The organism is Rhodococcus sp. YH3-3 (assembly GCF_001653035.1).
Taxonomy (GTDB): Bacteria; Actinomycetota; Actinomycetes; order Mycobacteriales; family Mycobacteriaceae; genus Rhodococcus_F; species Rhodococcus_F qingshengii.
Genome location: NZ_BCWH01000003.1, coordinates 724779 through 781909 on the forward strand (window position 1 = coordinate 724779; position 57131 = coordinate 781909).

Consider the following 57131-nt stretch of genomic DNA (forward strand, 5'->3'; position numbering starts at 1 on the left):
CGGCCTGGGATCTCTACGGCGGTGTCGGCGTGTTCGCAGCTGTGCTCGCCGAGCTTGTCGGGCCGTCCGGCGTGGTGGAGTCCGTCGAATCTTCGGCGCGTGCAGTCGCGGACGGGCAGGCAGCGCTGTCCGATCTCGGTCAGGTGCGCTTCCACAGCGCCCGCGTCGAGAACATCATCGCGGATCTGGAGCGTTCGCCTGCTGTCGTCGTGCTCGACCCGCCACGTGCGGGGGCCGGCCGTCCGGTCGTGGAAGCTCTCGCCTCAACGGGCGCTGAGCGGATAGTCCACATTGGGTGCGACCCGGCGTCGTTCGGTCGCGATATCGGCCTCTACCTGGAGCAGGGCTTCAGAATCGGTGGCCTCCGGGCGTTCGACGCGTTCCCCCAGACTCACCACATGGAGTGCATCGCGCTCCTCGAACGCTGAGACGTCCCGAAATCTTTCCCTGAAACGGTGTGACGCTTCTCGCGTTCACAACAGTTGCTTGCATTACGCAACTAATCGTATAGTTTCGTTCTGCAAGTAGTTTTCCGTTTTCAAGTCACGGCTCGTTCGGGCCACTCGAATTCAGGGGTAGGCAATGTCGGTACAGCCGGAGACGGCCCAAGCGCTCGTCGACACGATCTTCATGTTCGGCAGATCGCTGCGAGCCGCGGTCACCACCGGTGCAGACAGCCTGCTGCCGCCTGCGCTGGTCAGTGTGTTGTTCATGCTGGCAGCGCGTGGGGAGTGCCGACAGAACGAATTGGCCGTCGATCTGTGTGTCAGTCAGTCGTCGCTCAGCCGACAAATGTCGGATCTGGTCGACGCTGGGTATGTCGAGAGAAATCCCGATCCGGCTGACAAGCGGGCGTTCCGCATCCGAGTATCGGAAGAGGGACACGACGTTTTACGGAGAACCACGCAGCGGCGTGCGGCGCGTTTGCGCAACATGCTCGAAGACTGGAGCCAGGAAGAGGCCATGGCCGCAGTGACATCGCTGCAACGTCTCAACGAGACGTTCGGCGCATCGAATCGGCAGGCCTCACCGGCAGTTCCGCACACGGGCGTAGAAAGTATTGGGAGATAAGGCACATGGCAGCAACAGTAGGAGAAACCCGGGCAAGTACCGGAGGTGACGGATCGGCTCGCGAAGCGGGCGCGATGACTCACCGCGAAATTCTCGAAGCACTCACCGGACTCATCGCAGCGCTGTTCACCGCGCTGCTCAGTAGCACCATCGTTTCCACAGCGCTTCCCACGATCATCGGTGAACTGCACGGAACTCAGACGCAGTACGCCTGGATCATCACGACAGCGTTGCTCGCCACCGCGGCGTCGACGCCGATCTGGGGCAAGCTTGCCGACCTCTACAACAAGAAGGTCCTGGTCCAGACCGCGATCGTCATCTTCGTGATCGGCTCGGTCATCGCCGGCGCGGCGCACAACGTTCCGTTGCTGCTCGGTGCGCGTGTCATCCAGGGCATCGGTATGGGCGGTCTGACCGCTCTCGTCGTAGCCATCATCGGCACGATCATCCCGCCGCGAGATCGCGGTCGCTATTCCGGATACATGGGTGCGGCCATGGCCGTCTCGATGTCCGGTGGACCGATCCTCGGCGGCGTCCTCGTGGACACTGCCGGCTGGCGCTGGTGCTTCTACGTATGTGTTCCGCTGGCAGTCATCGCATTGTTCCTGCTTCAGCGCACACTGCACGTCGAGACCGTGAAGAAGGACAACGTCTCCATCGACTGGATGGGCGCCACCTTGCTCACCGCCGGTGTCAGCGTCCTGCTGATCTGGGTTTCGTTTGCCGGTCAGGACGACTACTACGCCTGGTTCTCGAAGGAGTCGGCCTTCTTCGTCATCGGTGGTCTGGCCCTGCTCGGCCTGACGATGTTCGTCGAATCCAAGGTCAAGGATCCGATCCTGCCGATCAAGATCATCACCGAGCGCACCACGGCTCTCGCGATCATCGCCTCGATCGCAGTTGGTGTCGGCCTCTTCGGCGCGACGACGTTCCTGACGCAGTACTTCCAGACCGCACGCGGATTCGATCCCACCGAAGCCGGATTGCTCACCATTCCGATGGTCGCAGGCATGCTCGTCGCCTCGGTCGGCTCGGGCCAGCTGATCACCAAGTTCGGTCAGTGGAAGCCCTTCATCGTCGCCGGCGCAGTTCTGCTGCTGGTCGGTTTCGGGCTGCTGTCGACGATCGACCACGCAACCAGCCTGTGGACAATCGGAATCTTCATCGCCATCGTGGGTCTCGGTACCGGCATGCTGATGCAGAACATCGTTCTCGCCGTGCAGAACACGGTCAGCGTCGAGAACATCGGCGCGGCCAGCAGTATCGTGGCGTTCTTCCGCACCTTCGGCGGCGCGATCGGCGTGTCGGTGCTCGGTTCGATTCTTGCGACCCGCGTCAAGACACTGACAGTCGATTCGGTCTCCACCTTGCCGCCCGAGCAGCAGGCAGTAGCTGGCAAGAGCCTCCAGGACGGCCTCGACCTGAGCAATATGCCTGACTTCGTCTCGCAGATCGTTCGGTTCGCCTACGGCGACGCAACAGGACGGATCTTCCTGGTCGCAGCCGTCGTCGCCGTGGTCACGCTCGTGTCGGTCATCTTCATCCCGAACCGTCCGTTGCGCACCACCATCGACATGGCAACCCCCGACGCCGAGCAGAAGTACGAAGAAGAGCGCGAAGAGAAGAACCTCACTCGCTGATCCGCATGCCCGGCTGGTCTACTGCCGGCAGCGTCTTCTGAACTGCTGTTGTCACGCCATAGCCCATCGAACGCGGACCGAGATCGATTCTTCGATCTCTCCGCGTTCGACGGCTATCGGGGCCGAATCCGCTTTCATGGCCGCGACACGTCCGCGCATCGGCACTATCTGGTCGAAGTCCTCGAGCACCTCGAGGACTTCGACCAGATCTTTGTCTGCCAGGTCTGCGAACTGTCTGGCCTTCGATTCGGCTGCCGTCCAGGCCAATTCGCGTGCTCTTGTCGCCAGATCGCTGCGGTCGTCGAGATCGAACTCCAGTCCGTCGAGCCGAATCGCGTCGCCACCCACCGATACACATGCCGCGATGACGGCAGCGGGGGAGTTCGCCGCTTCCGGCTCCAGCTCTCGCAGTACGACTCGGAAAGTTGTCGATGCCGTGAATCCTGTTGTCTCCTGGCGGCCTCCGTCGCTCCACTGAGTCTGCGGATGGACGCTCAGCCCGGCGGTGGTGAGGTCCGCTCCGCGCACACCGCGCGCGTGCAGGGTCTCGGTCAGCGCAGTGGACAGACGCGCGACGGCGTCGAACGCGTCGGAAACGGCCGTCTGTGTCACCGATACTCCGATCGTCAATCGCACGATGTCGGGAACAGCTGTTGCAGTGGCGGTTCCGGTCACCGTGACAGTGGACGGCTCCGAGGTGAAGGCGGTGGTGGGCACGTGTGGTTCCTATCCGATTCGTCCGGCGGATATGACACTCCGCAACATCAGGTCCAATTGCTCGTAGGCGCCCGCCGCCAGTCGTTCGAGAAGCGCAAGTTTCAACTCGGGTGCCTGTGCGGTCAGTTCTGCATATCGCTCCGGAGTCAGCACGGCCACGGTGACCGTGGAATCGGCGCGGATGTCGTTGAGGAACGGAGTGTCGAGGAACATCGTCATCTCGCCGAACGTCATTCCGGCGGAGAGCGTCGTGATGCGGTGCTCGACCCCGTGCGCGTCGGTGAACATGGTGCTGACCTGGCCACTGAGAATCAGGTAGAAGCCAGACGCCGATTCACCTCGGCGGGCGATCTTCTCGCCGCGGGCATAGGTTCGCGTCTCCAACTCTGCCGAGAATCCCTCGATCTGTGCCGCGGACAGAGCATCGAGAACTGGGTGGTCCTCGATCGAGATCGTCGACGCCTGCCGATCGGCCTCACAATGCACCGCAAGCAGCGTGTCTTCGCACCACTGCATGGCGGAATCGAGATCCGCAAAAACCCGACCACTTCTTCTGGCGGGGTCGATGCTCGAACTTCGTTGTCCCAGCAGTCCTTGCGGATCGACGACGGCCACAGCACAAGCCTGCTCGGCCAGCTGAACCTGCAGCGCAGTGATCATGCGCACCGCGACGTCGCTGGCGTCGTCGACGCGGCGGACGTCGATGACGACAACTTCGAGGCCCTCGTCCACCGAGCCGATTTCGCGGACCGCCGATTCGGCACCGGTGAAGAGGAGATCGCCGTGCAGTTCGTAGACCCGGCTGCGCTTGCCGACGTCGTCGAGCACGGCTTGTTCGGTCGGGGTGCGTCGTACTCGCGACGGTGCTTCGATGACGCTGTATCTGGCCCGGATCGACGAGCGTGACGCCCGCGTCACGTGGAGGAAGTGCAGTTCGAGTTCCTTCGACAGTGCCCGGGCAGAAGCAACTCCGCGAACACTGTTGCCGTGAACGTCGAGCCTGGGGGAGTACACGGCGATGCCGATCTGGCCCGGCAGAACCGCCAGCACTCCGCCGCCGACACCGCTCTTGGCCGGCAATCCGACCTCTACCAGCCACTTGCCGGCGCCGTCGTACATCCCGCAGGTTGCCATGACACTGAGGACCTGTTCGACGCCTGCGGGTGCCAGCGCACGCTCGTGGGTGAGCGGATTGACGCCGTTGTTCGCCATCGTCGCAGCCATCAGACTCAGATCACGGCAGGTCACGTCGATCGAACACTGACGGAAGTACAGGTCGACGGCCTCGTCGGGATTGCCGGTGATGACGTCGAAGGATCGCAGCATGTGGCCGATCGCACGGTTGCGGTGACCGGTGCGGGCCTCGGAGGTGTAGACGGCTTCGTTGAAGGTCAGCTCGCGGCCTGCGTATCGCGAGTACGCCGAGCGGATGCGCTCGAAGCGGGCCTCGGGATTCGGTCCGGCAACCAGTGATGCAGCGGTGATCGCCCCGGCATTGATCATGGGGTTTCGTGGCCGTTCGGTGAGCGGGTCGAGGCTGATTTCGTTGAACGGCTCGCCGGATGGTTCGACGTCGATTTTCGCGGCAACCGCCTCGCTTCCTCGATCGGCGAGAGCCAAGGCGTAGGTGAAGGGCTTCGAGATCGACTGAATGGTGAACGGGATTCGCGAGTCACCGATCTCGTAGACGTAACCGTCTACGGTGGCGATGCAGATTCCGAACGAATCGGGGGCGACCGCCGCGAGTTCGGGGATGTAGTCGGCCAACTCGCCTTCTTCGAGTGATCGGACTTCGTCGAACACTCGCGTTATCAGGTCGTCGACCACAGTTCCCATACGTCGACCTTAAGCTGACATGGCGGTCGTTTTGTGGAAGAAGAGTTGCCGAGTCGATCGCGACGGATCCCATTTGTCTGTGATTGCGATCACGAGCGATCCGCGGGATTTCGCTGTTACGCGAAGTCACACCGGAATCGGGCCGAGTCCGCGTGTCGGTTCGCCGGAACGCTCCGTAGACTGGCAGCACTGTCGCGAAGACAGCCGCGGCGCGCACCGGTGCAGCTGTGAAGCACGGAGGGAGCGATCTCGTTGGGTGTTCTTGCCCGCATTCAGGGTCCTGACGATCTACGTCAGTTGAGCCACGCCGAGATGACGGAGTTGGCCGACGAGATTCGTGAGTTCCTCGTGCTGAAGGTCGCTGCGACCGGTGGTCACCTCGGGCCCAACTTGGGCGTCGTGGAGTTGACCCTCGCACTGCACCGAATTTTCGACTCGCCGCAGGACGCGATCATCTTCGACACGGGCCATCAGGCCTACGTACACAAGATCCTCACCGGTCGTCAGGATCAGTTCGACACTCTGCGTAAGCAGGGCGGACTGTCCGGGTATCCGTGCCGCGCCGAGAGCGAACACGACTGGGTCGAGTCCTCTCACGCTTCCGCCGCGCTGTCCTATGCCGACGGCCTCGCGAAGGCCTTCGCGCTGACGGGTCAGAATCGCCACGTAGTTGCCGTCGTCGGTGACGGCGCGCTGACCGGCGGAATGTGTTGGGAAGCTCTCAACAACATCGCAGCAGGCAAGGACCGTTCGGTGGTGATCGTCGTCAACGACAACGGCCGCTCGTACGCACCGACCATCGGCGGACTCGCCGACCATCTTTCGGCACTGCGAACCGCACCGAGTTACGAGCGCGCCCTCGACAGTGGCCGACGCATGGTCAAGAGACTGCCCTGGGTGGGGCGCACCGCGTACTCCGTCCTGCACGGAATGAAGGCGGGTCTCAAAGACGCGGTCAGCCCTCAGGTCATGTTCACCGATCTCGGTATCAAATACCTCGGACCGGTGGACGGACACGACGAAGCCGCCATGGAATCGGCATTGCGCCGGGCGAAGGCCTACGGCGGACCGGTCATCGTGCATGCCGTCACTCGTAAGGGCAACGGTTACGCACACGCCGAGAACGACGTGGCCGACCAGATGCATGCCACCGGTGTCATCGATCCCGTCACCGGTCGCGGCACCAAGTCGTCCGCGCCGGACTGGACGTCGGTCTTCTCGGCCGCGTTGATCGAGCAGGCTTCGCGTCGTGAGGACATCGTCGCCATCACCGCGGCGATGGCCGGGCCCACCGGCCTCGCGGCCTTCGGTGAGAAGTTCCCCGATCGGATCTTCGACGTCGGTATCGCCGAGCAGCATGCGATGACCTCGGCCGCCGGTCTTGCACTTGGCGGACTTCACCCCGTCGTTGCTATCTACTCGACCTTCCTCAATCGGGCTTTCGACCAGTTGTTGATGGACGTCGCTCTGCTCAAGCAGCCGGTGACAGTCGTGCTCGACCGCGCCGGGGTCACCGGAGTCGATGGTGCCAGCCATAACGGGGTCTGGGATCTTTCGCTGCTCGGAATCATCCCCGGGATCCGCGTCGCGGCACCGCGTGACGCAGACACGCTGCGGGAAGAGCTGGACGAGGCACTTCTCGTCGACGACGGCCCAACCGTCGTTCGTTTCCCGAAGGGCGCTGTACCCGAAGCGATTCCGGCCGTGAAGCGACTCGACGGAATGGTCGACGTTCTCAAGTCCAGCGAGGGTGAGCGCGGCGACGTGCTCCTCGTCGCGGTGGGCCCGTTTGCATCCCTGGCACTCGAGATTGCCGAGCGGCTCGACAAGCAGGGCATCTCGGTTGCCGTCGTCGATCCGCGGTGGGTTCTGCCGGTCGCGGATTCGCTGGTGAAGATGGCGGACAAGTACGCCCTCGTGGTCACCATCGAAGACGGTGGTCTGCACGGCGGCATCGGTTCGACGGTCTCGGCCGCGATGCGGGCAGCCGGAGTGCACACGTCGTGCCGCGACATGGGCGTTCCCCAGCAGTTCCTCGATCACGCCAGCCGCGAGGCCATCCACAAGGAACTCGGACTCACGGCTCAGGACCTCTCCCGCAAGATCACCGGCTGGGTGGCGGGTATGGGCAGCGTCGGCGTCCACGTCCAGGAAGACGCGTCCTCGGCGTCGGCTCAAGGTGAAGTCGCGCAAGGCTGACGGCTCGTCTCACGATAATCTTCACTACGATCTCGAAAAGCGGTGGCCCACGGATCAATCCGAGGGCCACCGCTTTCGGTGAAATCGTGAGAGTTCGCTACTGGACGGATTCGAGTGTGCTGCCTCGCGTTTCCTTCACGAATCGCAGGACGACAAACAGTGACAACGCTGCCATGACGGCGTAGCCGGCGTAGGTGTACGACAGATTCCAATCGGCCAGTGCCGGGAACGTCCAGGACACCAGGAAGTTCGCGACCCAGTTGGTGGCGGTCGCAATTCCGACTGCTGCAGCACGCACGCGGTTGGGGAACATTTCGGAGATCAACACCCAGACGACCGGGCCCCAGGACAAGGCGAAGAAGAACACGAATGCGTTCGCCCCGATAAGAGCGATAGTGGCATTGGCTCCGGCCAGCGTGGCCACGGATTCGCCGATCTCGTTCTTGGTCACTGTTGCCGAATGGAAACAGAACGCTGCGGTGCCCAGTGAGATGGCCATACCGGCGGAACCGACCAGCAACAACGGCTTTCGACCGACCCGGTCGATGACGGCGATGGCGACGAACGTACCGACGATGTTGACCAAGGCGCTCACGACGCTGATCAGCAGGGACCGGTCAGCGCCGAATCCGACCGCCTGCCAGAGGGTGCTCGAGTAGTAGAAGATCACGTTGATGCCGACCAACTGCTGCAATGCGGCGAGTGCAATACCGACCCACACCAGATGGGAGACCCCGAGCCGCTTCGAGAAGAGTTGGCGGACTGTGGTCTTGGCTTGCTTCTCCGTCAGAGATTCGCGGATCTCGTTCATGCGTTCGGTGACGGCGTCGTGATCTCCACCTTCGAGATCGGAGATGATCTTGCGAGCACGATCGTCCTTGCCCTGCGCCACGAGGAACCGTGGAGATTCGGGAATCGTGGTTGTCATGATCAGGTACAGGACTGCGGGAACCGCCTCGAGCATCAGCATCCACTGCCAGGCTTCGAGGCCTGCGATCTGATTGCGATCACCACCGGCCGCGGCCTGGAGGGCGTAGTTGACCAACTGCGACACGGCGATTCCGAGAACGATAGCCAGTTGGTACATCGAGCCGAGACGTCCGCGAATCGCGGCGGGGGAGATCTCCGCGATGTAGGCCGGGGCGATGACTGACGCGAAACCCACTGCCAGGCCGCCGACCACGCGCCAGAACGTGAGGTCGTAGACGCTGAACGGAATTGCGGAGCCTACGGCGCCGATGATGAACAACACCGCGGCTATCTGCATGACGCGGATGCGGCCGAGTCGGTCGGCGAGTGTGCCTGCGATCCAGGCGCCGAGTGCTGCGCCGAGCAGAGTCAGTGAGACCGTGAGCCCGGTGCCCGAGGCGCCGATGTCGTACTTGTCTCGGATCGCACCGACCGCCCCGTTGATGACGGCGGTGTCGTATCCGAACAGAAAACCGCCGAGCGCGGCGGCGCCGGCGAAGAGCACTGCATGTCCGACGTCGGCGCGAGTAGCGCCGGATCCACCGCCGGAGGCGGTTCCGCTGAATGCCATTCCTGCCCCCTCAAAAGGCCCTACGGTCGACACCCCGATGCGCCGATCCATCCGCGAGCACTCTGCACGCTACGCCCACCGGGGCAGATTTGGCGGGGACTCACGCGCCGTTACCCAGCTGAGTCCATTCCCAGGTCGAAACAACCGGACGCAGAGACAAGGTATTGATTGCAGTCATTATGCAAACAATAATGTCGGTGCAGGTGAGGGCGGTTTACTTACCCGCGAGACTCTCGGCTTTTGCTGCGATGTCCGCGAGATTCTTCGCCATGAATTTCCGGGTCACCCGCCTCTCCGGCGAGCCGTTCGATACGGATCACGCCGGAGAGGGCGTCGGGAAAATCTCGTTTCTAGGCGGAGGCGCGCTTTGCGGCTTCACTCAACGTCGGTGTGATCTGGCCGAGGACCCACGGCGTGCTCAGGACGTTGACGTTGCTCAGTCCGCCGATGACGCGGGTGTCGCTGAGGAATGCGGTGGATCCGCGTTTGACCGCGTCGAGTCCACCGACTGCGGGTATGCCGGACGGATCACCGGAGCCGTCGGTGAAGCCGACGATCACGTCGGCGTCGATGTCGGCGATGTTCTCGTAGGAGATCGTCTTGAAGAACGATCCACCTGCATTGTCCGCGGCGAGCTTCTCGACGCCCGGCGCGTTGACGAATCCGAGTTCCGTCAGCACCTGGACCCGCGGGTCGGTGGGCAGATAGACGTTGATGTTGCTCGAATCGGTGTCGAAGTTGACCACTGCCAATGTCTTTCCGGCGAACTCCGGGTGGGCTGCGGCGGTATCGGCGAGAGTCGCGTCGAGGCCGTCGACGAGCTTCTCGGCCTCTTCGCTCTTGCCGACTGCCTTGCCGACGATGCGGGTCTGGTCCTGCCAGGACGTCTGCCACGCTGCGCCGGGATAAGCGGCCGTCGGTGCGATCTTGCTCAGTTGGTTGTAGACGGATTCCTCGAAGCCCTCGTACGGCGCCAGGATGACGTCGGGGGTCAACGACGCGATGGACTCGATCGGCGGTTCTCCGCTGGCCGGCATGTCGAAGAGCGTTGTCTTGTCCGCGTCGAAGTAGTCCTGGGCCCAGGGCATGACGCCGTTGTCGTCCGCACCGTAGGTGTACTTGGGCTGTCCGACCGGAGTCAGATCGAGTGCGTACAGGATGTCCTGCGCGTTCCATCCGAGGGTGACGAGGCGCTCGGGCTTCGAGTCGATGGTCGTGGTGCCGAAGGTGTTCTCGATGCTGACGGGGAATCCGTCCGTACCTTGGGATGTCGTGGATGTGCCTGAATCCGAGGAGCACGAGACAAGTGCGGTGACCGCGATTGCAGCCGCACCGAGGGCAGTGAAGCCCCGAAGAGAAGTTTTCATGAAGGGCAGCCTAACCTACCGAATTTCGGCAGCCAAACGAAACCGATTGTGCCGTTTATGCAGGTGGGGGTCGGATCTGGACCGCGTTTCTCAGGGCGCCGTTTCGGTGGGCGATACTTTCCTCGTGCGATCTCAGCAGAAGATTCTCGGCGCCGCCCTCGGACTGATCGAAGGTGGCGGATTCGAGGCTGTGAACATTGCCGCAGTTGCCACCGCGGCCGGTGTCTCGCGCCAGACGGTGTACTCGATTTTCGGTACACGTGAAGAGGTCGTCTCCCAGGCGATGGGCGGTCTCGCTGTCGAGGTTCTCGGGGAGATCACGGCACAGGTGGAGTCGGTCGACACGGCGTGCGACTACGTCGTCGAATTCATCGTTGCCGCGCGAACTGCCGTGCGTGCTCACCCGGTGCTCGCGACTCTGCTCCTCGCCGAGCGGGGAAACCCTGTCTTCGATCTCGAAATGATGAGTCGAGCAATACCTTTCGCTGGTCAGATGCTCGCCCCTATGGTCGAACGTGGCCTCGCCACGGAGGCGGAGTTGGATGAGATAGTGGAAATTGCCGTGCGACTGGGGCTTTCGGTTGTTGCATTCGACAGTGACCTCGTCCATTCCGATGACTCCTTGCGGGCCTTTCTCTCGAGGTGGCTCGGGCCCGCAATCCGGTCGACCTCGTAGTTCCTCGCCTGCTCCGCCGAAACCTTGACACTCGAGCGTCAGAGTGTCTAGTTTTGGCGTGCCCGGAATTCTCTGGCGACATTCTTCGAGGGAGCACCAGTCATGTCCGGAGTGAAACGTAGATCGTTCTTGGCCGGTACGGCCGCCGTGGGAGTCGCGATGATGGCGCCACGCACTGCCAAGGCTGCAACAGGGATTCCGCTGACACGTGAAGTGCACCGTGTCGTGGTTATCGGTTCGGGGTTCGGCGGAGGGGTGACGGCACTTCGCTTGGCCGAGGCCGGGGTTCCGGTCACCCTGCTGGAGAGAGGGATTCGGTGGCAGACCGGGCCGAATGCCGAAACTTTTCCGCATCCCGCCAGTCCGGACAAGCGTATCCTCTGGCATCAGTCCAACCCGACTCTGTTCGGCAGGCCGGCGATCTTCGAGCCGTACGCGGGTTTGTTGGAGACGGTGACCGGTGAGAACATGACCGCGATCTGCGCAGCCGGTGTGGGCGGCGGATCGCTTGTGTACCAAGGGATGACGCTGCAACCGGAAGAAGCGGTCTTCAACACGCACTTTCCGGAGGAGCTCGATTACGCACGAATGGACCGCGTCCATTACCCGCGGGTGGCGCGGATGTTGCAAGTGGAAACTGCACCCGACGAACTGATTTCCAGCCCGAACTACGAGGCGGCACGTGTATTCGCGCGTAACGCAACGCGTTCCGGTCTACCCGTGTCGAAGATTCCGATGCCGATCGACTGGAACTACGCGTTGGCCGAACTGCGGGGTGAGATGAAGCCGTCTTACACCAACGGTGACGGCGCGCTCGGTGTCAACAACGGGGGCAAACATTCGGTGGATGTCACCTACATTGCGGCAGCGGAAGCGACTGGATTGGTGAATGTGGAGACTCTGCACCAGGTCACCGATGTCGAGCGGGCGGCCGACGGACGGTGGCGTGTGTACGTGGACCGGACCGACATTTCCGGCAACATTCTCGAGAACAAGATTTTGACGACGGATGCGCTCGTGATGGCTGCCGGCAGCATGAACACCACCAAACTCCTGGTCCGCGCCGCGGCAACGGGGCGGATCACGGATCTGCCCGACGAACTCGGCGCGGGGTGGGGGACCAATGCCGATCGGATCTACATCTGGTCGGATCTCGCGGAGAATTTCGGCGCGACGCAGGGCGGGCCGGTCGTCTACGGCAGCCGGAACTGGGACGACCCGCATAACGCGTTCACCGTCATTCAGGCGTCGTTCCCGCCGGTGGCGTTCGACGCTCACAGCACGGTGATGGTCGGATTCGGGGTCAGCAGCGACCGAGGTCGGTTCGTGTACGACTCGGCGAGAGGCGAGGCGGTGCTCCGTTGGCCGAGGGATGGCGACTCTGCGATCCAGCAAGGCCACATCGGACCTGCGGCCCAGCAGATCGCGGCAGGAGGACTGCTCACCGACACCAACGCGTTACTGCCGTCCACCTGGCATCCCCTCGGCGGTGCCTGCATGAACTCGGTGTGCGATCTTGATGGTCGGGTTCTGGGCCAGCGGGGGTTGTACGTGCTCGACGGCGCTCTGCTGCCGGGAAACTCCGCTGCGTGCAATCCGTCGATGACTATCGCCGCCGTCGCGGAGCGTGCGCTCGAGAACATCGTGAAAGACGATGTGGGAACCCTATTCTGAACCTGCGCAAACGCCACGGACGGCGTACCCGAAGGCACGCCGTCCGTGACGGGTCGATCGACTGACTCAGACGCTGGCAACACCAGGCGCGAGGAAGCGCTTGCCGTTGACAGCCTCGGAGGTACCGGTCCGGTCCAGGTACGGCGTGATGCCGCCGTTCCAGAATCCGAACCCGCCGCCGAGCAGCAGGCAGAGGTCGATGTCCTCGGCTGCCGCTACGACGCCCTCGTCGAGCATGATCTGAATTTCTTCGGCAAACGCACGACGTGTGCGCTCGAGGACCTCTTCCGAAGTGGACACCTTGTCACCCTGCGGCCACAGTGCGGCGACCTCGGGATCGACGGCCTGACCGTTCTCGCCCCAGGTCCACACGCCGGGCTTGCGAGCCTCGACGAGTGCTTCGAGTCCAGGTGAGCTCTTGAACCGGTCCGGGTACGACTCCTGCAGGGTCTCACCGGTGTGCAGAGCCACTGCGGGTCCGACGAGGGCCAGCAAGGTGAACGGCGACATGGGCATGCCGAGTTCGGCGATGGCATTGTCCGCGACGTCGAAGGGGGTGCCTTCGTCGACGGCGGACATGACCTCACCCAAGGTGCGGGTGACGAGGCGGTTGAAGACGAAGCCTGCCTTGTCGCCGCAGAGGACGGCGGACTTCTTCAGGGATTTCGCGGTGGCGAAAGCCGTTGCGAGAGTGGCATCGTCGGTCTTGCTGCCCTTGATGATCTCGAGGAGGGGAAGAACGGCAACCGGGTTGAAGAAGTGGAAGCCGACCACACGCTCGGGATGCTCGAGGCCGGACGCCATCTCCGTGATGGAGAGTGAAGACGTGTTGGTGGCGAGGATGGTTTCGGGAGCGATGAACTGCTCGAGTTCCGCGAAGACATTCTTCTTGACGTCCATGTTCTCGAAGACGGCTTCGATGACGAAGTCGGTCTTGGCGAACGCGGCCTTGTCGAGGGAACCGGAGACGAGCGCCTTGAGGCGATTCGCAGCGTCGGGGGACAGGCGTCCCTTGCCCTGGAGCTTCTCGATTTCGGTGTGGACGTAACCGACACCCTTGTCGATGCGCTCCTGGTCGATGTCGGTCAGGATGACCGGCACCTTGAGCTGGCGGACGAAGAGCAGCGCGAGCTGGCTGGCCATGAGACCGGCACCGACGATGCCGACGCCGCTGACCTTGCGGGCGAGCGAGCGGTCGGGTGCTCCGGCGGGGCGCTTGGCGCGCTTGTTCACCAGATCGAAGGCGTACAGACCTGCACGGAGTTCGTCGGTCAGGAGGAGATCGGCAAGAGCCTCGTCCTCGGCCGCGAAGCCCTTGTCGAGCGAAGCGGCATCGGTGATGTCGGTACTGCGAGCCAGTTCGAGCAGCTCGACGGCCTTGACGGCGCCGGGAGCGTTGCCCTTGGTCTTGCCGTCGACGATCGCCTTCGCACGAGCGATCGCGTCGTCCCAGCCCTGGCCACGATCGATCTCGGGGCGAGCGGGGGTCACTGTGCCGGCGAGGACCTGCGACGCCCAGGCGAGGGACTGCTCGATGAAGTCGGCGGAATCGAGAACGACGTCGACGACGCCGAGTTCGAGTGCCTTCTTGGGGGAGAGCACCTTGTTCTGGTTCAGCGAGTTCTCGATCACCACGGTGACGGCGTTCGACGGGCCGACGAGGTTGGGGAGCAACTGCGTTCCGCCCCAACCGGGGACCAGACCGAGGAATGCTTCCGGAAGACCCAGTGCGCCCGCATTGGCGGCAACCGTGCGGTAGTGGCTGTGCAGTCCGACCTCGAGGCCGCCGCCCAGAGCGACACCGTTGATGAAGGCGAACGTGGGAACGGACGACTCACGCAGGCGTCGGAACACCTTGTGACCCAAGCGGCCCAGCTCGAGTCCCTGCTCACGAGAGGTGATCGCGGGAACACCCTTGAGATCCGCGCCGGCGGCAAAGATGAACGGCTTGCCGGTGACGGCGATGGCAACCGGGTTGGCGGCAAAGGCTTCGTCGAGGGCGGCGTCGAATGCTGCGAGTCCGCCGGGACCGAAGGACGACGGCTTGGTGTGGTCGAAGCCGTTGTCGAGGGTGATCAGTGCAAAAGGGCCCTCGATGCCGGGGACCGAGATGATCTTCGTGTAGGCGTTCGTCACGACCTCGTCGGCGAATGCTGTTGCAATATCAGACATTTAGTTAACTCCTGCCTGGTAGTCAGCGTGGTTCGGGTTCTCCCAGATGACGGTGCCGCCCATGCCGAGGCCGATGCACATGGTGGTCAAGCCGTAGCGCACGTCGGGACGCGTCGCGAACTGGCGGGAGAGCTGCGTCATCAGGCGAACGCCCGAGGAAGCGAGGGGGTGGCCACACGCGATGGCGCCGCCCCACTGGTTGACGCGCGGGTCGTCGTCGGCGATTCCGTAGTGCTCGAGGAACGCGAGGACCTGAACGGCGAACGCCTCGTTGATCTCGAAGAGTCCGATGTCCTCGATCTTGAGGCCGGTGCGTGCCAGCAGCTTCTCGGTGGCGGGAACCGGGCCGATGCCCATGACCGCGGGGTCGACGCCCTGGTAGGCGAAGCCCACCATGCGCATGCCGACCGGCAGGCCGAGCTCGGCTGCGGTGTCCTCACCGGCGAGCAGTGCTGCGGTGGCACCGTCGTTGAGTCCGGCTGCGTTACCGGCGGTGATGCGTCCGGCCGGGCGGAACGGCGTCTTGAGCTTCGCGAGATCTTCGACGGTGGTTCCGGGGCGCGGCGGCTCGTCTTCGGTGGCCAGACCCCAGCCCGCGGAACTGCGGGTGGCGACGGGGACCAGGGTGTCGGCGATGAAGCCGGCCTTCTTGGCAGCGTCGTACTTGTTCTGGCTGTTGACGGCGTAGGCGTCCGTGCGGTCCTTGGTGATGGTCGGGAACCGGTCGTGCAGGTTCTCGGCGGTGTTACCCATCACGAGGGCGCTCGGGTCGACCAGGCGGTCGGCGAGGAAACGCGGGTTGGGGTCTGCGCCCTCACCCATCGGGTGGTGACCCATGTGCTCGACGCCACCGGCGATCACGACGTCGTACTGGCCGAAGCCGATGCCCGACGCGGTCGTGGTGACGGCGGTCATCGCGCCGGCACACATGCGGTCGATGGCGAATCCTGGAACGGTTTCGGGGAGACCGGCGAGGATCGCAGCGGTGCGGCCGATGGTCAGGCCCTGGTCGCCGGTCTGCGTGGTGGCTGCAACGGCAACTTCGTCGATCCGTGCGGGATCGAGCTGCGGGTTGCGGCGAAGCAGCTCACGAATCGCCTTGACGACGAGATCGTCTGCGCGCGTGTCGGCGTACATGCCTTTCGGGCCGGCCTTGCCGAACGGGGTGCGAATGCCGTCGACGAAGACGACGTTGCGTTGGTTGTTTGTGGATGGAGCCACGCGAATTCCTCCTGATGGAGCTGCCCACCGCACCGAAGGGCGGTGAGACGTTGGTTCGGCGATCACGGCCAGGCGTCCGGCCTCGTATCGAGCGTACTACTGCCCATTACTGACCGGTAACTTAACGTGCCGAATTGCTCCAACCTCACACCGGGGTCAGGTCAGGATTCCGGCTCTTCCACTTCGGGCTCGGCCGGGACCACGGAGTTCAGTGCCTCGGCGAGGACGGGAACGGTCAAAGTGCGTTGCCAGCCACGTGCGCCACCGGAAGTGAGCTTGGTCTCGATCGCAGTCTCGACTTCGGCGATGTCCGAGTCGGGTTCCAGTTTCCAGTCCCAGCACAGGCGCCTGACCAGGTCGGGTTGGAGCAGATTCTCCACGGGCACCGAAACCTCTTTGCTCAGGTCCGACAGTGCTGCGCGCGCCGCGGTCAACCGATCAGCCGCCGCTGGATCCTGGCGGGCCCAGCGACCGGCAGCGGGCGGCCCGACGATGGGCGGGGTTTTCGGCGGAAGCTCGCTGTCGGGGAGCTTGCGCGCGGCTTCCAGTGCATCCATCCAGATACGCGAATAACGGCGTTGACGTGGTCCGCCGAAGACGGGAAGCGAGCGGAGCGCGTCCAACGACCGAGGATCTTTGAGAGCGGCATCGATGATCGCGGAGTCAGGAAGAACCCGACTCGGGGACACGTCGCGCTTGCGTGCGAGATCCTCGCGCGCCTGCCACAGCGCCCGTACTGCCGCCAACTGACGGGTGGTCTTGAGTGAGGTGATGTGCGACGTACGACGCCAGCGGTCCGGTTTGGGCTTGGGCGGGCCGGCCAGACGGATGTACTCGAACTCTTCCTTCGCCCACTCGAGCTTGCCTTGGGATTCGAGTTCGGCTTCCATTGCGTCGCGCAGTTCGAGAAGCACTTCGACGTCGAGGGCGGCGTAGTTCAACCAGGCGTCCGGCAGCGGACGTGTCGACCAGTCCGCAGCCCCGTGACCCTTGCGAAGTTCCACTCGCAGGGTTCGTTCCACGATCGCGGCGAGTCCGACTCGCTCGAACCCGGCCAGTCGTCCGGCCAGTTCGGTGTCGAACAGCTCGGCCGGCGTCAGGCCCAGTTCGGCGAGGCCGGGGAGATCCTGATCGGCAGAGTGCAGCACCCATTGCAACGGGTTGATCACCTCGGCCAACGGCTGCAGGTCTTGCGCTGTCGGAATCGGGTCGAGCAGGAACGATCCTGCTCCTTCGCGTCGAAGCTGGATCAGGTACGCCCGTGCCGAATAGCGGAATCCGGATGCGCGCTCGGCGTCCACGGCGAGCGGGCCGTGGCCGGAGGCCAGCGCGGCCGCGGCGTCGGCGACACCGGCGGCAGTGGTGATGACGTCCGGAACTCCGTCACGCGGAACGAGCAGCGGAACTACGTCGGAGGTGGGCTCGGTTGCATCATCGGTGACTTCGGACATGGTCACTGACTCTACGTCGCAGTCGGGGCCGGGGTTGTCACCTCAGCGTCGAACAGTTCGTCGAGTGCGGCTCCGAAACCTTGCGCGAGCTGGTCCAATTCGGGGGCCAGATCGGAGCAACTGACGATGCCGACGTCGAGTTTTCCGTCGAGAGACATCACCGTCACGTTGAGACCTGCTCCGTGAAAGATCGGGCCGAGCGGGAACATTCCCTTGATCTGGGCACCGAGGAAGTAGAGCGGCACCGGCGGTCCAGGCACATTCGACACGACCAGGTTGGACACGACGGGGTGACGCTCGGCGAGTTTGAGCGACGAGTACACGCGCATGGCGGCGCCGAACACCGCCGGCGAAGCGAACTGCGACCAGTCCTGGAGCATGTTCGCGCCCAGAGCCTCGTTGTGGTTCTTCGAGGTGGCGTTGTAATCGCTGATTGCGTGCAGGCGTTCGACCGGATCGGCGATCTGGGTGCCGAGTTGCGTGAACATGCCCGAGATCTGGTTCGTGCCCGGACGATCGGATTTGCCGTGGACCGACACCGGCACCATGGCGACGAGGGAGTCCTCCGGCAGTTCGTCCCGGTCCTCCAGGTACTTACGCAGTGCCCCGGCGCAGAGCGCGAGAACCACGTCGTTGACCTTGACGCCGTGACGGTCCTTGACGGCTTTGACCTTCGCGAGATCGAGTTGGCTGAACGCGACGTTGCGGTGACCGGTGATCGCGCCGTTGAACGAGGTCCGCGGCGCGGTGAACGGAGCAGGCATCGCTTCACCCTTTCGCGCACGCGTCACCCACTTCGGGAGCATGGCGATTCCGCCCGGGACCAGACGGGCAATTCTTGCGGGCCGGGCGATGACGGCCATGAGTCCGCCGATCGCGATGTCCAGCGTTCCCGCGTCGCCCGCACCCTGTGCTGTGGGATCCACGAGCGCCGGTGAATCCGGTTCGAGACTGCACAGCTGAGCCAGGATGTTCGCGCCGGTGACACCGTCGGCAGCGCTGTGATGGATCTTCGACATGACGGCGATCTGTCCGTCGGCAAGTCCCTCGATGACCCACATCTCCCACAGCGGTCGGGAACGATCCAGCGGTTGGCTCGCGATGTGTCCGGCGAGCTCTGCCAGTTCCGCGTGTGTGCCGGGAGCAGGTACCGCGGTCCGATGGCAGTGCCGCTCGATGTCGAAATCGTGATCGTCGACCCACACGGGGTAGTCGAGATTGAGACGGGAATCTTTGAGTTTGCGCCGGAAGGTCGGCATGGTGGCCATTCGCGAGTCCAACTCGCGAAGCAGCTTCCGGTAGTCGTAGCCGCCCGGGATGGTCGTGGGGTCGAGCAGGACAAGTCCACAAACGTGCAATAGCTGGGTCGGTGTTTCCAAGTAGAGGAAGGTCGCGTCGAGTCCGCTGAGACGTTGCATGACTCATTCTAGAACAGGTTCTAGTATTTTTCCGGGGGAATGCTCAAACGAGTGACAGAGTCAGTCGTTCTGCCGCGACAGCGTGGTTATCCCGGCAGGCGGAAGCCCCGCCGCGTACGCGAGAACCTCGCAGAAAGCCTCGACGTGGTGAGCCAATTCGGACGAAGTTGCAGTCCAGGACGCTCGCAACTCCAGTTGATGGGCTCGCGGAGGCCCGGCGATGTCGCCGTACCGCACGGAAGTTGTAGCTGTGACCGTACCGCCCAGGGCCACAAAAGGTTCCGGTCCGGCCTCCAAAGCGTCCACCAGCCAACTCCAGGCTACTTCGGGAAGTAGTGGATCCGCGGCGACGGCTTCGTCGAGATCGGCCTGGATGTACGCCACCAACCGCATGGTGCCGTTCCACGCCTCGTCGCCGTCCGGATCGAACAACAGGATCAGGCGGCCGAAAGCGTCACCTTCGGACTGCTCGGCCACGACGTCGGAGTCCGGGTGGAGAACCTCGGCCCCCACCGCGTGGCTGTACGGAGCGAGGCGCTGCGGCGGGCGGATGGGACCGACCTCTATCTCGGGCCGAACCCGCGCAGCGGTCATCGCCTCCACGGCGGCACGGAACTCGGCCGGGTCGGCTGTCGATCCGGATGTCGTCACAGGTCAGGACGTTAGTCGGGGATGCGGGCGGGGAGGTGGAGGCGCGCCGACCGAGTGTGGCTCGGGTGTGTGGCCGCTCACGAACCGCTCGGGTGTCCGATCCCGAGTGTGGGACGTGGCAGCATTGAGTCGATCGAAGACACACGTTGGCGGAGAGCGCGAGGACTGATGAGCGGGTTGGACAACATGAATTCAGGCATTACCGGGTCGGCGGAATACAGCGCTCGGCGAGTCTTGCCCGACGCACCGTTGCTTGCCGCGGCGACCGGACGCACTCCGAGTCGACGGCCGGTGTGGTTCATGCGTCAGGCCGGGCGTTCGTTGCCGGAGTACCGCGAGATCCGCGCCGGGATCGGCATGTTGGAATCTTGTTTCGATCCGGCGCTGGTCTGTGAGATCACGATGCAGCCGGTGCGCCGTCACGACGTGGACGCGGCAATCCTGTTCTCGGACATCGTCGTTCCACTCAAAGCCGCGGGAATCGATCTCGACATCGTTGCCGGCGTCGGACCGGTGGTCGCCAATCCGATTCGCTCCATCGCCGACGTTGCAGCACTTCCGCGACTGGTCCCCGAAGAGGTAGGCGCAATCGCGCAGGCCGTTCGGCTTCTCACTACCGAGTTGGGCTCCACGCCGCTGATCGGCTTTGCCGGAGCGCCGTTCACTCTGGCGTCGTATCTGGTCGAGGGTGGTCCGAGCCGGAACCACGAGAAGACCAAAGCGCTCATGCACTCCGATCCGAAGACCTGGCACGCGTTGCTCGGAAGTTTGGCCGACACCACGATCTGCTTCCTGCAGGCGCAGCTCAAGGCGGGCGTCGACGCGGTCCAGCTGTTCGACTCGTGGGCCGGCGCGCTCTCGCTGGCCGATTACCGGGAATTTGTTCTCCCGCATTCCGAGCGAGTGTTCGCCGAGGTTGCCGCTGCCGGCGTCCCGCGTATCCACTTCGGTGTCGGCACCGGTGAACTTCTCGGCGCGATGGGGGAGGCAGGCGCCGACGTCGTGGGTGTCGACTGGCGGATTCCGCTCGACGTCGCGGCTGGTCGTGTCGGTCCGGGTAAGGCGCTGCAGGGCAATCTCGATCCCGCCGTACTGTTCGCGGGCCCCGAGGTGATCGATCGTGAGGTGCGCCGGATCGCCGCCGAAGGGGACCGCGCGATCGAGGCCGGTGCCATCGGCCACATCTTCAACCTCGGCCACGGAGTTCTTCCCGACACCGATCCCACGGCGATCACCTCGGCGGTGGAGCTGGTGCACTCGCTGTGACAACGACTCGGCCGTCGGTCGCGGTGATCGGAGGCGGAATCTCCGGTCTGGTTGCCGCGTACCGGCTTCGGCGCAGTCTGGGCTCCGAAGCGGACATCACGATCGTCGACGACTCACCGCGGCTGGGCGGGAAGCTGCGAACGATTGATCTGGGCGGTGGCCCGATCGACATCGGTGCCGAGGCTTTCATCGCCCGTCGGCCGGAAGTTCCTGCGCTTCTCGCCGAGCTGGGACTGACCGATCAGATCGTCTACCCCGCGGGCCTGAGTCCGTTGATCTGGTCTCAGGGCTCACTGAATCGGTTGCCGACCGGAACCCTGATGGGAATCCCGGCTTCGGCGGAGTCGGTTCGAGATCTTGTCGACGAGCAGACCCTGGCGCGCATAGCGGCCGAGGCCGGCGTCCCGCTGGAGTGGACCCGCGGTTCCGATTGCAGTGTTGCCGAACTGGTTTCGCAGCGATTCGGTGATCAGGTGGTCAGCCGATCGGTGGATCCGCTTCTCGGTGGGGTGTACTCGGGGCTGGCGGAGACCATCGGCGTGCGTGCAGCTTTGCCGACACTCGCTGCGGCCCTCGATGCGGGCTCTCGGAGCCTCACGGATGCAGTCGCAGCCGCATTGCCGACGCCTGCACCGGGGCCGGTGTTCGGAGCGCTCAGAGACGGGTACGGCATCCTGCTCGATGCGCTGCAGCAGGCCGCCGACGCGACCTTCGTCCGTGGCGAGGCTTCTGGGTTGCGCAGCGACGGGGCTGGTTGGAACGTCGATCCGCTCGGAAGCGTCGACGCGGTGATTCTGGCCGTCCCGGCGCCGCGCGCGGCGGCGCTGTTGGCCGGAGTCGATGCGGATGTTGCGAGTACCGTCGCTCGGATCGAACTGGCGTCGTCCGCGGTGGTGGCGCTCCGGTTGTCCGGGCAGGTCGAACTTCCGCAGAATTCAGGGATCCTGGTAGCCACCGACGCCGACCTGACCGCCAAGGCGTTCACGCTGTCGAGCCGAAAGTGGACACACCTCGCTGATCGCGGTGAGCACCTCGTTCGGGTGTCGTTCGGTCGATTCGGTGCATCGGAGATCGTCGACCGGCCGGATGGTGAGTTGATCGACTTCGCGCGCGCCGATCTCGAGACCGTGACCGGAATCACCGAGGAGCCAGGCGCGACCTTCGTACAGCGGTGGCACGGAGGTCTTCCCCAATACGCCCCAGGTCACACGGAAATCGTGGCTGAAATCGAGTCCGGGATGACGCAGTTCGACGGCCTCGCCCTGGCCGGGTCGTGGCTGCACGGCGTCGGGGTTCCGGCGTGTGTCGCAGTCGGCACGACGGCGGCTACACGGATATTCGAGCGAGTGGCACGATAGACCCATGGCACGCCTTGATTTCGACAAACTGAACTCTGAAATCCGTTACCTCATGTTCTCCGTGTTCCAGGTGGAACCCGGTGTGCTGGGCGATGATCGGGAAGCTGCGGTCAAGGACGCCCGCTTGTTCTTCGAGGGTCTCGAAGACAAGGGCGTCGTGGTTCGCGGGATCTACGACGTCGCCGGCCTGCGCGCCGACGCGGACTTCATGATCTGGACCCACGCGGCCACCATCGAGGAACTGCAGGCCGCGTACGCGGATTTCCGTCGCACCACCGTCCTCGGACAGGCCAGTGCTCCCATCTGGAGCAACTCGGCGGTGCACCGCCCCGCGGAGTTCAACAAGAGCCACGTGCCCTCGTTCATCGCGGGTGAGGATCCGGGCGACTACATCTGCGTCTACCCGTTCGTCCGCTCGTACGAGTGGTACCTGCTCCCCGACGAGGAGCGTCGCAAGATGCTCGCCGATCACGGTATGGCTGCTCGTTCGTACAAGGACGTTCGCGCCAACACGGTCCCGGCCTTCGCCCTGGGGGACTACGAGTGGATTCTCGCGTTCGAAGCACCCGAGCTCATTCGTATCGTCGATCTGATGCGCGATCTACGTGCCACCGAAGCTCGCTTGCACGTTCGCGAAGAGGTGCCGTTCTTCACCGGCCCGCGCGTGGACATCGAGAAGCTGGTCCTTTCCCTTCCCTGATCTGCTTCGAAAGTAGTTTCTGTGACAACTGCACCGAACCGGCGTCGTCAACACATGTCCCATTGGGGAATGTTCACCGCCGAATCGGTCGCCGGCGAGGTGACCGCCGTGCATCCGTACGAGGGTGATGCGAATCCTTCGCCGATGCTCGGGAACCTCGCCGGTTCGGTGCGCAGTCGGGCTCGTGTTTCGGGCCCGGCGGTGCGTCGGGGTTGGCTCGAGAACGGGCCGGGTCCCAGCGACCGACGTGGAGCCGACGAATTCGTCTCGGTCTCCTGGGACGAACTGACCGAACTCCTCTCGCGTGAACTGCGTCGCGTGGTCGACGCGCACGGAAACAACGCGATCTTCGGCGGCTCGTACGGCTGGGCCAGCGCCGGCCGATTCCATCACGCGCAGAGCCAAGTTCACCGATTTCTGAATCAGCTGGGTGGATACACCAAGTCAGTTCACAGCTACTCGCTCGGTGCCACCGGCGTCATCATGCCGCGTGTGGTCGGAACGCACTGGAAGTTGTTCGCGCGCTCCACGTCGTGGGACGTCATCGCGAAGCACTCCGATCTCCTCGTCTCGTTCGGAGGAGTGCCGATCAAGAACACCGGAGTCAATGCCGGTGGTACGAGCGATCATCCGACGCGCGGGGCGCTCGACGCGTTTCGTGCCCGCGGCGGAAAGATCGTCTCCTTCAGTCCGTTGCGTGACGACGTCGAGGGTGACTGCGAGTGGATCGCACCCGTTCCGGGAACCGACGTTGCAATCATGCTTGCCCTGGCGTTTGTCCTGGCGTCGGAGGACCTGCACGATCGCGATTTCCTGGGCCGTTTCTGCGTCGGTTACGAACGCTTCGAGGACTACCTGCTCGGACGTTCCGACGGTGTACCGAAGGATCCGCGGTGGGCGCAGAAGATCTCCGGTGTGTCGGCGGAGTTCATCACCGACCTGGCTCGGAGAATGGCGTCTGGCCGGACGCTGGTGACCGTCACGTGGTCGTTGCAACGCATCAAACACGGTGAACAGGCACCGTGGATGGGCGTGACACTCGCAGCGATGCTCGGCCAATTCGGGCTTCCGGGTGGAGGTTTCGGGCACGGCTACGGTTCGATGAACGAGCCGGGTCTGGCTCCGGTGCCGTATCCCTTGCCGACCTTCTCGCAAGGTGTGAATCCGGTGTCGGATTTCATTCCGGTAGCCGCGATTTCCGACCTGCTGCTTTCGCCCGGGGAGGAGTTCGATTACGACGGCCGGCGCTTGACCTATCCCGACATCCGGTTGGTCTATTGGGCCGGTGGCAATCCGTTTCACCACCATCAGGATCTCCCGAGGCTGCGACGGGCATTTGCGCGTCCGGACACGATCGTCGTTCACGATCCGTACTGGACGCCGATGGCCCGCAACGCCGACATCGTTGTCCCGTCGACCACCTCGCTCGAACGAAATGACCTGAGCTGCACTCGAAACGACCCGCTTCTGGTCGCGATGCAGCAGGTCGTTCCACCTTTCGAGAACTCGCGTGACGACTACGACACGTTTGCCGCTCTCGCTTCTGCGCTCGGATTCGGGGAACAGTTCACCGAGGGGCGATCCTCACAGGAGTGGATCGAGCATCTCTACGGTCAATGGCGGCCGTTCGTCGATGCAGACGGCGGCAACACACCGACGTTCGAGGACTTCTGGGCAGAAGGGCACTACCGGATGCGAACCGAAGACAACCTCGTGCTCTTCGGTGACTTCCGTGAGAATCCCGAGAAATATCCGCTCTCGACTCCGAGTGGGAAGATCGAGATCTTCTCCGAGACCATCGAGTCCTTCGGCTACGACGACTGCGCCGGCCATCCGCGCTGGTACGAGCCCGACGAGTGGCTGGGTGGACCGCGAGCCTCGCAATTCCCGCTTCACTTGATCGCCAATCAGCCCAAGACGCGTCTGCACAGCCAACTCGATCACGGCGCTGCGAGCCAGGCGTCGAAGATTCAGGGACGCGAGCCGATTCGTATGCACCCCGATGCAGCGGCCGCGCGCGGCGTCTCGGCAGGAGACGTGGTGCGGGTGTTCAACGATCGCGGAGCGTGCCTTGCTGGTGTGATCGTCGACTCGGACTTGCGGAGCGACGTCGTCCAACTTTCCACCGGTGCCTGGTACGACCCGCTCGATCCTGCCGATCCCGACTCTCTGTGCGTGCACGGCAATCCCAACGTTCTGACACCGGACATCGGTACGTCGTCACTCTCGCACGGGTGCACCGGCCAGCACGTTCTGGTGCAGATCGAGAAATTCGACGGGGCCCTGCCGCCGGTCAAGGCGTTCGATCCGCCCGTGCTTCGTTCACGCTGACGGAACCGATCGGCCACCTCTCGCGTCGAACCTCGTGAGCGCCTGAATCAGGTGTCACGATCTATCGAAGGTGGGGGCCATCGTGAGTGCAGCGGATGTTGGTTCGATGCGGGGGCAAGTCGAAGTACTTCGGGCCCAGATCGATTCGATGCAGCACGTTCTGTTGGAGCGGACTCGATCGCTGGTGGACTTGCAGGAGAGGATCGCTCGAGCGACGGCGAGCGCGCGTTCGAGTGACGGCAGCGTGGAAATCGTCGTCGACGCCTCGGGGGCGGTGGTGGGAGTCGATCTCTCGGGGAGTTCTTACGCCAAGCATTCGCCGGCAGCGTTGGGGAATCTGATCCTGGCTACGGCCGCGTCTGCGGCAGAAGACATACGCCGACAGGTTGCCGAGATGACGAAGCCGCTCACGGAGGCGGCCGGAATCGACTTGCCGGACCTGGTTCCGGGCGTGCTCGGATTGCGCGAGATTCTCGAACCTCGTCCGAGCTCCACACCGGCTTCCTGCGACGAGAACTGGGACCGCACCGTTCTGAGGAGCTCCGGCAATGTCTGAACTGGGCGTGAATGTGGCCGCGATGAAAAGTGCTGCACCAGCCTTCGCGGTGGTCGCTGCCGATCTCGACGAGGCGCGGAGCGCTCTCGACGCAGTGGTCGCCGCCGAAGAGGGTTGCTGGGGCACTGACCAGTTCGGATCCGCATTCTCAGGCGCATATGTTCCCGGTGCTGAGTCAGCAGTCGGTGGGATGACGCTGGTCGCGGGCGCGCTGCGCGAATTGACCGCCACGCTGATCGAGATCACCGATCGTTTCGAATCGATCGACACCTCGCTTGCCGACGACATGGCGGGTGGGCTCTGATGGGACTCGAGATTCCCGGCTGGTTACAGGCGGTTGCGTCGGTCGCGGTGGGCAGTGACTGGCCGCAAGGAGACGAAACGGCACTGTGGAGGTTGGGTGATGCCTGGTCAGGCGCGGCTGATCGGATCGAGGCTTCGGCCGCTGCCGGTGGTTACGGATTGCAGGCAGTACTGGCATCGATCGACGGTCGAGCCGGCGACTCGTTGTCTCGGTATTGGTCCGAGGCCGGGGGAGTTGCGGAGGTCTTCGAGCGGTTGTCCTCTGCCGCGGCCGAACTGGGTCAGTCATGCACCGATACCGGCACGGACATCGAGTACACCAAACTGTCGATCCTCGCGGCGCTGGGCGCACTGGCGCTCGAGATTGCCGCCATGGTGGCGGCTGCTGTCCCGACACTGGGTGTCAGTACCGCCGGGGTCGTGGCGGCTGAGGTCGCAACAACACTCACGGTCCGAATGTTGTTGCAGCAATTGTTGATACGAGTGATCGAGGCTGCGGCAGTGGAAGCTGCCGCTGCCGTCTTCTCCGGCCTCGCCATTCAACTCGGGCAGATGACGATGGATCATCGCCAGTCGATCGACGGTGGCAAGGTCGTGACCGAGGGGCGCGACGGTTTCATCAAGGGACTTGCGAACGGAGGGTTGAAGACGACGCCGGATCGTGTCGGCCCTGACCCGAACCCGCTTCCGACCGGTTCGAGGTTGCAGGAGATCGCGCGAGGTGCCTTCGACGACGCGGTCTCGGGAGCGTCCGCTGCGATCGTGACGAAGGAGGTCACGGGCGGCGACGCCGCGTTGACGGACATCACTTCCGGCGCGATCGGTGGCGGGATCGGTTCCGTCAAAGACGGACTTGTCGCTCGAAACGAGGACCTGAATGCGGCTGGTCTGAGCCCGACTGCGCTGAACTGGGACTTCTGAGTGGAAAGTCTCGAATCGTGGGCTACCAGTGACACGGGGTAGCCCACGACCTGGCTACTGAGCGGGCTTGAGAACCAGCGAGATCGAGTTGATGCAGTACCGCTGATCGGTCGGCGTCGGGTACCCCTCACCCTCGAAGACGTGACCGAGGTGGCTGTGGCACTTCTTGCAGATGACCTCGACGCGGCGCATCCCGAGTGAGCTGTCTTCCTTCAGGATCACGGCATCCGAATCCGCCGGATCGAAGAAGGACGGCCACCCGCAGTGCGATTCGAACTTCTCGGTGCTGCGGAACAGTTCGGCTCCGCAGGCCCGGCAGGAGTAGACACCTTCCGTGGTGGTGTCGGTGTACTCGCCGACGAAGGGGCGTTCGGTGCCGGCTTGGCGCAGGACGGCGAACTCCTCCGGCGTCAGTTTTTCGCGCCACTCGCTCTCGGTGTACGTGACCTCAGGTGTGCTGTCGATGCCATCGTGTGAAGAACTCATGCCTCCACGCTAATGCTTTGTCGCCGTTTCGGCTTCGTGGGCAGGTGAGACGGCATCGAGTGGGGGATCGAGGAGGTACGCGGGATCGATTCCCCGATCCAAACGGCCCTCTCGACGCGCGACCAGATACCGGTATCCGAGGACACAGAAGATCACGATCAGCAGAAGGCTCCAGCCGAGGGTGCTCTTGGTGTATTCGGCCGCCCGGCCGAAGGTCGGCCAGCGGTTCGACCACCAGCTGTCGAACGTCATGAAGCCGTAGACGGCGAGCCACGCCGGCCAGTTCCGCATGACCGAGTTCTTGAGTACCACGGACATCAGGAGCGGGAGCAGCATCATCGAGTAGTACATCTGGCCGAGCGAGGGCAGCAGGAACGACGCGGTCATGATCACACCGGTCGCGGTGGTGAGGAAGAAGAGTTCGTCGTTGCGGTAGTAGCGGTACAGAAGCCACAGAGAGACGACGACCATGGCGGCTAACACGACGCGCAAGAGCAGGATCAACCATTCGGGCAGACCGAAGTAAGCGCCGTTTCCGACAATCGAACTGTTGAAGTAGTCACGAGATTCGAGCAGGTACGGCACGGTGCGGCGGACGAAGTCCATCGGATCCGACGCCAGCGGCCATGCCACGACCGTGAGAATGAACGGGATGCCCAGGGCGGTGACGAACACCTTCCACTGACCGCGAACGAGTGGCAGCAGGAGCAGCGGCGCGAGAGTGGGTTTCACTGCGATGGTGAGACCGATCGCGGCGCCGGCCCACAGATCCTTCTTGCGCATCAGCAACAGAAGGAAGGCAACTTCGCCGAGCAGGACGAGGCCGTTGATGTTGGTGAACACCAACGTGTTGGTGACCGTCTCCGACATGAACGCGCCGAGCACCAGAATCGGCGCCGCGATGGAACTGATCGTCAGGTCGAACAAGCGCAACAGCAGGTAGAGAGCCACGAGAATGGCGACGGCATTGACACCGATGAACAGCCACCGTGAGCGCTCGGGATCGAGGATCGCCAGGGGGGCCATCAACAAGGAACCCGATGGTGGGTACAGGTAATGGGGGTCTACGGAGTTGAAATCTGCGGTGTAGACGTCGCGCCCGTTCCAGAACGCCAGCGCGGCGTTGTAGACCGGTCGGAAGTCATCGGTGATGGCGCCGTTGACTGCTGTGACGATGACACGATTGAGCACTGTCATCACGGCGATCGGCCACAAAACGAAGTTGACGACTTGTTGGGTTGTCCGCCCGGTACGCGGCTCGAGCTGTCGAAGGAACACTTCGGCACGGTACACCGGAGCAGGGTGTGATCGGGGGATGCACCCCTTTTCGGTCGTGGTGGACGAGCGCCCGAGTCAGGCTGGGCACACGCTTCCGTTACTGGGCAGGGAGGCGTCGCTGAGGTAGAGGCGCATCGCCTGTTGAGCGCAGGTGGATTGTGCCGCGGGGTGACCCGCACCTTGCCAGTCCAGAGTTGCGAAGCGCGATCCTGCATTGGTCACGACGCCGGTGACGGTCGAGAGTCCGGAGTTCCCGACGGCCGGGTCACCCTGACCGCTCAGCACGAGGACTGGGGGCTTCAACTGATTCGGCAGGGGGGAGTTGGCGGTCGACGGCCAGCTGGCGCACGCCAGCAACCCGAGCGCGGCTTCTCGCCCGAACACCGGATAGTTGGTGCCCCAGGTGTCCGCAAGCTCGCGCGCACGCCCGATGCCCGGCCATTGCATGCCGTCGGTGCACCGTCCGATGAACTGGCCGTCGCCGTCCACCTCGTTCTCCGCCCGGGCGGCGCGCTCTCGAATCGGCGAAGCGTTGCCGGTACCGAGCGCGGACAGAGCGTCGGACAGTGAGCGGGTCTCCTGCTCACGGTTGGTTCCGGCAGTCCACAGGCTGGCCGAAATCGCGTTCGACACCGCAGCGGCGGACAGCGGCTGGAATTCATCGGCTCGAGCGCGCTCCATCAAGTCCGTGACCGATTTCTTCGGATCAGGTCCGAGCGAGCACCCCAGCGCCACACATCGCTGAGCGAACGCGGTCAACGCGGCTTCCTCGCCCTGCACGCGACTCTCTGCCTCGGTGGCGGCGTCGGTGGCCACCGGAGCGGGAGAATCGAGGATCAACCTCGCGAGGTTGTTCGGGTGGGCCGCCGCATAGCTCAGCGCGATGTCCGAGCCGGACCCTGCCGACCACAGAGCGATGGTCTCGACGCCCCACCGAGTACGTAGAGCGTCGATGTCCTCGGCTGCGGAGTCGGCGCCGAACTTCAGTTCTTGAGGGTCGAGGTAGTCGGTGCATGCAATGGTGGCGTCGTGACCGAGGGCCGCGACCGCATCGGCGGCGTCACCGGTGGAATCCGCGTCGAACTGGCCCAGATCGTGAAGGCCGCGCCGAATTTCCGGCGTCATGCAGTCGATTGCGGTGGACCTGTCGATTCCGCGTCGATCGAGGGCAACCACGGGATGTTCGGCGAGAACCGTGTTCAAGCCGGATGCGGCGAGCATGGCCAGAGAGTTTCCCGACGAACGATCGGTGCCCGATGTGAACACGATCGGATACGCGTCGGCAGGCGTCGACGAGGTCCGAGCGCGGGTCAAGCCGGCAGTGAAGTTGCCGTCGATGGCGCCGGTCACGTCGATGGGGGCATTGAATTCCGCGCATTCGAGAATGACGCCGGCGCTCGACGCCGCGAGAGCCTGGTCGGCGAGTGACGTGCCGGTGCAGTCTCGCCACGGTATGTCATCGGTCGGGACGCCAGGGTCAACCGGCGGCGCATCGGGCGACGGTCCCTCGCTCTGGGCAGGGCTGCCGTCGGTGCGGCCTTCGACCGCGACGGCGGGCCGAAGCGACGGACCGGCGCCGCACGCACAACACGTCGCGAGGACGACGGCCATCAAAGCAACTCTGCGCATGCCGACCAGAGTGCCAGGTTCACCGACGTGGCTGCTGACGAACCCATCGAGTGAGGATCGTGCCGTCCGTATCACCGAGAATGTGCGCGGGACGCATGGCTGTGGGCATTGCGTTGGGGGAGAGTGAGATTCGGCCGACTTTGCTCCCCACCAGTTGAGGTGACGTGGTGATGCAGAGTTCGTCGACGGCATTGTCCTCGATCAACTGCCCGAAAAGTGACGGTCCGCCCTCGCACAGCACGCGACGGAGCTTGCGAGCCGACAAGGCCCTGTCGATGTCGCCGCTGGTGACGTTCGGTGAGTCCGTCACCTCCACCTGCGCTCCGGCAGATCTCAGCGCCGAAATTGCCGCGGAGTCCGCGTCGCGACCGACAACAAGGATCGGTGGAACTTCGGTATCGCGAAGGAGTCGGCTTTCGGGGTCGATCGACGCGTGCGCCGAGACGACGAGGATCGGTGGGACCGGAGCGAGACCGTCGGCAGTGCGACGCGCCCGGGCTTCGTCCGAGACCTGCACACCCCCGTAGTTCTCGGCTCGCGCTGTGCCTGCGCCGACCACGACGACGTCACAAAGTTCGCGCAAGATCCCGAATACCGACTTGTCTGCCGGTGTGCCCAGTCCACCGCTCACTCCGTCGACGGCGACGCACCCGTCGATGCTGGAAACGAAGTTCACGCGCATCCAGGGTTGCGAGAGGTTCTCCGGATAGGCGTACAAGCCGCGGAGTTCGTCGTCGTGGCCTGGTGTGAAGTAGGTCGCAATATCCATACGGTGCACATGAGAGATCACATCACGTAGATACCCTTGACGGATGCATGAACGTCTTGTCGATCGCAGCCCGGTGGTACCCGCCGATCAACTGGTAGCTCAAATGGTGCCTCCCGCAATGTTCGACGAGGTGAGTTTTGCGTCCTACATTCCTGATCCGAAGGAACCGAGCCAGGCAGCTGCTGTCGCCAAGGCCGAGGAATTCTCCAAGCGCGTCACCAAGATCCGTAGTGGTGGACGCCGCGGACTGTTCGGCAAGAAGACCCAGGCGACCGGCGCCGGCCTGTACCTCGACGGCGGGTTCGGTGTCGGTAAGACTCACTTGCTGGCGTCGATCTTCCACAGCGTTCCGTCGCCGAAGGCTTTCGGAACCTTCGTCGAGCTGACGCACGTCGTCGGCGCTCTCGGCTTCAACAAGGCGGTCGAAGCGCTCGCCGACCACAGCGTTCTCTGCATCGACGAGTTCGAGCTCGACGATCCGGGCGACACCATGCTCGTATCCCGCCTCCTTTCGGAGCTTTCCGCGCGCGGCGTGTCCATCGTCGCGACGTCGAACACGCTTCCCGGCCAGCTCGGGGAGGGTCGCTTCGCCGCCCAGGACTTCCTGCGCGAGATCAAGAAGCTCGGCTCGATCTTCGAGACGATTCGCGTCGACGGCCCCGACTACCGTCACCGCGATCTCCCGCCCGCACCCGAGCCCATCTCCTCGGAGGAGTTGGTCTCTCGGGCCGACGCCATCGACGGCGCCACGCTCGACAACTTCGACGAGCTGTGCAAGCACCTCAGCACCCTGCACCCGTCGCGGTACAACAAGCTGGTCGAGGGTGTGAAGGCCGTGTTCATCGACGGTGTCCACCCGGCAACGGATCAGTCCGTTGCACTGCGCATCGTGGTTCTCGCCGACCGCCTGTACGACGCGAGCATCCCGGTCACCGTTTCCGGCGCACGCCTCGACGAGATCTTCACCCCCGAGATGCTCGCCGGTGGGTACAAGAAGAAGTACTTGCGCGCGACCTCGCGCCTGCTCGCACTTTCTCGTTTCGAGGTCGCGGCCGGCTAGTCTGCACGCCTGTCAGCTGACGGGGCGCTCCATCACGAAATCGTGGTGGAGTTGTGCGCCCACGAGGAAAGTCTTCGTGCCGACCTGTGTGAAACCGTGCTTTGCGTAGAACTTCTGGGCGCGCAGGTTCTCCTGATTGACGCCCAGCCAGATCCCGGCACTTCCGCTGCGTCGTGCGTGGTCGACAACCGCGTCCATCAAGGATGCTGCCGCGCCGGTTCCGTGGTTACCCGGAAGCACGTACAACTTGCTGAGTTCTGTTGTCGGGCGAAGTGTCACAGCAGCTTTGACGTCCGGGTCGGCGGGCTCGTCGTCGACAAGCATCGCGTAGCCGACGATCGAACCGTCGCGAATGACCTTGAGAACGGTTCGCGTCGGATCGGTCAGGTACTCGGAGAACTTGTCGACGGAGAGAACGTTGTCGATGAAGGCACTGATGTCGTCGTCGGATGCGTCCGGCGGACACGCCAGTGGAAATGTCACCGCTGCCACGTCGGCGATTGCTTCGGAATCCCAGATCCCGGCCCGGTCAACGGTGATCGTCACGTCAGTTTCTGCCTCTCGCGCACACAATTCGGTCGATCAAGTACACCACTTTCCTCGGGCGCAATGCTCAAGCGGCGTTCTCGGCGACCGGAGTTGTGGCTCGTTTCGGTGCGAACGCGGGAGCAAGAGCTATCAAGATCGCGCAGAACGCCAGCGGAATCAGGAACCCGATTCGAAGGTCACTGAAGGCAGCGACCGCGCCGACGATGCCGCCGCCGACGACTGTGCCGACGTAGTTGAAGAGGTTGATGCGTGCGATCACCGCATCGACCTGATCCGGGGGAGCCATCCTGCCGGCAGCGCTGAAGCAGATCGGAGCGATCACCGGTACCCCGAGCCCGACGATGAGGAACCCGGCGATGGCAACGGCGGGAGATTGCGCGAGGACGACAACTGTCATACCGACTACGCCGATGAGAGAGCCGATCCGCACGACGGTGGTCTCACCGAATTTCCCGACCCAGTAGTCCCCGGTCAGTCGTGCGACAAGTGCCGCGATCTGATACGCCGCCACGGAAAGGGCAGCGGTCCCGGCGTCGGCGAGCAGTTCGTCCTTGACGTACAGAGTCGACCAGTTTCCGACGCTGAAGTCGACCGCGTAGAACAATGCCATCGCGACGCCGAGGAGGACGAAGGCGCGGGTGGGTACCGCGAATTTCGCGGTGCTCGTGATGTTTGCCTCGGCAACCGGAGACTCGGACCGATCGAGCAGTTGCGGGCCGAAGGCCAGAAGCATCAGTCCGACAACAACTCCCGCGATCACCTGCGTGACGCGGATCGAAATGTCGAGGCCTGCGGTAGCAGAGATGAACAGGGCGCCGACAATCGCTCCGACGCTCCAGGAAGCATGGAACGAGGAGAGGATGAAGCGGCCCTTGGCGTGTTGGATCGAGACTGCCTGCATGTTGGCGGCCGCGTCGACCATGCCGAGTCCGATGCCGTAGATCGCCAGGAAGGCGAAGAACATCGCTGCGTTGGGCGCAATTCCGGTTGCCCCGCCGAAGACTGCGATGACGGCGAGCCCAGTTCGCAGGGTCATCTTGCTCGACGTTCTCACGGCCAGCATCTCGGCGAGCACGCTGCCGAGCCCGGCGATGACGGACACGGTGACAACCGCAACCACAACCAGTGTCTCGCTCAGCTCGAACAAGTCCTTGTACTGCGGCAGCTGCGTCAGAATGGCGGCGAGCAGAAATCCTTGAAGTCCGAAGGCCACCGAAGTGGCGATCCGAGCCCTCGTCAGGGTGCGGGTGTTATCCGTCATCAAGCAGGGCCTTTGTCTCGTTCGTTCGGTTAGGCCGAACGGTACTGGATCTTGATACTGGTCGAGTGTCCAACAAAGCTGCGTGTTTTGCACGGTTCTTTGATTAACTGACCGACATGACTCGGCAGCCGACACCAGAATTTCCGACTTCCTTCGTCTGGGGAACCGCCACTGCGGCCTATCAAATCGAAGGAGCTGTGGCCGAAGACGGTCGCGGACCGTCGATCTGGGACGAGTTCTGTGACCGTCCCGGTGTTGTCGTCGGGGGCGACACCGGGACGGTCGCTGCCGATCATTATCACCGCTGGGAGTCGGACATCGAGCTGATGAATCAGCTCGGGCTCGACGCTTATCGGCTGTCTCTGTCGTGGTCGCGCATTCTGCCCACCGGAACGGGGGCAGTGAATGCGAAGGGGCTCGACTTCTACGACCGCCTGATCGACCGACTGTGTTCGGCGGGAATTACTGCCGCTGTCACGCTCTTTCACTGGGATCTGCCCCTTGCCTTGCAGGAGCAGGGCGGCTGGATGAACCGCGACACCTCGTATCGGCTGGGGGAGTATGCGCAGGTCGTCGGCGAGCGGCTGTCGGATCGGGTCGGAATGTGGATGCCGCTCAACGAACCAGTTGTGCACACGCTTTACGGGCATGCCCTCGGAGTTCACGCCCCCGGACTGGCCTTGGGGTTCGAGGCTTTCCAAGCCGCACATCACCAGCTGCTCGGGCATGGCCTCGCTGTCGAAGCGCTTCGGGCAACCGGATGCACGAACATCGGAATCGCCTCGAACCATGCTCCGGTGCGTGCCGCTTCGGATTCGCCGGAAGACGTGATGGCTGCCGACATCTACGACCACGTCGTCAATTGGATGTTCGCCGACCCGGTTCTGGTCGGGAAGTACCCGGCCGACGAATTCGCTCAGCTGCTCAGCGGTCCTGTCGACGAGGACTTGAAAATCATCGGGGCGCCGCTCGACTGGTACGGGATCAACTACTACGAGCCGACGATGATTGCTGCTCCGGTGGAAGGCCAGGGGACCGAAGGTGTGCTCGAAGTCGACCTGCCCCCGGGCCTGCCCTTTGCCCCTGTCGCGATTACCGGTTATCCCACAACCGATTTCGGTTGGCCGATCGTTCCCGAGGGGCTGGGCGAGATCTTGCGGACGTTCCACGCCCGCTTCGGTGACGCACTGCCGCCGATCTACATCACCGAAAGCGGATGTTCATTCCACGACGCCCCGGATGCCGCAGGCGTCGTCGACGACGAAGCACAAATCGACTACCACGATGCGCACCTTCGCGCCCTCCGATCGGCAATGGACGACGGTGTCGACGTCCGCGGTTATTTTGTGTGGTCACTTCTCGACAACTTCGAATGGGCTGCGGGATACAAAGAGCGATTCGGCCTGGTGCACGTCGATTTCGACACCCAGAAGCGCACTCCGAAGACCTCGTTCGAGTGGTATCGCGCCCTCATCGCCGAGCACAAAGCGGCTCAGGTCTGACCTGTGCGGAGGCGGTCTGGGTTGCATTCTCGAACCGGGCCGCCTAGCCTCGTCTCTCATGAAGCGAATTCTCGTAGTAAGCCGCCGTAGCGGGGTCTGAATCGGACCGACCCCTCGCTGCGGGTCGTCTTGCTACCAGTTGGTCCTCCACTTCATTCCAGGAAGACCACGATCATGACTTACAACTTCGCTTTCGCTTCTGATTCTTCTTCTGCTGCTGATCCCTTCGCGGCGCGTCACGGCAAATCTCTGCCCGCCGGCTTGCGTGCCGAATGCTCAGCGATGTCGTGGACCGAGTTCGAGTCCACGTATGCGGCCATGAGCGGCCCGATCCGTCTGGGTGCGTGGTCCTCCGAGAAGATTGCGCCGGGTCGTTGGACCTTCGAAGCGACTCTCGGTCTGGGGGAGCGTATCCAGAAAGCGTCCGCCACCTCGACCGGCGCGATCTCGGCCATGACGTCGATGCTGCACGACGCGGGAATCTCGCTCGAGATCCTGTCTTTCCATCAGCACCAGATCGGCCACCGCACTGCGACGTTCATCTTCACCGAGTGCGACGGCCGTCGGAGCTGGGCGATGGGTATTGCGGAGTCGTCGACGGAGTCCTCGCTGCGCGCGATGACTTCGGCAGCGAACCGCTTCTCTCACTGAGCAGTTACAACAATCTGATCAGCTACATCAACCGCAGTACTGACGTGGATTCCCGAGGGGCTTGCGTCAGTACTGCGGCCCGTGTGTTCGGCGCTCGAACGCAAAAAGCCGGAACCCTGAGGTTCCGGCTTCTTGCATTCTCAAATGGTGCGCGATACTGGGATTGAACCAGTGACCTCTTCCGTGTCAGGGAAGCGCTCTCCCGCTGAGCTAATCGCGCGGGTTCTGGAGAAAAATGGAGCGGACAACGGGATTCGAACCCGCGACCCCAACCTTGGCAAGGTTGTGCGCTACCAGCTGCGCCACGTCCGCATGAGCAATGAACTCCGTTACCGGAACTCAGTACTTTTCTAACTTATCAGACCTGCAAGCAGGTCTTGACCATCAGGCCCTAGGGCCTGACGTGGTGCGCGATACTGGGATTGAACCAGTGACCTCTTCCGTGTCAGGGAAGCGCTCTCCCGCTGAGCTAATCGCGCGAGGTGGAGACGGGAATCGAACCCGTGTGCACGGCTTTGCAGGCCGTTGCCTCACCACTCGGCCACTCCACCGTAAAAGGTTGAGTCACACCTCTCGAGCGGACGACGGGATTCGAACCCGCGACCCCAACCTTGGCAAGGTTGTGCGCTACCAGCTGCGCCACGTCCGCATCGCACCGTGTTGCTTGGGGAGCTGCTCGCTCTCCTCGGTGCGTTGGAAACATTAGCCGACCGTGTCGGATACACACAAATCCCCAGCTCAGTGGCGTGTTCGGAGTCGAATCGGCCCGTCGCGCGCGTTGCAACTGTCCGTCTTGGCGATGAATACGGTCTGAAATCAGTTCGAATTCGTAGATTTCGGAGCGGCCTGGATGCAAAACGAATGCCAACCTGGTGATTCGTATTCATCGCGCAGCCGTGTTAATGTTCCAACTCGTTCGAGCGCATGCGTTCGTATGACTTACGGTCCCGTGGCTCAGTGGGAGAGCGTCCGCTTCACACGCGGAAGGTCGCTGGTTCGATCCCAGCCGGGACCACAGAAAAACACTGAAGGCGTTCCCGATCATCGGGGACGCCTTCAGTCGTTCGAGAGCACAGCTGTTCGAGGGCACGGTTATTTCGGGATGCAGACCGTCGTCGCAGGTCGCCGGGCGACGATTTCGGTAGCCTGGTCGAAGAGACATTTCGCGACCGAAAAGGTGACTGCTTTGAGTACCGAAAAGGTCGATTCTTCCGTCGACGATTCAGACCTGTCCGTCTTCCAGGACGCAGAGTCCCGCTGGGAGCGGTGGCGCGCGGGAATCGCCGCGCGGCCCACCCTCAATCTTGCGTACCGCATCGGCGTCGGAGTCGTGGGCACGATCGTGTTCGCCGCCGGCATCGTGGCTATTCCGTACCCCGGGCCCGGTTGGCTCATCGTTTTCGCCGGCCTCGGCATCCTGGCGTCGGAGTTCGCGTGGGCACATCGACTCCTTCATTTCGCGAAGGCTCGATACGACCGGTTCATGGAATGGTTCGGCAAGCAGTCGCTGTTCGTCAAAGGGTTGGGCGTTCTGTTCACCACAGTGATCGTCTTGGCGACTTTGTGGGTGCTCGGCACTTTCGGCCTGATCGGGACATGGGTGGGCCTGGACTACTCGTGGCTCGAGTCGCCGCTGTGAGTTGAACGCGGCCCGGTTTCCTTCACTCGGTTGTCTCACCATGTCGGTAGGGCCGATAACATGATCGTGCGCGTGCTCGCAGTGGGTACGACGCCTGTCTAACTTGTCGCAATACCTTTAGGAGCACATCGCCGTGACCAGTCCCGCGCCAGAGCACTCAGCCGCCCCACTTCGGGTGCCCGCGGGGACGACCGCCGGGACTGCAGTGCGCGAAGCCGGATACCCCACGAAGGGGCCCGACGTGATCGTCGTTGTCCGCGATGGCGAGGGAACGCTCAAGGATCTGTCGTGGACACCTGAGGTCGATGTCGACGTCGAGCCGGTGGCAGCATCCACCGAGGACGGCCGCAGCGTCATCCGGCACTCCGCGGCCCACGTCCTCGCGCAGGCGGTTCAGAAAGAATTCCCCGACGCGAAGCTCGGCATCGGTCCGCCGATCAAGGACGGCTTCTACTACGACTTCGCGGTGGACCGCCCGTTCACTCCGGAAGATCTGGCCAAGCTCGAAAAGCGTATGAAGCAGATCATCAAGGGATCACAGCGCTTTTCGCGTCGAGTGGTCGATTCGATCGAGGACGCTCGGGTCGAGTTGGCCGACGAGCCCTTCAAGCTCGAATTGATCGACGACAAGTCCGGTATCGACGATCCCGAGATCATGGAGGTGGGCGGCAACGAGCTGACCATCTACGACAATCTCGATCCTCGTACCGGCGACAAGATCTGGTCCGATCTGTGCCGCGGCCCGCACATTCCGACCACCAAGCACATCCCGGCCTTCAAGTTGACCCGAAGCTCCGCCGCCTACTGGCGTGGCAACCAGGACAACGCCGATCTTCAGCGTGTCTACGGCACCGCGTGGGAGTCCACCGAGGCTCAGGACGAATACCTCGAACTGCTCGCCGAGGCCGAGCGTCGTGATCACCGCAAGCTCGGTACCGAACTGGACCTCTTCAGCTTCCCCGACGAGCTCGGTTCGGGTCTGCCGGTGTTTCATCCCAAGGGCGGCATCATCCGCACCGAGATGGAGAACTACTCGCGCAGCCGTCACATCGAGGCGGGCTACGAGTTCGTCAACACTCCGCACATCACCAAGGGGCATCTGTACGAGGTTTCCGGTCACCTCGACTGGTACCGCGACGGCATGTTCCCGGCGATGCACGTCGACGAGGAACTGAACGAGGACGGCACCGTGCGCAAGCCGGGCCAGGACTACTACCTCAAGCCGATGAACTGCCCGATGCACAACCTGATCTTCCGTGCTCGCGGACGCTCGTACCGTGAATTGCCGTTGCGGCTCTTCGAATTCGGCTCGGTCTACCGCTACGAGAAGTCCGGCGTCATCCACGGCCTGACCCGCGTGCGCGGCATGACCCAGGACGACGCTCACATCTACTGCACCCGTGAGCAGATGCGCGACGAGCTGACCACCACCCTGCAGTTCGTTCTGAACCTGCTCAAGGACTACGGCCTCGACGACTTCTACCTCGAACTGTCCACCAAAAACCCGGACAAGTTCGTCGGTAGCGACGACGTCTGGGAAGAGGCGACCGCAACGCTCGCCGAGGTCGGCGAAGCTTCCGGCCTGACGCTGGTGCCGGATCCGGGCGGAGCCGCCTTCTACGGTCCCAAGATTTCCGTTCAGGTCAAGGACGCCCTCGGCCGCACCTGGCAGATGTCGACCATCCAGCTCGACTTCAACCTGCCCGAGCGGTTCGAGCTCGAATACACCGGCAACGACGGCGTCAAGACTCGTCCGGTCATGATCCATCGCGCGCTGTTCGGCTCGATCGAACGGTTCTTCGGTGTGCTGACCGAGCACTACGCCGGCGCTTTCCCAGCGTGGCTGGCACCGGTGCAGGTTGTCGGAATCCCGGTGGCCGAGGCGTTCGCCGATCACCTGTTCGACGTCACGAAGAAGCTCAAGGCTGCCGGTGTGCGCGCCGAGGTCGACTTCAGTGACGACCGTATGCAGAAGAAGATCCGTAACCACACCACGCAGAAGGTCCCGTTCATGCTCCTCGCGGGCGAGCGTGACGTGGAGGCCGGCGCGGTCAGCTTCCGTTTCCGTGACGGCACGCAGATCAACGGCATTCCCGTCGACGACGCCGTCCGGATCATCACCGAGTGGATCGGCCGCCGCGAGAACGCCTCGCCGACAGCCGAACTGGTGCAGCCAAGCGTGGCGCAGTGAGCGCCCCCGGTGACGACGGTCCGGGTTCGCTGATCGACCACGGCGTCGGTGACCCTGACCATTTGCAGCGCATTTGGTCGCCGCATCGGATGTCGTACATCACCGAGGCGCCCAACACGCCGGGCACGACGGGTGAACCGTTCATCGACATTCCGAAGATGTCGGACGAAGAAGGACTGATCGTTGCCCGCGGTGAGCATGTCTATGCGGTTCTGAACCTGTATCCGTACAACCCGGGGCACCTGATGGTGGTTCCGTACCGCAAGGTCGCGGCACTCGAAGACCTGACGCCGGAGGAGAGCGCCGAGTTGATGGCGTTCACCCAGCAGGCGTTGCGGGTGATCAAGAGCGTGTCGAATCCTCACGGATTCAACGTCGGCCTGAATCTCGGTGCCGCTGCGGGCGGTTCGCTGTCTGAGCACCTTCACCAACACGTAGTGCCACGTTGGGGCGGCGACGCCAACTTCATCACCGTGCTCGGTGGGGTCAAGGTGATGCCGCAATTGCTGCGGGAGACCAGGGGACTACTCGCCGGTGCCTGGCAACAATAGGTTGACGCATCCGGCTTCATGGCAGGATGCATTGCTGCAACGAGTTCCGAACCGGAACTCACGACGGGGAGGGTTCCTGCGGTGTTGAGCTTCTTCGGGCGCGCATCGGTGTCCAAGGTGACGGCACCTATGGGGAAGGCGCTGGTCAAGACCGGTCTGACGCCGGACTCGGTGACGGTGATCGGCACGGTGGCAAGCGTCGCCGGTGCGGTGACGCTGTTTCCGTCCGGACATCTGTTCTGGGGAACCATGTTCATCTGGTTCTTCGTCATGTTCGACATGCTCGACGGCGCAATGGCTCGTGCTCGCGGCGGCGGAACGCGGTACGGGGCGGTATTGGACGCGACCTGCGACCGCGTCGCCGACGGCGCGATTTTTGCCGGCCTGGCCTGGTGGGCGGTCTACCACGAGAACAGCAAGTGGCTGCTCGTCGCGACGCTCATCTGCCTCGTCACCTCGCAGGTCATCTCGTACGCGAAGGCGCGTGCGGAGGCGAGCGGGCTGACTGCGGACGGCGGGTGGATCGAGCGCCCGGACCGATTGATCATCGTGTTGGTCGGATCCGGCCTGACGGGTATGGGTCTTCCGTGGGCAATCCACATCGCGATGTGGGTACTTGCCGCCGGAAGCATCGTGACGGTCTTCCAGCGAGTGCTCGCGGTGCGCAATTCCCCTGGCGCCCGGGAACTTCTGCCGATCGCCCCGGCCGCATCGACGGTCGAAGGTGCGCCGAACACGGACGGCGAGGCAGAGAAATGAGCTTTGCCGAGCGTGCAACCGACCTGGGATACGCCGCGGGTTGGCGTCTGGTGCGAAGCCTGCCGGAATCGGTGGCGGTCAAGCTGTTCGACGCCGGAGCGGATTTCGCGGTACGCAAGGGCGGACCCGAACAACTCAGGAAGAACCTCGCGAGAGTTCTGGGCACGACGCCGGAGGAAGTTCCGGATCAGTTGATCAAGGATTCTATGCGCTCGTACGCCCGGTACTGGCGTGAGGCATTCCGTCTACCGTCGATGGACCTGGTCGCGACAGGTAAGGCGTTGCATGCGCTGGTCGAGGGCCAGGAACATCTGGAAAAAGCAATGGCAGCAGGTCATGGCGCGGTATTGGCGCTGCCCCACAGCGGTAATTGGGACATGGCCGGCGTGTGGTGTGTTCAGCAATGGGGTGGGTTGACCTCCGTTGCCGAGCGGCTTAAGCCCGAATCCCTGTACGAACGGTTTGTCGAATACCGCGAGAGTCTCGGTTTCGAGATCTTTCCGCTCAGCGGCGGGGAGCATCCTCCGTTCGTCGAACTGTCCAAGCATCTGCGCGAGAACAAGATCGTGTGCTTGCTGGGGGAGCGCGATCTGGCGAAGAAGGGTGTGCCCGTCACCTTCTTCGGAGAACCCACTCGCATGCCCGCCGGCCCGGCGAAGCTCGCGATCGATACCGGCGCGCCGCTACTTCCGGTCCACTGCTGGTTCACTCCCGACGGTTGGGGTTTCAAGATCGACCCGCCGATCGACGTATCCGGCGGAGTCGGCCCGGCCACGCAGGCACTTGCCGACCGTTTCGCGGTCAACATCGCAGCGCACCCCGCTGACTGGCACATGCTTCAGCCGCTGTGGCGCTCCGACCTCTCCGAATCGCGGCTCGCCCGCATGGAGGGTGAATGAAGATCGGCATGATCTGCCCGTACTCCTTCGACGTCCCCGGTGGTGTGCAGGCGCACGTGGTGGATCTGGCAGAGGTGCTGATCGAACGTGGTCACAAAGTGAGTGTGCTTGCGCCGTCGTCCGATGACGACGAGTTGCCGGATTTTGTGGTTTCCGCAGGTAAAGCCGTCGCGATTCCCTACAACGGTTCTGTTGCACGGTTGTCTTTCGGCCCGACGGCGAACAACCGCCTCCGCAAGTTCATCGCGGAAGGTGACTTCGACGTTCTACATATCCACGAACCCAATGCGCCGAGTCTGTCCATGCTCGCGTTGCGTATCGCGGAAGGCCCGATCGTCGCCACCTTCCACACGTCGACCACGAAGTCGTTGGTGCTGAGCACTTTTCAGGGTGTCTTGGCTCCGTATCTCGAGAAGATCAGTGGCCGGATCGCAGTCTCGGAGTTGGCGCGTCGTTGGCAGGTCGAGTCCCTCGGATCCGACGCGGTCGAAATTCCCAACGGTGTCGATGTCGCAGCGTTTGCCGAGGCCGATCTGTTGCCCGGCTACCCGCGCGAAGGTGGAACCATTCTGTTCCTCGGTCGCTACGACGAACCGCGCAAGGGGATGGCCGTCCTCCTCGGCGCACTGCCGGAGTTGGTCGAGCGTCACCCGGATCTCGAAGTGATCGTGGTCGGACGCGGCGACGAGGAGAAACTCCGCAAAGAGGCGGGCAAGTACTTCAAGCATCTCCGCCTGCTCGGGCAGGTCAGTGACGAGGAGAAAGCGTCGGCGCTTCGCAGTGCGGACGTCTACTGCGCGCCCAATCTCGGCGGTGAGAGCTTCGGGATCGTGCTGGTCGAGGCCATGGCGGCTGGCACTGCCGTCGTGGCCAGTGAGTTGGACGCTTTTCGCCGTGTTCTTCGCGACGGTCAGGCCGGCTTGCTGGTCCCCATCGGGAACTCCGATGCCTTGGCAGAGGCAATCGATTCCGTTCTCGGTGACCCGGATCGACGACGCGCGCTGGTCAACACCGCGACAAGTGTTGTTGCCGAATACGACTGGCCGGTGGTGGCCGAACAGATCCTGCGTGTCTACGAGACCGTCACGGTTGGCGGCACCGGCGTACGCGTGGTGGGTTCATGACCTTCTCCGCTCTGACAATCTTCATTCTCGGGCTCGTCGCTGCCGTCGTCCTGGTCGTCGGACTGTGGGCGTACGGGACGGCGAACCGACTCGATCGACTGCATGTGCGTTCGGATCAGTCGTGGTTGGCGCTCGATGCGGCTCTGTCCCGTCGTGCCGCGGTTGTCCGCGCGGCGGCTGTGGACATGAGCGCCGACGACGCCCGCAGATTCGTCACCTTGGCGGACGCCGCCGAACGTGCGGATCGTCAGGATCGCGAGCTTGCCGAGAACCGGCTGTCCAATGCTCTCGCTGCCTACGGCACGACGTCGCTGCGACCTCAACTGGTGGCCGAGTTGGCCGATGCCGAGGCGAGGGTCCTGATCGCTCGGCGGTTCCACAACGACGCGGTGCGCGACACTCTCGCGTTGCGTACGCGTCGACTTGTTCGCTGGCTGCACCTCGGGGGAACGGCACCGCTACCTCAGTACTTCGAGATATCGGAGCGCACGACCGCGGCGGCGGTGCCCGAGGGCATCACCGTGGATACGTCACGGACCTCTGCCCGCGTGGTGATGCTGGACGAGGAAGATCGGGTGCTGCTGTTGCGCGGGCACGATCCCAAGATCCCGAACACTTACTTCTGGTTCACCGTCGGCGGCGGGCTCGAACGCGGCGAACATCTGCGAGCGGCTGCCGTTCGTGAGATCGAGGAGGAGACCGGATTCGTCGTGGATCCGGAGAATCTGCGAGGTCCGCTCTGGCGTCGGGTGGCGATCTTCCCGTTCGACGGTGAGCTGATCCGTTCGGAAGAGCTGTTCTTCGCTACGCGCACTCACGGCTTCGAGCCGGTCTTCCAAGGCCACACGGAATTGGAGCAGCGTGCCATCACCGGCCATCGCTGGTGCAGCGCCGACGAGATCCGCCAATTGGCCAAGTCCGGTGAGCCGGTCTACCCGTTGGATCTGGCAAACCTCCTGGTGGAAGCGGCGACGATCGCGGACGGTACCGAGGATCCGGAAGTGCGTTCCATCCGCTGATCTTTCGGTCGTTCAGTGCTCGCGGGCAGTTTAAGGCCAGCAATGGCAAATTGGATACGGAATCGAAGGCCGGTTAGTCCTAGAGTTCTGGCCAGAGGCCTCCGAGCGAATGAACTCGTGTGTTCGCCGTGCCTCGTTTCTTTCGTCACGCCACTACTGCAGGAGTTTGCTGTGAGCACCCCCGACTCTGCCCCCACCACCGCCATCGGCACCGCCCGCGTCAAGCGCGGCATGGCTGAAATGCTCAAGGGCGGTGTGATCATGGACGTGGTCACCGCTGAGCAGGCCAAGATCGCCGAAGACGCAGGCGCCGTCGCCGTCATGGCACTCGAGCGGGTCCCCGCAGACATTCGCGCACAGGGCGGCGTCTCGCGCATGAGCGACCCGGACATGATCGACAGCATCATCTCCACCGTCAGCATCCCCGTCATGGCCAAGGCACGCATCGGTCACTTCGTCGAAGCGCAGATCCTGCAGAGCCTCGGCGTCGACTACATCGACGAGTCCGAGGTCCTGACCCCGGCCGACTACGCCAACCACATCGACAAGTGGAAGTTCACCGCTCCCTTCGTCTGTGGCGCCACCAACCTCGGCGAAGCGCTCCGTCGCATCAACGAAGGCGCGGCCATGATCCGCTCGAAGGGTGAAGCAGGCACCGGAGACGTCTCCAACGCCACCACCCATATGCGCACCATCCGCGGCGAGATCCGCCGGTTGACCTCGCTGAGCGAGGACGAACTGTACGTAGCCGCCAAGGAACTGCAGGCCCCGTACGAACTGGTCGTCGAGGTCGCCAAGGCCGGCAAGCTGCCGGTCACCATGTTCACCGCCGGCGGCATCGCCACCCCGGCAGACGCTGCCATGATGATGCAGCTCGGCGCCGAGGGCGTGTTCGTCGGATCGGGCATCTTCAAGTCCGGCAACCCGAAGCAGCGCGCCGAGGCCATCGTCAAGGCCACCACGTTCTACGACGACCCGGACGTGCTCGCCAAGGTCTCGCGCGGACTCGGCGAGGCAATGGTCGGTATCAACGTCGACGACCTGCCCGTCGGACACCGCCTCGCAGAGCGCGGTTGGTGACAGCAGGTTCGACGACCGGGCTCAGTGCCTGAAAGTCCTCACAGACGAAGGGGCGGCGGTTGCGTTGGCAACCGCCGCCCCTTCGGGGTGTGGCAGACCGATCAGATGCTGTCCGATACCTCGAACACGAACTCGACCTCGACGGCACTGTTTCGGGGTAGTTCGGCGACGCCGATCGCGGAGCGTGCGTGTTGTCCTGCCGTGCCGAAGATCTCGGCCAGCAGGTCGGAGGCGCCGTTGATCACCTGGGGTTGCTGCGAGAATCCGGATCCGGAAGCAACAAATCCAACAACCTTGACGACGCGAACGATGCGATCGAGCCCGACCAAGGCATCGACGGCCGCGAGTCCGTTGAGTGTGCACAACCGCGCCGCCTGGGCGGCGTCTTCGACGGAGACACCTTCGCCCAACTTGCCGATGCACGTCGTAGTGCCGTCGACGAGCGGCAATTGTCCCGACGTGTAGACGTATGCCCCCGTCTGAACAGCGGGGAGGTAGGAGCCTGCCGGGGTAGCGACCGGCGGGAGGGTCAGGTCGAGTGCTGCGAGTCGTGCGGTCCAGGTACTTGCGTCGTTCATCGGTTCCTCAATGGGTTCTTTTGTCCGGGAATGGTGTTCGAGTCTGTCATCGGGAGTCTCGGCAAGTCCAAGTCGTATTTGCGCCCACCCCATCACTTTTGGTGATATTCGCCGTCGTCGGATTCAAAATGGTGTTCGAGTTGGCCACCTAAACTGTGTCGTATGTCGTCAATTCGTAACATCTCACTGGGGATACCTGTCCGTTCCGGTCACATACTCATAATCGACGGCACGGACTCTGTCACGGGGGAGAACTTTCATCGATTGATCGGTGGCGGTATCGAGTTCGGTGAGACGGCCGAGGCAGCGCTGCGGCGCGAGTTCGCGGAGGAACTCGGCGTCACGTTGGGAAGCGTCGAGTTGCTCGAGGTCGTAGAGAACATCTTCGAGTTCGAGGGGCGACCTGGGCATGAGATTGTCCATGTCTTTGGAGTCGACTCGGCTGACATCGATGCGTTTCCGCTCGACGTGCAACTCCGAGTCCTAGACGAAGGTAGTCCAGTCCACTGGGTATTGAGTGGTGGGTCCGACCGCCCTATCTACCCGGCCGAAGCTGCCCGCATTATCAACGCCCTGGTTCAGTAGGGGAATCCGTTGCCGGAACACGAGTGGCCGCAAAGGTTGCTCCGCAACAATTTTCGGTCAATCAGGATTGTTCGGACTGATTCCTGGAAATCATGGATATCGAACGTATATTCGAATAATGTTGAGGAATGTTCGATGACGGAGTAGGAAGTTCGGGTACCGCAGCGCAGCTGTCCGGTGCTGAATCCGACTGCGCCCTCATCGATCTCATCGCCGATCTGCATGCGCGCGAATCGATGCTCGTGGAACGGAAACTGGCTGCCATTGCCGAGTTTTTCGAGCGTCGCAGCGCTGACCACACTGATAACGGTGCTTGGTCGTCTACCGCTCACGAACTGGCTGAGGCCGAGCTCGGCGCGGCATTGACCATGGGCCGTGCCGCAGCGGGAAAGTTGATCGGTCTCGGCTTTTCTCTCAAGACTCGCCTCCATCGCACGCGTGCCGCCATGGCGCGCGGAGAACTGGATCTGTATCGAGTCGGATTGATCGACTCCGCTACGGCCAACGTAGCCGACGATTTGATCGACGAGGTGGAACGGCAACTCCTCGAGAAGATCTCGGCGCCACCGATGCCTGGCGGTACCGGCTTGACGGGTCGCCGATTGACAGCGGCTATCGACCGGATCGTCGCCGTGGTGGATCCCGAGGGGATACGCGAACGTCGACGCCGCGCCCTGGCTGATCGGTTCGTGGGTGTGAGCGCTGCCGAGGACGGAATGGCGCGGATATTGGGGAGTATTCCGGCGGAGGAAGCACGGGCTTTCGACCGTCGGTTGCGGGAGTTGGCAATGTCGGTGTGTCGACACGATTCCCGTAAGTACGAGCAACGACGAGCTGACGCATTGGGAGCGTTGGTATCCGGGTCGACGATTCTGCCGTGCGATTGCGGCCGGGACGAGTGCCCACAAGATCGAAGCGGGATTGTGGTGGTGCGTCGGCCGTTGGTTCACGTGGTCATGCTGGAATCAACGCTTCAGGGCGGTGACGCACCAGGTGCAGACGAACCCGCTCACCTCGACGGTTATGGAGTGATCAGTGCAGAGCATGCGCGTGACATCGCCGCGGGTGCGCTGATTCGGAAGGTGAAGGTACCAGCCGATGCCGCGCTCGAGTCTTCCGGTGAGGGCGAGCCAGTACCTCCGCCCGTTGTTCCTTCGGCGTCGGTCTACCGCCCCGGCGCTGTCCTCGACACCTGGGTGCGGGTGATCGCAGGAAGCTGCCAGTGGTTGCACTGCGATGTCGCTGCATGGAATTCAGATCTTGATCACACTGAGCCCTTTGATCATCGCGATCCCACTTGTGGTGGAAAGACCGTGGCGTCGAATCTGAGTGCGTATTGTCGAAACCATCACCGCCTCAAGCATTCCGGTCAGTGGTTGCATATCTCGAACCCGGACCGGAGTGTCATGCTGACCTCGCCGACCGGACATTGCTACCGAACGAGGCCGTCAGGTCTGCTGGCGGGAATGCTCGAGCCTGTACTGCCCGAGGGTGGTCGGCGTCGGCGCACACGTCTGGAAAACAAAGCCGCTCGTGTGCGGGGTGAACGCCGGCGGCAGCGGTTACGAATGCACCTCCGAATGAAGAAGAAGGCCCGGAGGAGGACCTTCGACGGCGGAGACGATCCACCGCCATTCTGAGTCGATGCGCCCCGTCGCTCAGTGTTTTCGGATGCCCACTTTGGTGGCCGGGGGTGCGTCAGGCATTGTGTGAAGGTCGGTAGACGTCGGTACACGGGAAGATGTGGAGCATCGATGGCGAGGATCGAAGAAATTCTGGAGTTGGAACGCCTCGAGCGGGACATCTTTCGAGGAATCATCGCGGAGACCACCCTGACCCGCACTTTCGGCGGCCAGGTCGCCGGACAGGCATTGGTGTCGGCGGTACGCACGGTCGATCCGGCCTACTCGGTTCATTCGTTGCACGGATATTTCCTGCGTCCGGGAAATCCGATGGAGCCGACGGTTTTTCTGGTTGATCGTGTTCGGGACGGTCGATCGTTCGCGACCCGCTTGGTCACCGGAATTCAAGACGGGCAAGCCATTTTCACGATGTCGGCGTCCTTCCACGTCCAAGACGAAGGCATCGAGCACCAGGATGAGATGCCACCCGTTCCTGACCCCGAGACCTTGGCCATCGCCCAGGATTCGGAGGATCCCGAGACTGCGTGGCTGGCGCGTGAGTGGTCCGATTGGGACCTTCGAATGGTGCCGAAGGCCGACATCGACAAACGTCCGGGCGCTGCCGCGCAGCAGCAAGTGTGGTTCCGTTCCCGCGAGGCACTCCCGGACGACCCGGTATTTCACGTGTGCACGCTTGCCTACATGAGCGACATGACGCTGCTCGGATCTTCCCGCGGCCCCCACATGGACGTCGCCATGCAAAGCGCTTCGCTCGATCACGCCATGTGGTTCCTGCGGCCGTTCCGCGCCGACGAGTGGCTGTTGTACGACCAGACGTCGCCGTCAGCGGGCTTCGGTCGCGCCCTGACGCAGGGACGAATCTTCGACAGCCGAGGAAATATGGTTGCTGCAGTCGTCCAGGAGGGTCTGACCAGGCTGTATCGCCCGAAGTGAGGTCGGCCGACGTGAGATCAATGGCAGTGAGACCTTCACTGGCGAGACCGCACCGCAGGCCGGGCCGGATGGTCGTATCTGACCTCGAAATCGACCTCCTCGGACACTTCTGATCGGTGTTCGAGGAGTGCCTCGACGGTCCACAGATCTGCCTCCGGTGTGTGCCGCCGCATGGCAGGTTCGCTCATGTCCAGGCGGACGCTGACGTCGAACTCCAGCCCGCGCCCGAGCAACATCGGACCGGCGATCACGATGACCGCGCGCTCATGGACGGGGATACGGGTCGACCGAGCCGATCGATCGGTGGGTTCGTCCCAGAGTTTCGGCAAGAACGCCCGTTTTGTGCGGGCTGCGGTGATCACTTCACGATCGAGTGCCGGATAGTCGAACCAGATAGTGCGGTAACTCAGCGCATCCTCGTGGCCGAACTCGTATCGCAGCGAAGCCGGCCGCACGTAGTCGTGCAGTGACACAACAGCACTCGGCCTGTTGCGCGACTCGACGGCGGTGCCGACCAGTTCCGCGAGCCGAGACGGCTGTGCACAATCAGGTCCGTCGATCGCTACTACCGCCACCGACGGAAACGATCCGCTAAGCGTTGCAATCTGCTCGGCCAAGGCGAGGGGACTGGACGGGATGAATGTACTCACGCCCACCATGGTGCCGTGCCCGCTCGCCGAGGCGATATTGTGAACCGTCATCGCGCCCAGTGCGGCGGTCTATGTTTTCGGAGGACTCATGGTTGGTATCGAGGAGATCCTCGCGCTCGAACACCTGGAGAAGGACATCTTCCGTGGTGCGGTCCATCCCACCGCACTTCAACGGACGTTCGGCGGGCAGGTTGCCGGGCAGTCGTTGGTTTCTGCCGTGAGCACCGTTGACGAGAGCTACCACGTGCACTCGTTGCACGGATATTTCCTGCGCCCGGGCAATCCGAAGATTCCGACGGTCTACCTGGTGGACCGCATCCGCGACGGGCGCTCGTTCTGCACCCGCCGGGTGAATGCAGTTCAGGACGGCAAGACGATCTTCACGATGTCGGCCTCGTTCCACGTCGACGACGAAGGTATCGAGCACCAGGACCGGATGCCCTCCGTTCCGGCGCCGGAGGACTTGCCGGATGCGCAGACCGTTCCGAAGTTGGCTGAATCGCAGTTCTATCAGGAGTGGAAGAACTGGGACATCAGAATTGTGCCCGCTGAGCAGAGCGCGTCAGCGCCGGATCTCGCCGCGCAACAACGCGTGTGGATGCGCTACCGCGAGGCTCTGCCGGATCGTCCGCTGCTGCACATCTGCACCCTCGCGTACCTCAGTGACATGACCCTGCTCGGAACTTCCAAAGTCCCGCACCGCGGCGTGAAGACGCAGACTGCTTCGCTCGATCACGCGATGTGGTTCCTGCGTCCGTTCCGGGCCGACGAGTGGTTGCTCTACGACCAGACGTCGCCGTCGGCAGGTTTTGGTCGCGCGCTCACTCAGGGGCGTATCTACGATCGCGATGGCAACATGGTGGCAGCGGTGGTTCAGGAGGGTTTGACGCGTCTCGAACGCGAACCCGACAGCCATGAGAGCAAGAACAGCCGTGAGAACAAGACAGGAACTGTGTGATGACGCGTCCGTTGATCGGTGTACTCGCCCTCCAAGGTGATGTTCGCGAACACCTTGCCGCACTCGATGATTCGGGAGCGGATGCGGTGGGTATCCGGCGCCCGGAGGAACTCGACAAGGTCGACGGCATCGTGATCCCCGGTGGCGAATCCACCACGATGAGCCGGCTTCTGCAGGTATTCGAGCTGCTGGAACCGCTTCGTGAGCGACTCCGCGGCGGGCTGCCGGCCTACGGATCGTGTGCGGGCATGATTCTGCTCGCCAGCGAGGTACTAGACACCCGGCCGGACGCCGAGCATCTCGGCGCCATCGACATGACGGTGCGCCGCAACGCTTTCGGTCGGCAGGTCGATTCTTTCGAGTCCGACCTGGAGTTCGAGGGCATCATCGGTGATCCCATTCGCGCCGTCTTCATCCGCGCGCCGTGGGTGGAGCGAGTTGGGCCGGGCGTTGAGGTCCTTGCGCAGGTTCCCGCCGCCGCGGGGGAGGCCGCAGGCCGGATCGTCGCGGTTCGGCAGGGCTCGGTGATCGCCACTTCTTTCCATCCCGAGGTTACCGGGGACCGTCGAGTGCACGAGATGTTCGTCGATCTGGTTCGCGGATAACTGGAGTAGTCAGCCTCGGCCGAACCTACAGCTCCAGTTCGCGGGCAAGGATCGCCGCCTGGACGCGTGAGGTGAGGTGCAACTTCGACAGAACTCGCGACACGTGCGACTTCACCGTCGGAGCACCGACTCCGAGTTCACGCGACAGTTCGGCGTTGGACATACCCGTCCCCAACAGCGCGAGGACCTCGCGTTCACGGTCGGTGAGCTCGCTCAATCCCAGCGGTTCGGTGGGTTTGGGTGCGCGCTGCACGAACTCGCCGATCAGGACACGCGCCGCGCGCGGAGCGAGCACTGCATCTCCGGCCGCGACGTTGCGGATAGCGCTGGTCAGCTCGTCCGCGGTCGCAGTCTTGAGCAGGAATCCCGAAGCACCGGCGCGCAGGGCCGCGAAGACGTATTCGTCGAGGTCGAAGGTGGTCAACACCAGAACCCGGCTGCGGGTCGTCCCGATGATCTGACGCGTCGCCTCGATGCCGTCGGTGCCTGGCATCCGGACGTCCATGAGTACGATGTCGGGTTGATGCGTGCGGGTGACGGTGATCGCCGACGCTCCGTCACCGGCTTCTGCGACGACATCGATGTCGTCGTGCTGCCGCAGGATCATCGCGAGTCCCGACCGGATCGCGGCGTGGTCGTCGACCAGGGCGACGGTGATCACCGATCCGTTCCGTTCGGCGCGGGGACCGGTATCTGTGCGCATACCGTCCATTCTCCGTCGACCGGAAGTGCGTCGAGTGAACCGCCCAGCAGTTCGGCGCGGTGACGCATGTTTGCAAGTCCGTGCGTTCCCGCCCGAAAATTGGATGTGTCGCGACCGACGGGGTTTCGGATCTCGATCTGTAATGCATTGTGCTGGAGAGAGATCGACATCGAGATTGGCGCGCCAGGCGCATGCTTGAGTGCGTTGGTCAAGGCTTCTTGGGTGATCCGATACGCCGTGTGATCGACCACGCTCGGCAGGTTGGCAGCATCGACGTCGATCGCAACGTGCACAGTGCCGCCGGCTGCCCGAACTGCGTCCAGGACGACGGGCAACTCGGTCAGCCGCGGCGGAGAGGAACGCGGGTCCGGGGTCTCGTCGTCCCCGGCGTGGAGCAGTTCGATCATCGAGCGCATCTCGGAAAGGCCCGCGAGACTGCTCGATCTGATCGCCCCGATCATCTCCCGCAAGCCGTCGTCTGGTTCGCCCCGTTCACCGGAGAGAGCTGAGGTGGACAGTGCCGCCTCCGAGTGGATGGCGATGGCGGAGAGGTGGCTTGCGATCACGTCGTGCAGATCGCGCGCCATGGTCGCGCGTTCGTGAGCGACCGCGGCCTCGCGGTCCAGAGCGGCGAGTGCTTCGTGGACTCTGGAACGCTCGCGTTCGGCCTCGGTCAGTTCGACTTGTCGACGGATGACCAGTGCCCACCACACCGGTGTACCGAAGAACAGAGCGGTCACGACGCCCGCCCCAGCCGCAGCGCGGACGTCCTGGGTGGACAGGTAGACGAGGGCGGTGAGCGCGGCAACCGTCACTGCGGTCAGAGAACAGACCACTCGGCCCAACCGCGCCGTCCCGTACAGAACTGCGGCGTAGGTGAGATCCGAGAGGACCAGCCACATCGGCAGGGTGGGTCCCAGGGCGGCGTCGACCGCGACGATGACGGCCCCCGCCGCCAAGGCTGTTGCCGGATGCACCCGCCGGAACGAGTCGATCGCACACAGCAGAGCCAGCATCCCGATCCGAACCCCGGCGGGAACGTCGGCGACACCTCCGACATCGGTCCACATTTGGTACAGGCCGACCAGGTAGAGGAGTACCCCGATCGCGAACAGGCCGAAGGCGATGAGCGGATCGTTCCACTTGCCGACACTCCGACTTCTGGTCACCACAGACTTATCAGAGCACATCGGGGCGCCTGACTTGTCATACCAAATGATGAGGTCGGCGTTGTTCCGATGGCTGATGTGCGGATTCGATAGAGAAGACAGGCTCGACGTATGAAAATTCGCTTCGAGTTGATGATCGGCATTCTCTTGGTCGTCGGTGGCGGCTGTCTGTGGCTGTTCGCGCGTGACGCCGAGTTCTTCTGGTTTCGCGGCGGACCACTCGGCGTGATCCTCGCGATCATCGGTGCCTTCGACATCGTGAATGCAGTCCGAACGAGGGAGACAGCGATACCCGAGCGCCGAAACGACTGACGTGGAACTCGTCCTGCTCACCACGCTGGGCGGGCTCGCCCTGCTGGACAGTACGAGCATCGGAACCTTGGTCGTCCCGGTCTGGATGTTGTTGATGCCGGGACGACCGCAGGTTCGCAGGCTGCTGACATATCTGGTGGTCATCACGACGTTCTATTTTGTTGTCGGGGTGGTCGTCTGGACGACGGCACGGGCAGGCATGCCTGTCGTCGCCCCGCTACTCGACACCCCCGCCGCCCGCGTTGCGCAGTTGATTCTCGGTATCGCGTTGTTCGCGTGGAGCTTTCGATTCGATTCCGAGAAGAGACGCACATCCGGTCAGGCCGATCGAACCCATGTTTGGCGAGAGCGGGTGCTCGGCTCGGCCAGTTCCGCGAGAAGTGTTGTACTTCTGGCGATTGCTGCCGGAACCGCCGAATTGGTGACGATGTTGCCCTACTTGGCGGCGATCGCGATGATCACCGCTGCTGGGCTGCCCGCAGTCACGTCTGCGTCGATACTTGCCGGATACTGCCTGATCATGGCCATGCCCGCAGTGCTTCTGTTGTGCGGGCGGGTCGTGGCCGGCAACCGCCTCGACAAGCCGCTGCGCCGAGTGGACTCGCTGATGTCTCGCTACGGCGACAGCGCAATGGGTTGGATATTCGGCATTGCCGGTTTCTACCTCGCCGGCAATGCCGCTGCCGTGTTGTTCGTGAGTTGACGTTGTTCGTGAATTGACGTTGTTCGTGAATCAACCAGCCTGAACCAACGAATTGATCAGCTTCACACCGTCTTCCGGGTGATCGACGGTCACGGCGAACAGTCGTCCGTTCTCGAGAGTGACCACGATGGCCTCACCCGAGCGGAGAGTGACGGCTGTTCCGCGCGGTGTCATTCGGTAACCCCATCCGCCCCATTCGGCCGGACGTATCGCGTCGACTGATGCGGACTTCACCTTCGAGATGGGGATCTTCTTCCATTGAACGCCCCAGGAACTGATGCCGACACCGTGACGGTCGACGCGCACGGTGACCGACGCGAATGCTGTGACGGCGAGGGTGGACACACCCAGGATCACGGCAACCCACCAATCCGAGTACGCGGCAGTCGCGATCACGAGAACTACGAGGCCGGCGGTAACGATCCACGGCCAGACGCTGCGGACCTGCCCGACCCACACTGCACGTTCGGAGGCCGTCAGCGGAGTGTCGAGCGTCGGGGTCGGCAGTGGCGACTCCGGGCCGCTTCGTTGCTGGTCAGGCAGCGCGTATGCCAGAACTCCTACGAGTACCGCCGCGATCGGCGCAAGAATCCACCAGCCGATACGCGCGGCTTCCGGCGACCCGGCGTCGATCGTCAGGGCGACGCTCAGAATCCAGATCGTCGCCAGTGTCGCACTCGAGATCGAGGTTACGGCGAGAAACAAGGGCGCGTTGTCGCTCGAACGGGCCGCGACGACACAGGCGCAAACGACAGCCACCAGAGAAATCACCAGCGCGATGGCGAAAAACGTCGTCGTGGTGCTGAAGCCGTCCGGGGTCGATCCGGACCAATGGCTCGCGACGGTCTCGGGTAGGCGGTCACCCCACGCGAAGCGTGCGAGAACCAGGATCAGGGTCGGGATCAGAGTCAGCGAAGCTGCTGTCCAGAGTCGGATCTTGCTGGTCGTCATTGTGTGCTGGTCTCCTTGATGAGGTCGAGCATGTGCGCAGTGTCGAGTCCGAGATTTCGGGCCTGCCGTACGAACTCGCGCGCAGATTCGTTGAGAGCTGTCCTTCCCGAGTCGAACTCGGCGCGAATGACGGCGCCACGTCCGCGTCGGAGGTCGATCAGGCCTTCGTCGCGGAGTGTTGCGTACGCACGAAGAACCGTGTGGAGATTGACGTCGATCGACTCGGCGAGAGCGCGAGCGGACGGCAGGCGGTCACCTGGTCCGATCTCACCGCGGATGACCGAGCCACGAACCCCGGCTGCAATCTGCTCCGCTAGTGGAGTTGTGGAGGCGTGATCTATTCGGACCAACATGTTTGCATTCTATGCAAACAATGCGCGGTTTGACTAATTCGTGTCGGGGGATGCAGCGAGTTGTGACGTGGGACGGGTAACATCGGCAGAGCTGAAAGACGCGCATTCGGCGTGCGCAACGCAGCAGGAAAGGGGCTTGAATCGCATGAGCGGCCACTCAAAATGGGCCACCACCAAGCACAAGAAGGCTGTGATCGACGCACGTCGTGGCAAATCCTTCGCGAAGCTGATCAAGAACATCGAGGTGGCGGCACGAACCGGCGGTGGCGATCCCACGGGCAACCCCACCTTGTACGACGCCATCCAGAAGGCGAAGAAGACGTCTGTTCCCAATGACAACATCGAGCGTGCGCGCAAGCGCGGCGCCGGTGAAGAAGCGGGCGGCGCAGACTGGCAGACCATCATGTACGAGGGCTATGGACCCAACGGCGTCGCCGTTCTGATCGAGTGCCTCACCGACAACCGCAACCGCGCAGCCGGTGAAGTTCGCACCGCGATGACCCGTAACGGTGGCAACCTCGCTGACCCGGGTTCCGTCTCCTACCTGTTTGCTCGCAAGGGTGTCGTCACGCTCGAGAAGAACGGCCAGTCGGAGGACGACGTCCTGATGGCTGTGCTCGACGCCGGTGCCGAGGAAGTCACCGATCTCGGTGAAACCTTCGAAATCGTCAGTGAGCCACAGGATCTGGTTGCCGTACGTTCGGCCCTTCAGGAAGCCGGCATCGACTACGACTCCGCTGAAGCCGATTTCCGCGCTTCCGTCGAGGTTCCCTTGGATGTCGACGGCGCACGCAAGATCTTCAAGCTCGTCGACGCGCTCGAAGATTCTGACGACGTGCAGAACGTCTACACCAACATCGATCTGTCCGACGAGGTTCTCGCGGCTCTCGAAGACTGATTGTTTTTCAACTCAACCCGGCCCTGACGTCCGCGTCCGGGCCGGGTTGCGTGTTGATGCGGGGTAGTAGTCCCGCGCACCGCTAAGCTATCGAACAGCTGTTCGGTATGGAGAGGTGTGACAAGTGCGCGTGCTCGGAGTGGACCCAGGCTTGACTCGCTGCGGGTTGGGAGTGGTCGACGGGAGCAACGGCAGGAAAGTGCGCCCCATTGCGGTCGACGTGGTGCGGACTCCGGCCGAGATGGACCTTGGTTCTCGGCTTCTGCGGATCTCCGATGCGGCTGAACTGTGGATCGAGCAGTACAAGCCGGAGGTGGTCGCGATCGAGCGCGTGTTCGCGCAGCACAACGTCAGTACCGCGATGGGGACAGCGCAAGCAGGCGGAGTTGTCGCGCTCGCTGCCGCCAGACGCGGCATTCCGGTGTGTTTCCACACGCCCAGCGAGGTGAAGGCCGCCGTCACCGGCAGCGGTAACGCCGACAAGGCGCAGGTCACCGCGATGGTGACGCGAATTCTGAATTTGAAGACGGCGCCGAAACCGGCTGACGCTGCCGACGCTCTGGCGCTGGCGATCT

The 57131-nt window shown here is 63.3% G+C and carries 53 protein-coding genes, 6 tRNA genes and 1 pseudogene (1 of these 60 only partly in view); 34 read left to right on the top strand and 26 right to left on the bottom strand.

All coding sequences use genetic code 11. The features are described 5' to 3' along the window. The 3 genes and pseudogenes from YH3_RS36915 to YH3_RS28670 all read left to right on the top strand — a co-directional run. A pseudogene (locus YH3_RS36915) lies at positions 1–428 on the top strand (class I SAM-dependent RNA methyltransferase); the annotation flags it as partial. 154 nt (positions 429–582) lie between these two features. Beyond that, a complete protein-coding gene (locus YH3_RS28665; protein ID WP_003942624.1) occupies positions 583–1071 on the top strand; it encodes a MarR family winged helix-turn-helix transcriptional regulator in 489 nt (162 codons plus the stop codon). A gap of 5 nt (positions 1072–1076) precedes the next feature. Further along, positions 1077–2711, top strand: a complete 1635-nt coding sequence (locus tag YH3_RS28670; protein WP_193777210.1) for an MDR family MFS transporter — start codon at positions 1077–1079, stop codon at positions 2709–2711. A gap of 51 nt (positions 2712–2762) precedes the next feature. Here the strand turns inward: YH3_RS28670 and YH3_RS28675 are convergent, their stop codons facing one another. Both YH3_RS28675 and glsA read right to left on the bottom strand, forming a co-directional pair. Continuing rightward, on the bottom strand, positions 2763–3428 hold the full coding sequence (locus YH3_RS28675) for an SIMPL domain-containing protein (protein ID WP_003942616.1): 666 nt from the start codon (positions 3426–3428) through the stop codon (positions 2763–2765). Between the two features lie 9 nt (positions 3429–3437). After that, complete coding sequence (gene glsA / locus YH3_RS28680) at positions 3438–5264, bottom strand: glutaminase A (protein WP_064444542.1); 1827 nt, start codon at positions 5262–5264, stop codon at positions 3438–3440. A gap of 252 nt (positions 5265–5516) precedes the next feature. Between glsA and dxs the strand changes: the two genes are divergently transcribed. Further along, positions 5517–7463 carry a 1-deoxy-D-xylulose-5-phosphate synthase gene (dxs, locus tag YH3_RS28685; protein ID WP_007732868.1) on the top strand — a complete coding sequence of 649 codons (1947 nt, stop codon included), beginning with the start codon at positions 5517–5519 and terminating at the stop codon, positions 7461–7463. A 97-nt stretch (positions 7464–7560) separates the two neighbouring features. Here dxs and YH3_RS28690 read toward each other — a convergent pair whose 3' ends face one another. Both YH3_RS28690 and YH3_RS28695 read right to left on the bottom strand, forming a co-directional pair. Continuing rightward, complete coding sequence (locus YH3_RS28690) at positions 7561–9003, bottom strand: sugar porter family MFS transporter (RefSeq protein ID WP_064444543.1); 1443 nt, start codon at positions 9001–9003, stop codon at positions 7561–7563. A 350-nt stretch (positions 9004–9353) separates the two neighbouring features. Further along, complete coding sequence (locus YH3_RS28695; RefSeq protein ID WP_064444544.1) at positions 9354–10370, bottom strand: iron-siderophore ABC transporter substrate-binding protein; 1017 nt, start codon at positions 10368–10370, stop codon at positions 9354–9356. Positions 10371–10494: 124 nt separating this feature from the next. Between YH3_RS28695 and YH3_RS28700 the strand changes: the two genes are divergently transcribed. Beyond that, on the top strand, positions 10495–11046 hold the full coding sequence (locus YH3_RS28700) for a TetR/AcrR family transcriptional regulator (RefSeq protein WP_029255269.1): 552 nt from the start codon (positions 10495–10497) through the stop codon (positions 11044–11046). Between the two features lie 102 nt (positions 11047–11148). After that, positions 11149–12720: a GMC oxidoreductase gene (locus YH3_RS28705; protein ID WP_082920696.1), complete on the top strand. Its 1572-nt coding sequence runs from the start codon at positions 11149–11151 to the stop codon at positions 12718–12720. A 66-nt stretch (positions 12721–12786) separates the two neighbouring features. Here YH3_RS28705 and YH3_RS28710 read toward each other — a convergent pair whose 3' ends face one another. From YH3_RS28710 to YH3_RS28730, 5 genes are all read right to left on the bottom strand, one after another. Further along, positions 12787–14892, bottom strand: a complete 2106-nt coding sequence (locus YH3_RS28710) for a 3-hydroxyacyl-CoA dehydrogenase NAD-binding domain-containing protein (RefSeq protein ID WP_064444545.1) — start codon at positions 14890–14892, stop codon at positions 12787–12789. Beyond that, positions 14893–16113 carry a thiolase family protein gene (locus YH3_RS28715; RefSeq protein ID WP_003942598.1) on the bottom strand — a complete coding sequence of 407 codons (1221 nt, stop codon included), beginning with the start codon at positions 16111–16113 and terminating at the stop codon, positions 14893–14895. A gap of 161 nt (positions 16114–16274) precedes the next feature. Then, on the bottom strand, positions 16275–17564 hold the full coding sequence (locus YH3_RS28720; protein WP_042449928.1) for a ribonuclease D: 1290 nt from the start codon (positions 17562–17564) through the stop codon (positions 16275–16277). 11 nt (positions 17565–17575) lie between these two features. After that, positions 17576–18982, bottom strand: a complete 1407-nt coding sequence (locus tag YH3_RS28725; protein WP_003942594.1) for a wax ester/triacylglycerol synthase family O-acyltransferase — start codon at positions 18980–18982, stop codon at positions 17576–17578. Between the two features lie 60 nt (positions 18983–19042). Next, positions 19043–19633, bottom strand: a complete 591-nt coding sequence (locus YH3_RS28730) for a DUF3000 domain-containing protein (protein WP_003942604.1) — start codon at positions 19631–19633, stop codon at positions 19043–19045. A 168-nt stretch (positions 19634–19801) separates the two neighbouring features. On the opposite strand from YH3_RS28730, the gene hemE reads away from it, so the two are divergent. The 7 genes from hemE (at position 19802) to YH3_RS28765 (ending at position 27068) form a co-directional block, all read left to right on the top strand. Continuing rightward, the gene (gene hemE / locus YH3_RS28735; protein ID WP_030536874.1) at positions 19802–20899 is read left to right on the top strand and encodes a uroporphyrinogen decarboxylase; all 1098 of its coding nucleotides are present in this window, start codon (positions 19802–19804) and stop codon (positions 20897–20899) included. Beyond that, positions 20896–22257, top strand: coding sequence for a protoporphyrinogen oxidase (locus YH3_RS28740; protein ID WP_007732889.1), 1362 nt, complete (start codon positions 20896–20898; stop codon positions 22255–22257). Before hemE ends, YH3_RS28740 begins: the two co-directional genes overlap by 4 nt. Positions 22258–22261: 4 nt before the next feature. Next, entirely contained in the window at positions 22262–22957 is a 696-nt protein-coding gene (gene hemQ, locus YH3_RS28745; protein WP_003942644.1) for a hydrogen peroxide-dependent heme synthase, read from the top strand. A 54-nt stretch (positions 22958–23011) separates the two neighbouring features. Further along, positions 23012–25288: a molybdopterin guanine dinucleotide-containing S/N-oxide reductase gene (locus tag YH3_RS28750; protein ID WP_064444546.1), complete on the top strand. Its 2277-nt coding sequence runs from the start codon at positions 23012–23014 to the stop codon at positions 25286–25288. Between the two features lie 82 nt (positions 25289–25370). Further along, a complete protein-coding gene (locus tag YH3_RS28755) occupies positions 25371–25844 on the top strand; it encodes a YbaB/EbfC family nucleoid-associated protein (RefSeq protein WP_233405688.1) in 474 nt (157 codons plus the stop codon). Then, on the top strand, positions 25837–26148 hold the full coding sequence (locus YH3_RS28760) for a hypothetical protein (protein WP_003942588.1): 312 nt from the start codon (positions 25837–25839) through the stop codon (positions 26146–26148). Before YH3_RS28755 ends, YH3_RS28760 begins: the two co-directional genes overlap by 8 nt. After that, positions 26148–27068 carry a hypothetical protein gene (locus YH3_RS28765; protein ID WP_007732900.1) on the top strand — a complete coding sequence of 307 codons (921 nt, stop codon included), beginning with the start codon at positions 26148–26150 and terminating at the stop codon, positions 27066–27068. The genes YH3_RS28760 and YH3_RS28765 overlap by 1 nt, the downstream gene beginning before the upstream one ends. Positions 27069–27122: 54 nt before the next feature. On the opposite strand, the gene msrB is transcribed toward YH3_RS28765, so the two are convergent. From msrB to YH3_RS28785, 4 genes are read right to left on the bottom strand one after another with little or no spacing between them, the layout of a single operon-like run. Further along, positions 27123–27554, bottom strand: coding sequence for a peptide-methionine (R)-S-oxide reductase MsrB (gene msrB, locus YH3_RS28770; RefSeq protein WP_003942631.1), 432 nt, complete (start codon positions 27552–27554; stop codon positions 27123–27125). Positions 27555–27563: 9 nt separating this feature from the next. After that, positions 27564–28847 (bottom strand): glycosyltransferase family 87 protein, encoded by a 1284-nt coding sequence (locus YH3_RS28775; protein ID WP_054828358.1) that lies wholly within the window; start codon positions 28845–28847, stop codon positions 27564–27566. A gap of 60 nt (positions 28848–28907) precedes the next feature. Further along, entirely contained in the window at positions 28908–30461 is a 1554-nt protein-coding gene (locus tag YH3_RS28780) for an alpha/beta hydrolase (RefSeq protein ID WP_064444547.1), read from the bottom strand. Positions 30462–30480: 19 nt separating this feature from the next. Further along, complete coding sequence (locus YH3_RS28785) at positions 30481–31230, bottom strand: pyrimidine reductase family protein (RefSeq protein WP_042919913.1); 750 nt, start codon at positions 31228–31230, stop codon at positions 30481–30483. 43 nt (positions 31231–31273) lie between these two features. On the opposite strand from YH3_RS28785, the gene zapE reads away from it, so the two are divergent. Further along, entirely contained in the window at positions 31274–32290 is a 1017-nt protein-coding gene (zapE, locus tag YH3_RS28790) for a cell division protein ZapE (protein WP_003942629.1), read from the top strand. Positions 32291–32302: 12 nt separating this feature from the next. On the opposite strand, the gene YH3_RS28795 is transcribed toward zapE, so the two are convergent. Continuing rightward, entirely contained in the window at positions 32303–32836 is a 534-nt protein-coding gene (locus tag YH3_RS28795) for an N-acetyltransferase (RefSeq protein WP_003942603.1), read from the bottom strand. A gap of 67 nt (positions 32837–32903) precedes the next feature. Next, entirely contained in the window at positions 32904–34100 is a 1197-nt protein-coding gene (locus tag YH3_RS28800) for an MFS transporter (RefSeq protein ID WP_064444548.1), read from the bottom strand. Positions 34101–34216: 116 nt separating this feature from the next. Between YH3_RS28800 and YH3_RS28805 the strand changes: the two genes are divergently transcribed. Together YH3_RS28805 and YH3_RS28810 are read left to right on the top strand one after the other, a co-directional pair. Then, positions 34217–35602 (top strand): GH1 family beta-glucosidase, encoded by a 1386-nt coding sequence (locus YH3_RS28805; RefSeq protein WP_064444549.1) that lies wholly within the window; start codon positions 34217–34219, stop codon positions 35600–35602. Positions 35603–35776: 174 nt separating this feature from the next. Next, positions 35777–36253 (top strand): alpha-isopropylmalate synthase regulatory domain-containing protein, encoded by a 477-nt coding sequence (locus YH3_RS28810; protein ID WP_003942597.1) that lies wholly within the window; start codon positions 35777–35779, stop codon positions 36251–36253. A gap of 145 nt (positions 36254–36398) precedes the next feature. On the opposite strand, the gene YH3_RS28815 is transcribed toward YH3_RS28810, so the two are convergent. From YH3_RS28815 to YH3_RS28835, 5 genes are all read right to left on the bottom strand, one after another. Next, positions 36399–36473, bottom strand: a tRNA-Val gene (locus YH3_RS28815). Positions 36474–36489: 16 nt separating this feature from the next. Further along, positions 36490–36565: transfer RNA gene (locus tag YH3_RS28820), tRNA-Gly, on the bottom strand. A 92-nt stretch (positions 36566–36657) separates the two neighbouring features. Further along, positions 36658–36732, bottom strand: a tRNA-Val gene (locus YH3_RS28825). Position 36733: 1 nt separating this feature from the next. Continuing rightward, positions 36734–36804: transfer RNA gene (locus YH3_RS28830), tRNA-Cys, on the bottom strand. Positions 36805–36829: 25 nt separating this feature from the next. Beyond that, positions 36830–36902: transfer RNA gene (locus tag YH3_RS28835), tRNA-Gly, on the bottom strand. Positions 36903–37196: 294 nt separating this feature from the next. Here YH3_RS28835 and YH3_RS28840 point away from each other — a divergent pair. The 9 genes from YH3_RS28840 (at position 37197) to pdxS (ending at position 45515) form a co-directional block, all read left to right on the top strand. Continuing rightward, positions 37197–37268: transfer RNA gene (locus YH3_RS28840), tRNA-Val, on the top strand. Positions 37269–37481: 213 nt separating this feature from the next. Continuing rightward, positions 37482–37892 (top strand): TIGR02611 family protein, encoded by a 411-nt coding sequence (locus tag YH3_RS28845; protein WP_085989954.1) that lies wholly within the window; start codon positions 37482–37484, stop codon positions 37890–37892. Between the two features lie 133 nt (positions 37893–38025). Beyond that, complete coding sequence (gene thrS, locus YH3_RS28850; protein ID WP_007732914.1) at positions 38026–40083, top strand: threonine--tRNA ligase; 2058 nt, start codon at positions 38026–38028, stop codon at positions 40081–40083. Beyond that, on the top strand, positions 40080–40634 hold the full coding sequence (locus YH3_RS28855) for an HIT domain-containing protein (RefSeq protein ID WP_003943307.1): 555 nt from the start codon (positions 40080–40082) through the stop codon (positions 40632–40634). The genes thrS and YH3_RS28855 overlap by 4 nt, the downstream gene beginning before the upstream one ends. An 81-nt stretch (positions 40635–40715) precedes the next feature. Further along, entirely contained in the window at positions 40716–41393 is a 678-nt protein-coding gene (pgsA, locus tag YH3_RS28860) for a phosphatidylinositol phosphate synthase (protein WP_037130749.1), read from the top strand. After that, entirely contained in the window at positions 41390–42292 is a 903-nt protein-coding gene (locus tag YH3_RS28865) for a phosphatidylinositol mannoside acyltransferase (RefSeq protein ID WP_042919909.1), read from the top strand. Before pgsA ends, YH3_RS28865 begins: the two co-directional genes overlap by 4 nt. Next, positions 42289–43416, top strand: coding sequence for a glycosyltransferase family 4 protein (locus tag YH3_RS28870; protein WP_003943332.1), 1128 nt, complete (start codon positions 42289–42291; stop codon positions 43414–43416). The genes YH3_RS28865 and YH3_RS28870 overlap by 4 nt, the downstream gene beginning before the upstream one ends. Next, entirely contained in the window at positions 43413–44435 is a 1023-nt protein-coding gene (locus tag YH3_RS28875) for an NUDIX domain-containing protein (protein ID WP_050656608.1), read from the top strand. The genes YH3_RS28870 and YH3_RS28875 overlap by 4 nt, the downstream gene beginning before the upstream one ends. A 171-nt stretch (positions 44436–44606) precedes the next feature. Further along, the gene (gene pdxS, locus YH3_RS28880) at positions 44607–45515 is read left to right on the top strand and encodes a pyridoxal 5'-phosphate synthase lyase subunit PdxS (RefSeq protein WP_003943338.1); all 909 of its coding nucleotides are present in this window, start codon (positions 44607–44609) and stop codon (positions 45513–45515) included. A gap of 101 nt (positions 45516–45616) precedes the next feature. Here pdxS and YH3_RS28885 read toward each other — a convergent pair whose 3' ends face one another. Continuing rightward, positions 45617–46093 (bottom strand): RidA family protein, encoded by a 477-nt coding sequence (locus tag YH3_RS28885; protein WP_047269323.1) that lies wholly within the window; start codon positions 46091–46093, stop codon positions 45617–45619. Between the two features lie 162 nt (positions 46094–46255). Here YH3_RS28885 and YH3_RS28890 point away from each other — a divergent pair, with 162 nt between their 5' ends. The 3 genes from YH3_RS28890 (at position 46256) to YH3_RS28900 (ending at position 49254) form a co-directional block, all read left to right on the top strand. Continuing rightward, complete coding sequence (locus YH3_RS28890; protein ID WP_064444550.1) at positions 46256–46678, top strand: NUDIX domain-containing protein; 423 nt, start codon at positions 46256–46258, stop codon at positions 46676–46678. A gap of 128 nt (positions 46679–46806) precedes the next feature. Continuing rightward, positions 46807–48318 carry an HNH endonuclease signature motif containing protein gene (locus YH3_RS28895; protein ID WP_064444551.1) on the top strand — a complete coding sequence of 504 codons (1512 nt, stop codon included), beginning with the start codon at positions 46807–46809 and terminating at the stop codon, positions 48316–48318. 114 nt (positions 48319–48432) lie between these two features. Beyond that, positions 48433–49254, top strand: a complete 822-nt coding sequence (locus YH3_RS28900) for an acyl-CoA thioesterase II (RefSeq protein WP_003943337.1) — start codon at positions 48433–48435, stop codon at positions 49252–49254. Positions 49255–49289: 35 nt separating this feature from the next. Here the strand turns inward: YH3_RS28900 and YH3_RS28905 are convergent, their stop codons facing one another. Continuing rightward, on the bottom strand, positions 49290–49913 hold the full coding sequence (locus tag YH3_RS28905) for a hypothetical protein (protein ID WP_003943324.1): 624 nt from the start codon (positions 49911–49913) through the stop codon (positions 49290–49292). Between the two features lie 79 nt (positions 49914–49992). Here YH3_RS28905 and tesB point away from each other — a divergent pair, with 79 nt between their 5' ends. Together tesB and pdxT are read left to right on the top strand one after the other, a co-directional pair. Continuing rightward, entirely contained in the window at positions 49993–50862 is an 870-nt protein-coding gene (gene tesB / locus YH3_RS28910) for an acyl-CoA thioesterase II (protein ID WP_007732935.1), read from the top strand. Further along, a complete protein-coding gene (gene pdxT, locus YH3_RS28915; RefSeq protein WP_007732937.1) occupies positions 50862–51467 on the top strand; it encodes a pyridoxal 5'-phosphate synthase glutaminase subunit PdxT in 606 nt (201 codons plus the stop codon). The genes tesB and pdxT overlap by 1 nt, the downstream gene beginning before the upstream one ends. Before the next feature lie 25 nt (positions 51468–51492). On the opposite strand, the gene YH3_RS28920 is transcribed toward pdxT, so the two are convergent. Together YH3_RS28920 and YH3_RS28925 are read right to left on the bottom strand one after the other, a co-directional pair. Continuing rightward, positions 51493–52170, bottom strand: a complete 678-nt coding sequence (locus YH3_RS28920; RefSeq protein ID WP_064444552.1) for a response regulator transcription factor — start codon at positions 52168–52170, stop codon at positions 51493–51495. After that, the gene (locus YH3_RS28925; RefSeq protein WP_238592720.1) at positions 52125–53339 is read right to left on the bottom strand and encodes a sensor histidine kinase; all 1215 of its coding nucleotides are present in this window, start codon (positions 53337–53339) and stop codon (positions 52125–52127) included. Before YH3_RS28925 ends, YH3_RS28920 begins: the two co-directional genes overlap by 46 nt. Positions 53340–53450: 111 nt before the next feature. Between YH3_RS28925 and YH3_RS28930 the strand changes: the two genes are divergently transcribed. Both YH3_RS28930 and YH3_RS28935 read left to right on the top strand, forming a co-directional pair. Beyond that, entirely contained in the window at positions 53451–53651 is a 201-nt protein-coding gene (locus YH3_RS28930) for a hypothetical protein (protein WP_003943331.1), read from the top strand. Between the two features lies 1 nt (position 53652). Continuing rightward, positions 53653–54354: a GAP family protein gene (locus YH3_RS28935; RefSeq protein WP_064444554.1), complete on the top strand. Its 702-nt coding sequence runs from the start codon at positions 53653–53655 to the stop codon at positions 54352–54354. A gap of 30 nt (positions 54355–54384) precedes the next feature. Here the strand turns inward: YH3_RS28935 and YH3_RS28940 are convergent, their stop codons facing one another. Further along, a complete protein-coding gene (locus YH3_RS28940) occupies positions 54385–55305 on the bottom strand; it encodes a hypothetical protein (RefSeq protein ID WP_058227940.1) in 921 nt (306 codons plus the stop codon). Continuing rightward, the gene (locus YH3_RS28945) at positions 55302–55658 is read right to left on the bottom strand and encodes a GntR family transcriptional regulator (RefSeq protein WP_003943322.1); all 357 of its coding nucleotides are present in this window, start codon (positions 55656–55658) and stop codon (positions 55302–55304) included. The genes YH3_RS28940 and YH3_RS28945 overlap by 4 nt, the downstream gene beginning before the upstream one ends. A gap of 145 nt (positions 55659–55803) precedes the next feature. Between YH3_RS28945 and YH3_RS28950 the strand changes: the two genes are divergently transcribed. Both YH3_RS28950 and ruvC read left to right on the top strand, forming a co-directional pair. Further along, on the top strand, positions 55804–56556 hold the full coding sequence (locus YH3_RS28950; protein WP_007732951.1) for a YebC/PmpR family DNA-binding transcriptional regulator: 753 nt from the start codon (positions 55804–55806) through the stop codon (positions 56554–56556). A gap of 124 nt (positions 56557–56680) precedes the next feature. Beyond that, positions 56681–57131: the 5' portion of a crossover junction endodeoxyribonuclease RuvC gene (gene ruvC / locus YH3_RS28955; protein WP_003943325.1), read on the top strand. Its footprint extends 119 nt past the window's final position; 451 of the gene's 570 nt are visible here — the first part of the coding sequence; it begins with the start codon at positions 56681–56683; its stop codon lies beyond the right edge, outside the window.

What these genes read in the sequence shown, in the direction of transcription:
- YH3_RS28665 (WP_003942624.1), top strand. Translation starts at nt 583, where the DNA reads ATGTCGGTACAGCCGGAGACGGCCCAAGCGCTCGTCGACACGATCTTC.
- YH3_RS28670 (WP_193777210.1), top strand. Translation starts at nt 1,077, where the DNA reads ATGGCAGCAACAGTAGGAGAAACCCGGGCAAGTACCGGAGGTGACGGA.
- glsA (WP_064444542.1), bottom strand. Translation starts at nt 5,264, where the DNA reads ATGGGAACTGTGGTCGACGACCTGATAACGCGAGTGTTCGACGAAGTC.
- YH3_RS28690 (WP_064444543.1), bottom strand. Translation starts at nt 9,003, where the DNA reads ATGGCATTCAGCGGAACCGCCTCCGGCGGTGGATCCGGCGCTACTCGC.
- YH3_RS28695 (WP_064444544.1), bottom strand. Translation starts at nt 10,370, where the DNA reads ATGAAAACTTCTCTTCGGGGCTTCACTGCCCTCGGTGCGGCTGCAATC.
- YH3_RS28705 (WP_082920696.1), top strand. Translation starts at nt 11,149, where the DNA reads ATGTCCGGAGTGAAACGTAGATCGTTCTTGGCCGGTACGGCCGCCGTG.
- YH3_RS28710 (WP_064444545.1), bottom strand. Translation starts at nt 14,892, where the DNA reads ATGTCTGATATTGCAACAGCATTCGCCGACGAGGTCGTGACGAACGCC.
- YH3_RS28720 (WP_042449928.1), bottom strand. Translation starts at nt 17,564, where the DNA reads ATGTCCGAAGTCACCGATGATGCAACCGAGCCCACCTCCGACGTAGTT.
- YH3_RS28725 (WP_003942594.1), bottom strand. Translation starts at nt 18,982, where the DNA reads ATGCAACGTCTCAGCGGACTCGACGCGACCTTCCTCTACTTGGAAACA.
- hemE (WP_030536874.1), top strand. Translation starts at nt 19,802, where the DNA reads ATGAGCGGGTTGGACAACATGAATTCAGGCATTACCGGGTCGGCGGAA.
- hemQ (WP_003942644.1), top strand. Translation starts at nt 22,262, where the DNA reads ATGGCACGCCTTGATTTCGACAAACTGAACTCTGAAATCCGTTACCTC.
- YH3_RS28750 (WP_064444546.1), top strand. Translation starts at nt 23,012, where the DNA reads ATGTCCCATTGGGGAATGTTCACCGCCGAATCGGTCGCCGGCGAGGTG.
- YH3_RS28760 (WP_003942588.1), top strand. Translation starts at nt 25,837, where the DNA reads ATGTCTGAACTGGGCGTGAATGTGGCCGCGATGAAAAGTGCTGCACCA.
- YH3_RS28765 (WP_007732900.1), top strand. Translation starts at nt 26,148, where the DNA reads ATGGGACTCGAGATTCCCGGCTGGTTACAGGCGGTTGCGTCGGTCGCG.
- msrB (WP_003942631.1), bottom strand. Translation starts at nt 27,554, where the DNA reads ATGAGTTCTTCACACGATGGCATCGACAGCACACCTGAGGTCACGTAC.
- YH3_RS28780 (WP_064444547.1), bottom strand. Translation starts at nt 30,461, where the DNA reads ATGCGCAGAGTTGCTTTGATGGCCGTCGTCCTCGCGACGTGTTGTGCG.
- YH3_RS28785 (WP_042919913.1), bottom strand. Translation starts at nt 31,230, where the DNA reads ATGGATATTGCGACCTACTTCACACCAGGCCACGACGACGAACTCCGC.
- zapE (WP_003942629.1), top strand. Translation starts at nt 31,274, where the DNA reads ATGCATGAACGTCTTGTCGATCGCAGCCCGGTGGTACCCGCCGATCAA.
- YH3_RS28800 (WP_064444548.1), bottom strand. Translation starts at nt 34,100, where the DNA reads ATGACGGATAACACCCGCACCCTGACGAGGGCTCGGATCGCCACTTCG.
- YH3_RS28805 (WP_064444549.1), top strand. Translation starts at nt 34,217, where the DNA reads ATGACTCGGCAGCCGACACCAGAATTTCCGACTTCCTTCGTCTGGGGA.
- YH3_RS28810 (WP_003942597.1), top strand. Translation starts at nt 35,777, where the DNA reads ATGACTTACAACTTCGCTTTCGCTTCTGATTCTTCTTCTGCTGCTGAT.
- YH3_RS28865 (WP_042919909.1), top strand. Translation starts at nt 41,390, where the DNA reads ATGAGCTTTGCCGAGCGTGCAACCGACCTGGGATACGCCGCGGGTTGG.
- YH3_RS28870 (WP_003943332.1), top strand. Translation starts at nt 42,289, where the DNA reads ATGAAGATCGGCATGATCTGCCCGTACTCCTTCGACGTCCCCGGTGGT.
- YH3_RS28875 (WP_050656608.1), top strand. Translation starts at nt 43,413, where the DNA reads ATGACCTTCTCCGCTCTGACAATCTTCATTCTCGGGCTCGTCGCTGCC.
- YH3_RS28885 (WP_047269323.1), bottom strand. Translation starts at nt 46,093, where the DNA reads ATGAACGACGCAAGTACCTGGACCGCACGACTCGCAGCACTCGACCTG.
- YH3_RS28890 (WP_064444550.1), top strand. Translation starts at nt 46,256, where the DNA reads ATGTCGTCAATTCGTAACATCTCACTGGGGATACCTGTCCGTTCCGGT.
- YH3_RS28895 (WP_064444551.1), top strand. Translation starts at nt 46,807, where the DNA reads ATGTTCGATGACGGAGTAGGAAGTTCGGGTACCGCAGCGCAGCTGTCC.
- YH3_RS28900 (WP_003943337.1), top strand. Translation starts at nt 48,433, where the DNA reads ATGGCGAGGATCGAAGAAATTCTGGAGTTGGAACGCCTCGAGCGGGAC.
- YH3_RS28905 (WP_003943324.1), bottom strand. Translation starts at nt 49,913, where the DNA reads ATGGTGGGCGTGAGTACATTCATCCCGTCCAGTCCCCTCGCCTTGGCC.
- tesB (WP_007732935.1), top strand. Translation starts at nt 49,993, where the DNA reads ATGGTTGGTATCGAGGAGATCCTCGCGCTCGAACACCTGGAGAAGGAC.
- pdxT (WP_007732937.1), top strand. Translation starts at nt 50,862, where the DNA reads ATGACGCGTCCGTTGATCGGTGTACTCGCCCTCCAAGGTGATGTTCGC.
- YH3_RS28920 (WP_064444552.1), bottom strand. Translation starts at nt 52,170, where the DNA reads ATGCGCACAGATACCGGTCCCCGCGCCGAACGGAACGGATCGGTGATC.
- YH3_RS28930 (WP_003943331.1), top strand. Translation starts at nt 53,451, where the DNA reads ATGAAAATTCGCTTCGAGTTGATGATCGGCATTCTCTTGGTCGTCGGT.
- YH3_RS28940 (WP_058227940.1), bottom strand. Translation starts at nt 55,305, where the DNA reads ATGACGACCAGCAAGATCCGACTCTGGACAGCAGCTTCGCTGACTCTG.
- YH3_RS28945 (WP_003943322.1), bottom strand. Translation starts at nt 55,658, where the DNA reads ATGTTGGTCCGAATAGATCACGCCTCCACAACTCCACTAGCGGAGCAG.
- YH3_RS28950 (WP_007732951.1), top strand. Translation starts at nt 55,804, where the DNA reads ATGAGCGGCCACTCAAAATGGGCCACCACCAAGCACAAGAAGGCTGTG.